The 57,273-nt window shown below is 41.0% G+C and carries 60 protein-coding genes, 3 tRNA genes, 1 pseudogene and 1 riboswitch; of the genes and pseudogenes, 51 read left to right on the forward strand and 13 right to left on the reverse strand.

Going from position 1 to position 57,273, the window contains the following annotated elements:
- Positions 1 to 76: 76 nt before the first annotated feature.
- The 25 genes from ACTJJD_RS12875 (at position 77) to ACTJJD_RS12995 (ending at position 22,228) form a co-directional block, all read left to right on the forward strand.
- Positions 77 to 149: transfer RNA gene (locus ACTJJD_RS12875), tRNA-Thr, on the forward strand.
- 28 nt (positions 150 to 177) lie between these two features.
- Positions 178 to 262, forward strand: a tRNA-Tyr gene (locus tag ACTJJD_RS12880).
- Positions 263 to 266: 4 nt separating this feature from the next.
- A tRNA-Gln gene (locus tag ACTJJD_RS12885) sits at positions 267 to 338 on the forward strand.
- A gap of 136 nt (positions 339 to 474) precedes the next feature.
- Positions 475 to 1,386 (forward strand): arginase, encoded by a 912-nt coding sequence (gene rocF, locus ACTJJD_RS12890; RefSeq protein WP_072367588.1) that lies wholly within the window; start codon positions 475 to 477, stop codon positions 1,384 to 1,386.
- A 185-nt stretch (positions 1,387 to 1,571) separates the two neighbouring features.
- Complete coding sequence (sigW, locus tag ACTJJD_RS12895) at positions 1,572 to 2,135, forward strand: RNA polymerase sigma factor SigW (RefSeq protein ID WP_007498553.1); 564 nt, start codon at positions 1,572 to 1,574, stop codon at positions 2,133 to 2,135.
- Positions 2,136 to 2,149: 14 nt separating this feature from the next.
- Positions 2,150 to 2,776, forward strand: a complete 627-nt coding sequence (gene rsiW, locus ACTJJD_RS12900; RefSeq protein ID WP_008344028.1) for an anti-sigma-W factor RsiW — start codon at positions 2,150 to 2,152, stop codon at positions 2,774 to 2,776.
- A 203-nt stretch (positions 2,777 to 2,979) separates the two neighbouring features.
- Positions 2,980 to 3,801, forward strand: coding sequence for a diadenylate cyclase CdaA (gene cdaA / locus ACTJJD_RS12905; RefSeq protein WP_008344027.1), 822 nt, complete (start codon positions 2,980 to 2,982; stop codon positions 3,799 to 3,801).
- Positions 3,794 to 5,200, forward strand: coding sequence for a CdaR family protein (locus ACTJJD_RS12910; protein WP_125590822.1), 1,407 nt, complete (start codon positions 3,794 to 3,796; stop codon positions 5,198 to 5,200). Before cdaA ends, ACTJJD_RS12910 begins: the two co-directional genes overlap by 8 nt.
- 25 nt (positions 5,201 to 5,225) lie before the next feature.
- The gene (gene glmM / locus ACTJJD_RS12915; RefSeq protein WP_008360584.1) at positions 5,226 to 6,572 is read left to right on the forward strand and encodes a phosphoglucosamine mutase; all 1,347 of its coding nucleotides are present in this window, start codon (positions 5,226 to 5,228) and stop codon (positions 6,570 to 6,572) included.
- A 581-nt stretch (positions 6,573 to 7,153) separates the two neighbouring features.
- Positions 7,154 to 8,956 carry a glutamine--fructose-6-phosphate transaminase (isomerizing) gene (gene glmS / locus ACTJJD_RS12920; protein ID WP_007498541.1) on the forward strand — a complete coding sequence of 601 codons (1,803 nt, stop codon included), beginning with the start codon at positions 7,154 to 7,156 and terminating at the stop codon, positions 8,954 to 8,956.
- A 440-nt stretch (positions 8,957 to 9,396) separates the two neighbouring features.
- Positions 9,397 to 9,555, forward strand: coding sequence for a hypothetical protein (locus ACTJJD_RS12925; RefSeq protein WP_440147948.1), 159 nt, complete (start codon positions 9,397 to 9,399; stop codon positions 9,553 to 9,555).
- Between the two features lie 349 nt (positions 9,556 to 9,904).
- A complete protein-coding gene (locus tag ACTJJD_RS12930; RefSeq protein WP_440600256.1) occupies positions 9,905 to 11,080 on the forward strand; it encodes an aldolase in 1,176 nt (391 codons plus the stop codon).
- Positions 11,081 to 11,946: 866 nt separating this feature from the next.
- A complete protein-coding gene (locus tag ACTJJD_RS12935) occupies positions 11,947 to 12,303 on the forward strand; it encodes a DUF2200 domain-containing protein (RefSeq protein WP_335350637.1) in 357 nt (118 codons plus the stop codon).
- A 160-nt stretch (positions 12,304 to 12,463) separates the two neighbouring features.
- Entirely contained in the window at positions 12,464 to 12,655 is a 192-nt protein-coding gene (locus ACTJJD_RS12940) for a PLD nuclease N-terminal domain-containing protein (protein ID WP_003217265.1), read from the forward strand.
- Between the two features lie 14 nt (positions 12,656 to 12,669).
- Complete coding sequence (locus ACTJJD_RS12945) at positions 12,670 to 13,587, forward strand: ATP-binding cassette domain-containing protein (protein ID WP_440608502.1); 918 nt, start codon at positions 12,670 to 12,672, stop codon at positions 13,585 to 13,587.
- Positions 13,584 to 14,348: an ABC transporter permease gene (locus ACTJJD_RS12950; protein WP_440608503.1), complete on the forward strand. Its 765-nt coding sequence runs from the start codon at positions 13,584 to 13,586 to the stop codon at positions 14,346 to 14,348. Before ACTJJD_RS12945 ends, ACTJJD_RS12950 begins: the two co-directional genes overlap by 4 nt.
- 155 nt (positions 14,349 to 14,503) lie before the next feature.
- On the forward strand, positions 14,504 to 15,223 hold the full coding sequence (locus ACTJJD_RS12955) for an ABC transporter ATP-binding protein (RefSeq protein WP_047946097.1): 720 nt from the start codon (positions 14,504 to 14,506) through the stop codon (positions 15,221 to 15,223).
- Complete coding sequence (locus tag ACTJJD_RS12960; protein WP_440608504.1) at positions 15,192 to 17,657, forward strand: FtsX-like permease family protein; 2,466 nt, start codon at positions 15,192 to 15,194, stop codon at positions 17,655 to 17,657. The genes ACTJJD_RS12955 and ACTJJD_RS12960 overlap by 32 nt, the downstream gene beginning before the upstream one ends.
- Before the next feature lie 5 nt (positions 17,658 to 17,662).
- Positions 17,663 to 18,175: a PadR family transcriptional regulator gene (locus tag ACTJJD_RS12965; protein WP_007498534.1), complete on the forward strand. Its 513-nt coding sequence runs from the start codon at positions 17,663 to 17,665 to the stop codon at positions 18,173 to 18,175.
- 126 nt (positions 18,176 to 18,301) lie between these two features.
- Positions 18,302 to 18,700, forward strand: coding sequence for a RidA family protein (locus ACTJJD_RS12970; RefSeq protein ID WP_039169392.1), 399 nt, complete (start codon positions 18,302 to 18,304; stop codon positions 18,698 to 18,700).
- A gap of 217 nt (positions 18,701 to 18,917) precedes the next feature.
- Positions 18,918 to 19,640 (forward strand): ABC transporter ATP-binding protein, encoded by a 723-nt coding sequence (locus tag ACTJJD_RS12975; RefSeq protein WP_440608505.1) that lies wholly within the window; start codon positions 18,918 to 18,920, stop codon positions 19,638 to 19,640.
- The gene (skfF, locus tag ACTJJD_RS12980; RefSeq protein WP_440608506.1) at positions 19,633 to 21,054 is read left to right on the forward strand and encodes a sporulation killing factor system integral membrane protein; all 1,422 of its coding nucleotides are present in this window, start codon (positions 19,633 to 19,635) and stop codon (positions 21,052 to 21,054) included. Before ACTJJD_RS12975 ends, skfF begins: the two co-directional genes overlap by 8 nt.
- An 18-nt stretch (positions 21,055 to 21,072) precedes the next feature.
- Positions 21,073 to 21,588, forward strand: a complete 516-nt coding sequence (locus tag ACTJJD_RS12985; protein WP_440608507.1) for a HEAT repeat domain-containing protein — start codon at positions 21,073 to 21,075, stop codon at positions 21,586 to 21,588.
- A complete protein-coding gene (locus ACTJJD_RS12990; RefSeq protein ID WP_217816258.1) occupies positions 21,588 to 22,007 on the forward strand; it encodes a TlpA family protein disulfide reductase in 420 nt (139 codons plus the stop codon). Before ACTJJD_RS12985 ends, ACTJJD_RS12990 begins: the two co-directional genes overlap by 1 nt.
- Before the next feature lie 23 nt (positions 22,008 to 22,030).
- Positions 22,031 to 22,228: a hypothetical protein gene (locus tag ACTJJD_RS12995; RefSeq protein WP_072367578.1), complete on the forward strand. Its 198-nt coding sequence runs from the start codon at positions 22,031 to 22,033 to the stop codon at positions 22,226 to 22,228.
- 119 nt (positions 22,229 to 22,347) lie between these two features.
- On the opposite strand, the gene ACTJJD_RS13000 is transcribed toward ACTJJD_RS12995, so the two are convergent.
- Positions 22,348 to 25,350: a non-ribosomal peptide synthetase family protein gene (locus ACTJJD_RS13000; RefSeq protein ID WP_440608508.1), complete on the reverse strand. Its 3,003-nt coding sequence runs from the start codon at positions 25,348 to 25,350 to the stop codon at positions 22,348 to 22,350.
- A gap of 386 nt (positions 25,351 to 25,736) precedes the next feature.
- Between ACTJJD_RS13000 and ACTJJD_RS13005 the strand changes: the two genes are divergently transcribed.
- The 12 genes from ACTJJD_RS13005 (at position 25,737) to ACTJJD_RS13060 (ending at position 35,418) form a co-directional block, all read left to right on the forward strand.
- Positions 25,737 to 26,864, forward strand: coding sequence for a DUF418 domain-containing protein (locus ACTJJD_RS13005; protein ID WP_440608509.1), 1,128 nt, complete (start codon positions 25,737 to 25,739; stop codon positions 26,862 to 26,864).
- Between the two features lie 173 nt (positions 26,865 to 27,037).
- On the forward strand, positions 27,038 to 27,409 hold the full coding sequence (locus ACTJJD_RS13010) for a GntR family transcriptional regulator (protein WP_008343911.1): 372 nt from the start codon (positions 27,038 to 27,040) through the stop codon (positions 27,407 to 27,409).
- 5 nt (positions 27,410 to 27,414) lie between these two features.
- Positions 27,415 to 28,290 (forward strand): ABC transporter ATP-binding protein, encoded by an 876-nt coding sequence (locus ACTJJD_RS13015; protein WP_024719131.1) that lies wholly within the window; start codon positions 27,415 to 27,417, stop codon positions 28,288 to 28,290.
- Positions 28,274 to 28,879, forward strand: coding sequence for an ABC-2 transporter permease (locus ACTJJD_RS13020; protein WP_142153668.1), 606 nt, complete (start codon positions 28,274 to 28,276; stop codon positions 28,877 to 28,879). Before ACTJJD_RS13015 ends, ACTJJD_RS13020 begins: the two co-directional genes overlap by 17 nt.
- A 184-nt stretch (positions 28,880 to 29,063) precedes the next feature.
- Complete coding sequence (locus ACTJJD_RS13025; protein WP_017358703.1) at positions 29,064 to 29,282, forward strand: helix-turn-helix transcriptional regulator; 219 nt, start codon at positions 29,064 to 29,066, stop codon at positions 29,280 to 29,282.
- Positions 29,279 to 29,578, forward strand: coding sequence for a hypothetical protein (locus ACTJJD_RS13030; protein ID WP_017366494.1), 300 nt, complete (start codon positions 29,279 to 29,281; stop codon positions 29,576 to 29,578). Before ACTJJD_RS13025 ends, ACTJJD_RS13030 begins: the two co-directional genes overlap by 4 nt.
- A 55-nt stretch (positions 29,579 to 29,633) precedes the next feature.
- Positions 29,634 to 30,578, forward strand: coding sequence for an alpha/beta fold hydrolase (locus ACTJJD_RS13035; protein ID WP_440608510.1), 945 nt, complete (start codon positions 29,634 to 29,636; stop codon positions 30,576 to 30,578).
- 93 nt (positions 30,579 to 30,671) lie between these two features.
- The gene (locus ACTJJD_RS13040; RefSeq protein ID WP_035702976.1) at positions 30,672 to 31,562 is read left to right on the forward strand and encodes a helix-turn-helix domain-containing protein; all 891 of its coding nucleotides are present in this window, start codon (positions 30,672 to 30,674) and stop codon (positions 31,560 to 31,562) included.
- A gap of 129 nt (positions 31,563 to 31,691) precedes the next feature.
- On the forward strand, positions 31,692 to 32,324 hold the full coding sequence (locus ACTJJD_RS13045; protein WP_440608511.1) for a TetR/AcrR family transcriptional regulator: 633 nt from the start codon (positions 31,692 to 31,694) through the stop codon (positions 32,322 to 32,324).
- 28 nt (positions 32,325 to 32,352) lie between these two features.
- Positions 32,353 to 33,024 (forward strand): bacitracin ABC transporter permease, encoded by a 672-nt coding sequence (locus ACTJJD_RS13050; RefSeq protein WP_440608512.1) that lies wholly within the window; start codon positions 32,353 to 32,355, stop codon positions 33,022 to 33,024.
- Between the two features lie 27 nt (positions 33,025 to 33,051).
- Positions 33,052 to 33,810 (forward strand): DUF4097 family beta strand repeat-containing protein, encoded by a 759-nt coding sequence (locus ACTJJD_RS13055; RefSeq protein ID WP_440608513.1) that lies wholly within the window; start codon positions 33,052 to 33,054, stop codon positions 33,808 to 33,810.
- A gap of 219 nt (positions 33,811 to 34,029) precedes the next feature.
- Entirely contained in the window at positions 34,030 to 35,418 is a 1,389-nt protein-coding gene (locus ACTJJD_RS13060; protein WP_144668333.1) for an amino acid permease, read from the forward strand.
- Between the two features lie 40 nt (positions 35,419 to 35,458).
- Here ACTJJD_RS13060 and ACTJJD_RS13065 read toward each other — a convergent pair whose 3' ends face one another.
- From ACTJJD_RS13065 to ACTJJD_RS13085, 5 genes and pseudogenes are all read right to left on the reverse strand, one after another.
- Positions 35,459 to 36,340, reverse strand: a complete 882-nt coding sequence (locus ACTJJD_RS13065) for a glycerophosphodiester phosphodiesterase (RefSeq protein WP_017358710.1) — start codon at positions 36,338 to 36,340, stop codon at positions 35,459 to 35,461.
- A gap of 92 nt (positions 36,341 to 36,432) precedes the next feature.
- The gene (glpT, locus tag ACTJJD_RS13070; RefSeq protein ID WP_008343899.1) at positions 36,433 to 37,767 is read right to left on the reverse strand and encodes a glycerol-3-phosphate transporter; all 1,335 of its coding nucleotides are present in this window, start codon (positions 37,765 to 37,767) and stop codon (positions 36,433 to 36,435) included.
- 218 nt (positions 37,768 to 37,985) lie between these two features.
- Positions 37,986 to 38,756 carry a SurA N-terminal domain-containing protein gene (locus tag ACTJJD_RS13075; RefSeq protein ID WP_017358711.1) on the reverse strand — a complete coding sequence of 257 codons (771 nt, stop codon included), beginning with the start codon at positions 38,754 to 38,756 and terminating at the stop codon, positions 37,986 to 37,988.
- Between the two features lie 152 nt (positions 38,757 to 38,908).
- Positions 38,909 to 40,396, reverse strand: a complete 1,488-nt coding sequence (locus ACTJJD_RS13080; RefSeq protein WP_440608545.1) for a thioredoxin domain-containing protein — start codon at positions 40,394 to 40,396, stop codon at positions 38,909 to 38,911.
- A gap of 84 nt (positions 40,397 to 40,480) precedes the next feature.
- Positions 40,481 to 40,972 (reverse strand): annotated as a pseudogene (locus ACTJJD_RS13085) (thioredoxin domain-containing protein); the annotation flags it as partial.
- A 568-nt stretch (positions 40,973 to 41,540) separates the two neighbouring features.
- Here ACTJJD_RS13085 and ACTJJD_RS13090 point away from each other — a divergent pair.
- Entirely contained in the window at positions 41,541 to 41,996 is a 456-nt protein-coding gene (locus ACTJJD_RS13090; protein ID WP_146271288.1) for a stage III sporulation protein AH, read from the forward strand.
- A gap of 354 nt (positions 41,997 to 42,350) precedes the next feature.
- Here the strand turns inward: ACTJJD_RS13090 and fabF are convergent, their stop codons facing one another.
- Positions 42,351 to 43,583 (reverse strand): beta-ketoacyl-ACP synthase II, encoded by a 1,233-nt coding sequence (gene fabF, locus ACTJJD_RS13095; RefSeq protein WP_440608514.1) that lies wholly within the window; start codon positions 43,581 to 43,583, stop codon positions 42,351 to 42,353.
- A 103-nt stretch (positions 43,584 to 43,686) separates the two neighbouring features.
- Between fabF and ACTJJD_RS13100 the strand changes: the two genes are divergently transcribed.
- Complete coding sequence (locus ACTJJD_RS13100; protein WP_008359338.1) at positions 43,687 to 44,523, forward strand: helix-turn-helix transcriptional regulator; 837 nt, start codon at positions 43,687 to 43,689, stop codon at positions 44,521 to 44,523.
- Positions 44,524 to 44,651: 128 nt separating this feature from the next.
- On the opposite strand, the gene ACTJJD_RS13105 is transcribed toward ACTJJD_RS13100, so the two are convergent.
- On the reverse strand, positions 44,652 to 45,260 hold the full coding sequence (locus tag ACTJJD_RS13105) for a transglutaminase-like domain-containing protein (protein ID WP_025206655.1): 609 nt from the start codon (positions 45,258 to 45,260) through the stop codon (positions 44,652 to 44,654).
- 40 nt (positions 45,261 to 45,300) lie between these two features.
- Positions 45,301 to 45,807, reverse strand: coding sequence for a hypothetical protein (locus tag ACTJJD_RS13110; protein WP_025206656.1), 507 nt, complete (start codon positions 45,805 to 45,807; stop codon positions 45,301 to 45,303).
- A 118-nt stretch (positions 45,808 to 45,925) separates the two neighbouring features.
- On the opposite strand from ACTJJD_RS13110, the gene ACTJJD_RS13115 reads away from it, so the two are divergent.
- The 10 genes from ACTJJD_RS13115 (at position 45,926) to ACTJJD_RS13160 (ending at position 51,444) form a co-directional block, all read left to right on the forward strand.
- Entirely contained in the window at positions 45,926 to 46,240 is a 315-nt protein-coding gene (locus tag ACTJJD_RS13115; protein WP_268417543.1) for an ArsR/SmtB family transcription factor, read from the forward strand.
- Between the two features lie 83 nt (positions 46,241 to 46,323).
- Complete coding sequence (locus ACTJJD_RS13120; RefSeq protein WP_008343887.1) at positions 46,324 to 46,752, forward strand: DMT family transporter; 429 nt, start codon at positions 46,324 to 46,326, stop codon at positions 46,750 to 46,752.
- Positions 46,753 to 46,765: 13 nt separating this feature from the next.
- Complete coding sequence (locus ACTJJD_RS13125; protein WP_440608515.1) at positions 46,766 to 47,230, forward strand: DMT family transporter; 465 nt, start codon at positions 46,766 to 46,768, stop codon at positions 47,228 to 47,230.
- Between the two features lie 122 nt (positions 47,231 to 47,352).
- The gene (locus ACTJJD_RS13130; protein WP_003217059.1) at positions 47,353 to 47,613 is read left to right on the forward strand and encodes a metal-sensitive transcriptional regulator; all 261 of its coding nucleotides are present in this window, start codon (positions 47,353 to 47,355) and stop codon (positions 47,611 to 47,613) included.
- Between the two features lie 125 nt (positions 47,614 to 47,738).
- Positions 47,739 to 48,221 carry a DsrE/DsrF/DrsH-like family protein gene (locus ACTJJD_RS13135; RefSeq protein ID WP_317328505.1) on the forward strand — a complete coding sequence of 161 codons (483 nt, stop codon included), beginning with the start codon at positions 47,739 to 47,741 and terminating at the stop codon, positions 48,219 to 48,221.
- Positions 48,222 to 48,234: 13 nt separating this feature from the next.
- Entirely contained in the window at positions 48,235 to 48,591 is a 357-nt protein-coding gene (locus ACTJJD_RS13140) for a rhodanese-like domain-containing protein (RefSeq protein ID WP_317328506.1), read from the forward strand.
- Positions 48,592 to 48,643: 52 nt separating this feature from the next.
- Complete coding sequence (locus tag ACTJJD_RS13145; RefSeq protein ID WP_008343883.1) at positions 48,644 to 49,201, forward strand: sulfurtransferase TusA family protein; 558 nt, start codon at positions 48,644 to 48,646, stop codon at positions 49,199 to 49,201.
- Between the two features lie 15 nt (positions 49,202 to 49,216).
- A complete protein-coding gene (locus tag ACTJJD_RS13150) occupies positions 49,217 to 50,344 on the forward strand; it encodes an MBL fold metallo-hydrolase (protein ID WP_440608516.1) in 1,128 nt (375 codons plus the stop codon).
- A 34-nt stretch (positions 50,345 to 50,378) separates the two neighbouring features.
- A complete protein-coding gene (locus ACTJJD_RS13155) occupies positions 50,379 to 50,609 on the forward strand; it encodes a sulfurtransferase TusA family protein (RefSeq protein ID WP_008343881.1) in 231 nt (76 codons plus the stop codon).
- A 58-nt stretch (positions 50,610 to 50,667) separates the two neighbouring features.
- Entirely contained in the window at positions 50,668 to 51,444 is a 777-nt protein-coding gene (locus ACTJJD_RS13160; protein WP_058214104.1) for a sulfite exporter TauE/SafE family protein, read from the forward strand.
- 52 nt (positions 51,445 to 51,496) lie between these two features.
- On the opposite strand, the gene ACTJJD_RS13165 is transcribed toward ACTJJD_RS13160, so the two are convergent.
- Entirely contained in the window at positions 51,497 to 51,673 is a 177-nt protein-coding gene (locus ACTJJD_RS13165; protein WP_017358723.1) for a hypothetical protein, read from the reverse strand.
- A 308-nt stretch (positions 51,674 to 51,981) separates the two neighbouring features.
- A complete protein-coding gene (gene proS, locus ACTJJD_RS13170; RefSeq protein WP_242731455.1) occupies positions 51,982 to 53,415 on the reverse strand; it encodes a proline--tRNA ligase in 1,434 nt (477 codons plus the stop codon).
- 401 nt (positions 53,416 to 53,816) lie between these two features.
- A riboswitch (purine riboswitch) is annotated at positions 53,817 to 53,916 on the forward strand.
- Between the two features lie 77 nt (positions 53,917 to 53,993).
- Between proS and ACTJJD_RS13175 the strand changes: the two genes are divergently transcribed.
- A complete protein-coding gene (locus ACTJJD_RS13175; RefSeq protein WP_242731457.1) occupies positions 53,994 to 55,166 on the forward strand; it encodes an MFS transporter in 1,173 nt (390 codons plus the stop codon).
- A 53-nt stretch (positions 55,167 to 55,219) separates the two neighbouring features.
- Here ACTJJD_RS13175 and ACTJJD_RS13180 read toward each other — a convergent pair whose 3' ends face one another.
- Positions 55,220 to 55,597 carry a hotdog domain-containing protein gene (locus tag ACTJJD_RS13180; RefSeq protein ID WP_073415831.1) on the reverse strand — a complete coding sequence of 126 codons (378 nt, stop codon included), beginning with the start codon at positions 55,595 to 55,597 and terminating at the stop codon, positions 55,220 to 55,222.
- Between the two features lie 137 nt (positions 55,598 to 55,734).
- On the reverse strand, positions 55,735 to 56,502 hold the full coding sequence (locus ACTJJD_RS13185; RefSeq protein ID WP_213406349.1) for a GNAT family N-acetyltransferase: 768 nt from the start codon (positions 56,500 to 56,502) through the stop codon (positions 55,735 to 55,737).
- Between the two features lie 207 nt (positions 56,503 to 56,709).
- Here ACTJJD_RS13185 and ACTJJD_RS13190 point away from each other — a divergent pair, with 207 nt between their 5' ends.
- Positions 56,710 to 57,168, forward strand: coding sequence for a MarR family transcriptional regulator (locus ACTJJD_RS13190; protein WP_024719151.1), 459 nt, complete (start codon positions 56,710 to 56,712; stop codon positions 57,166 to 57,168).
- Positions 57,169 to 57,273 lie beyond the last annotated feature (105 nt).

Genomic DNA, 57,273 nt, shown 5'->3' on the forward strand with positions numbered 1-57,273 from the left:
GGATTAGCTCAGCTGGGAGAGCATCTGCCTTACAAGCAGAGGGTCGGCGGTTCGAGCCCGTCATCCTCCACCATATGCCGGTGTAGCTCAACTGGTAGAGCAACTGACTTGTAATCAGTAGGTTGGGGGTTCAAGTCCTCTTGCCGGCACTGTTTTTCTTTTATCAATTCCATATGTGGAGGGGTAGCGAAGTGGCTAAACGCGGCGGACTGTAAATCCGCTCCCTCCGGGTTCGGCGGTTCGAATCCGCCCCCCTCCACCATTTTTGGGCTATAGCCAAGCGGTAAGGCAACGGACTTTGACTCCGTCATGCGTTGGTTCGAATCCAGCTAGCCCAGTTAAGACACCTTTTTTAAAAAGGTGTCTTTTTTTATTTTGACGATTGGAATGTATAACTATTCAAAATATTGTTGAGTTGAGTCAGAAGGCACCGAGAAAGTAAAATATAAGCATGAACGGAAAGGGGATGTACATATGGGAGATCAAAAGAAGGTCACGATTGTCGGGGTACCGATGGATCTCGGTCAAATGAGAAGGGGCGTCGATATGGGGCCGAGTGCCATTCGCTGTGCTGGTGTAAAAGAAAAATTGGAATCGCTTTCATTTGATGTTGAAGATCTAGGGGATATTCCTGTTGAGCAAAGAGATGATGAGAAAGGTCTCTATACAAGTGAAAAACTGAAAAACTTAACGGAGAATGCTGGCGCAAACCAGCTTCTTGCTGAAAAGGTTAGCAGTATTGTGCAGTCAGGTTCGTTTCCGCTGATTTTAGGCGGGGATCATAGCATTGCCATTGGTACATTAGCCGGTGTAGCCAAGCATTATAAAAGTTTGGGTGTCATTTGGTATGATGCGCACGGTGATTTAAATACAGAGGAAACTTCTCCTTCTGGAAATATTCATGGGATGCCGCTTGCTGTCAGTCTCGGCTTTGGGCATGCTGATCTAATCAATATTGGCGGTTATACACCTAAAGTAAAACCTGAGAATGTGATCTTGATTGGTGCTCGTTCTTTAGATGAAGGAGAGCGGGCATTGATTAGAGAAAAAGGCATTAAAGTGTATACGATGCATGAAATCGATCGATTAGGGATGACGAGAGTAATGGAGGAAGCCATTGCGTATTTAAAAGAAAGAACAGATGGTGTTCATTTGTCGCTTGATTTAGACGGTCTTGATCCAGCGGAGTGCCCTGGCGTGGGAACGCCGGTTGCTGGCGGCATCAGTTATAGAGAGAGTCATCTTGCAATGGAGCTTTTAGAGGAAGCAGGGATTTTGACTTCTGCTGAGTTTGTTGAGGTGAATCCGGTATTAGATGAGAAAAATAAAACAGCAGAAGCGGCAGTTGCATTAATTGGTTCTTTAATGGGTGAAAAGCTATTATAGAGCGGGACTTGTTCCCGTTCTTTTTTTAATTTTGGGGAAATTTAAGGATATGTTAAGGTTTTTACCGGCTGATAAGCGTAACATGCTGTCAAAAATTTGTTACACTATTTTTTAGAGGAGAATGAAACCTTTTGGAACGAGGTTCGTATACATAAAGACCGGTGAAGGCAGAGGTTGAATATACTATGGAAACAATGATTAAAAAGAGAATTAAGCAAGTGAAAAAAGGCGACCAGAACGCATTTGCAGACATCGTAGACCTGTATAAAGACAAAATTTATCAGCTGTGCTATCGTATGCTTGGGAATGCACATGAAGCAGAAGATATTGCGCAGGAGGCGTTTATTCGTGCCTATGTGAATATTGAGAGCTTTGATGTGAATCGTAAGTTTTCCACGTGGCTGTATCGCATTGCAACCAACCTGACCATCGACCGTATTCGTAAAAAAAAGCCGGATTATTATTTAGATGCAGAGGTGGCAGGGACAGAAGGACTGAATATGTATTCTCAAATTGCGGCTGACGGCATTTTGCCAGAGGACGAGGTGGTGTCGCTTGAATTATCGAGCACCATTCAGCAAAAAATTTTAAGATTACCCGATAAATATCGCTCGGTCATCGTATTAAAGTATATTGATGAACTCTCGTTAAAAGAAATTAGTGAGATTCTGAATATACCAGTTGGTACGGTGAAAACGAGAATACACAGGGGTAGAGAGGCTCTCCGGAAACAGTTGAGAGACCTTTGAGTGAGGTGATTTTGATGAGCTGTCAGGAAAAAATCGTCCTGCTTATGCATCAGTATTTAGACGGGGACATAGAGCCCGAAGATGAAAAAGAATTAAAGAGCCATCTGCAATCGTGTGAGGAATGCCGTACTCATTTTCAACAAATTGAGAAATCCATCGCGCTCGTGCAGAGTACATCTCATATAGAAGCACCATCTGATTTCACTGCAAAGGTGATGGCAGGTCTTCCAAAGGAGAAAAAGCGTGTGTCGATTCAAAGATGGATCAAAGCTCATCCGCTAATGGTCGCCGCTGCCCTCTTTGTCATATTGATGGGAGGCAGTCTGTTTACTAGCTGGAATACGGATCATAATTTCAGTGTGTCAAAGCAGCCGAATCTCGTGGTTGAAAATGATACAGTGACGGTACCTAAAGGGGAAACCGTCAAAGGTGATGTCACTGTGAAAAATGGCAAGCTGATTGTAGAAGGCAAGGTTGATGGAAACGTAACAGTCGTCAATGGAGAACAGCTGACTGCTTCTGCCGGACAAGTCACTGGTCAAATCAATGAAATTAATGAAGTGTTTGATTGGGTTTGGTACAAAATGAAGTCTACAGCACAAGACGTGATGCGGGTCATTGGGCCAGAGGAGCAAAAGTAAATCAAACAGTTTGAGAGCAGTCTCTAAGGGACTGCTCTTTTTCTATTGATGGACCGACTTGAATGCCAGCCAAATATGGCAACTATTTTCCTTGCTGAAACAAAATGTGGTATAATAGCCACGCTATGTACTTACACATAGGCTCTTTTTTTATAAAAAATGAATCGAACGAAGAATAACTGAAAATTCTGGAGGACGAGGAAATGGCTTTAGGGGATATTCCTTTTTTGCAGTACCTCGGTAATGCTGTTGATATTCTCGTTGTTTGGTATGTGATATATAAATTAATGATGGTCATCCGCGGAACAAAAGCGGTTCAGCTTTTAAAGGGAATTGTCGTCATTGTTCTCGTCAGGATGGGGAGTGCGTATCTCGGTCTTAACACACTTCAATGGCTGATGGATCAAGCGATTACGTGGGGGTTCCTTGCGATCATTATTATTTTTCAGCCAGAGCTAAGGAGAGCGCTTGAACAGCTTGGGCGCGGCCGTTTCTTCTCTAGAAGCGGAACACCTGTAGAGGAACAGCAGCAGAAAACGATCGAGGCAATTACAAAAGCAATTAACTATATGGCAAAACGAAGAATAGGCGCGCTGTTAACGATTGAGCGCGATACTGGGATGAATGATTACATAGAGACCGGAATTCCTTTAAATGCAAAGGTGAGTTCTGAGCTGCTGATTAATATCTTCATTCCGAATACACCGCTTCATGACGGCGCTGTGATTATGAAGCGTGATGAGATTGCAGCTGCAGCGTGTTATTTACCGCTGTCTGAAAGTCCTTTTATCTCTAAGGAGCTCGGTACACGTCACCGCGCGGCAGTTGGTATTAGTGAAGTAACGGACAGTTTAACCGTCATCGTCTCCGAGGAGACAGGCGGCATTAGTGTCGCAAGAAATGGTGATCTCCATCGAGAATTGACAGAAGAAGCGCTTGAAGAAATGCTGATTGCTGAGTTTAGTAAGAACAGCAAAGATGCTTCCTCGACCAAATGGTATTGGAGGGGCAAGAAAAATGGATAAGATTTTGAATAATCGCTGGGCCGTTAAGTTTCTTGCATTGGTCTTCGCTTTATTGCTGTATGGTGCAGTCAATTCAGCGCAAGCGCCCACGCCGAAAAAAATCGGTGAATCCTTTTTCCCAACATCGACAACAGACGAAGCAACCTTAACGGACATTCCTGTTAAAGCATATTATGACGACGAAAAGTATGTAGTCACTGGTGTGCCGCAGACAGTCAATGTCACGATTAAAGGATCAACTAGTGCTGTGAAAACAGCAAGACAAACGAAAAATTTTGAAATTTACGCAGATATGCAAAACCTTACGACAGGTACACACAAAGTCGAATTGAAGGCAAGAGATGTATCGAAAGGAATCACATTAACGATTAATCCGTCTGTGACGACTGTGACGATACAAGAAAAAACGACAGCTGAATTCCCTGTTGAAACTGAATTCTATAATCAAAATAAAATCAAAGACGGCTATTCACCAGAGCAGCCTATTGTGAATCCGAAAAATGTCACGGTTACTGGCTCAAAAGACGTGATCGACAAAATTTCTGTCATTAAAGCATTTGTGAACTTAGAGGATGTCGATCAGCAAATTGAGAAAGAAGCGAAACTCACTGTGTATGATAGCAGTGGGAATGAGCTGCCAGTCGAAGTGAGTCCGTCTGTGGTAGATATTACGGTCCCGATTACGAGTCCAAGCAAGAAAGTTCCGTTTAAGATTGAGCGGACGGGCAGCTTGCCAGATGGGATCAGTATCTCAAGCATCGAGACAAGCCCAAGTGAGGTTACAGTCTATGGTTCTCAAAAGGTGCTGGATGCACTTGATTTTATTGACGGCGTTAAGCTCGACCTAAGCAAGATTAAAGATGATACAGAGATTGATGCCGACATTCCACTGCCAGATGGTGTGAAAAAGGTATCACCTGAAACTGTTAAAATCAAAGTGAAGGTTGCAACAGCTGAAGAAAAAAAGATCGATAATGTCCCAATTTCTGTCGTGGGTCTGAGCAAGGATCTTAGCTCTGAATTTGTGAGTCCGTCTTCTGGGCGTCTCACACTAACAGCAAAAGGTTCAAAGAGTGCAATTGATAAACTAAAGGCTTCAGATATTGAAGCCTATATCAATGTCGGGGACTTAAACGAAGGAACACATGAGGTCAAAGTACAAGTGAATGGCCCTCAAAATGTGACGTGGACATTATCTAGATCGAAGGTCAAAGTGAAACTGACTTCTACTGATACAGAAGATCAGCCGGCTTCTACGAATGATCGGAAAGATCAATCATCCGATGATGATCAGGAAGAGAAGAGTCAAAAGGAATCAACACAAGATAAAGCAAAAAAAGAATCGAGTCAAAGACAGCGGGTCAAAGAAGATAATAAAGAGGACGCAGCGTCCTCTTGAATGGTAAAAAAGGAGCGATTGAAACATGGGCAAGTACTTTGGAACTGATGGTGTAAGGGGTGTGGCTAATAGCGAATTAACGCCAGAGCTCGCATTTAAAATTGGGAGATTTGGCGGCTATGTGCTCACGAAGGATAAAGAACGTCCAAAGGTACTCGTTGGACGAGACACGCGTGTATCTGGTCATATGTTAGAAGGAGCACTCGTAGCAGGCTTACTTTCAATTGGGGCTGAAGTCATGCGTTTAGGTGTGATCTCAACACCTGGTGTGTCTTATTTAACGAAGGCAATGGATGCAGAAGCAGGTGTCATGATTTCAGCTTCGCATAACCCAGTTCAAGACAACGGAATTAAATTTTTCGGCGGTGACGGCTTTAAACTGTCAGATGAACAGGAGAATGAAATCGAGCAGCTGATGGATCAGCCGGTCGATCAATTGCCACGCCCAGTTGGAGCGGACCTTGGAACAGTAAATGACTACTTTGAAGGCGGTCAGAAATACTTGCAATTCTTGAAACAGACAGCAGACGAGGATTTCACAGGTATTCACGTAGCGCTTGACTGTGCACATGGTGCAACCTCTTCTCTTGCAACACATTTATTTGCGGATTTAGATGCGGATGTGTCAACAATGGGAACATCACCAAACGGATTGAATATCAACGATGGCGTAGGTTCTACTCATCCAGAGGCACTTTCTGCTTTTGTGAAAGAAAAAGGAGCGGATATTGGTCTTGCGTTTGATGGTGATGGCGACCGCTTAATTGCAGTCGATGAAAAAGGTGATATTGTAGACGGCGATCAAATTATGTACATATGTGCACGTTATCTAAAGGGTGAAGGCCGATTGAAGGATGACACGGTCGTGTCAACGGTCATGAGTAACCTTGGTTTCTATAAAGCGCTTGAGAAGCAAGGCATTAAGAGCATTCAAACCGCTGTTGGTGACCGCTATGTGGTCGAAGCGATGAAAAAGGATGGCTATAATGTCGGAGGCGAGCAGTCAGGCCACTTGATTTTCCTTGATTATAATACGACAGGTGACGGCATGCTTTCAGCAATCATGCTGGTGAATACACTAAAAGCAACAGGAAAAACATTATCAGAGCTTGCAGCTGAAATGGAGAAATTCCCGCAACTTCTAGTGAATGTGAAGGTATCTGATAAGTATAAAGTGGAAGAAAATGAAAAAGTAAAAGCTGTGATCCAAGAGGTTGAAAAAGAGATGAACGGTGACGGACGCATCCTTGTGCGTCCATCAGGAACAGAGCCGCTTGTACGTGTCATGGCAGAGGCGAAAACAAAAGAGCTATGTGATGAATACGTGGCTCGTATTACGGCTGTTGTCAAAGAAGAAATGGGTATTGAGTAATTGATGTAAAGCAAATCGCAAAGCAGCGGTTTGCTTTTTTTTTCGAATAAACGTCATAAGAGGAAAGTTCTATACGAATGATATAAGCGAGGGCAATTTGCTGCTTGCTTTCATACATAAGAGAGCACATCAAAGGTAGAACGTGACAAGCCTCATCGCATATAGTGTAGGGAGGTCTCACTTTCTCACATGAAAGGGATCACCCGCTAAATTGTGATTGACGGAGGTCAGACCTTATAGTACAATCATCCTTGTGTTACTGGATTTTTATTCTAGCAGGAAAGGCAGGGTAGATGTTCAGCCACTCTTATAATTATAGCGCCCGAACTAAGCGATCGAACGAGACAGATGCTTAGTTGACGAGGATGGAGGTTATCGAATTTTTCGGCGGATGCCTCCCGGCTGATCAAATATAGAGATCACAGCCGTAAGTGTTTCTTTAAAGCAAAGAGGTGACTCTTTGTACAAAGGGAATACACATGATCTCCCAAAATAAACATGTAGAGAGGGACGAAGAAATGTCCCTTCTATTTTAGTAGGCTTTCTTTGTCCCTTTCACATGATCGGGAGGAAGAATATTTATGTGTGGAATCGTAGGTTATATTGGTCAGAATGATGCGAAGGAAATCTTATTAAAAGGTTTAGAGAAGCTTGAGTACCGTGGGTATGACTCAGCAGGTATCGCTGTGGCAAACGAAGATGGCGTGCATGTGTTTAAAGAAAAAGGACGTATCGCTGAGCTTCGTGAAGTCGTTGATGCAAACGTGGCATCTTCAGCAGGAATTGGACATACACGCTGGGCAACACACGGTGTACCAAGCCATCTAAATGCGCATCCGCATCAAAGTGCTTCTGGCCGTTTTACGCTTGTTCATAACGGTGTCATCGAGAACTATGTACAATTGACACGTGAATATTTACAAGACGTCACACTAAAAAGCGACACAGATACAGAGGTTGTTGTTCAAGTCATCGAACAATTTGTGAACAGAGGTCTTGATACAGAGGAAGCTTTCCGTCAAACGCTTCTTCAACTAAAAGGCTCTTACGCAATTGCCCTTTTCGATAACGAAAACAAAGAAACAATCTATGTGGCGAAAAACAAAAGCCCATTATTGGTTGGTTTCGGAGAAGATTTCAACGTTGTGGCTTCTGACGCAATGGCGATGCTTCAAGTAACAAACGAATATGCGGAATTAATGGATAAAGAAATGGTCATTGTTACTAAAGACGAGGTTATTATTAAAAACCTTGACGGTGATATCATGACACGTCCTTCTTATATCGCTGAGCTAGATGCAAGCGACATTGAGAAAGGCACATATCCTCACTACATGTTAAAAGAAACGGATGAACAGCCGCTTGTTATGCGCAAAATCATCCAAGAATATCAAGACGAAAACGGCAAGTTGTCAGTCGCTGGCGATATCGCAAGCGCAGTAGCAGAAGCAGACCGCATTTACATCGTGGCTTGTGGAACGAGCTACCATGCTGGACTTGTTGGTAAACAATACATTGAAGACTGGGCGAAAGTACCTGTAGAAGTCCATGTAGCAAGTGAATTCTCTTACAACATGCCACTTCTATCGAAAAAGCCGTTGTTCATCTTCCTTTCTCAATCTGGGGAAACTGCGGACAGCCGTGCTGTACTTGTTCAAGTCAAAGAGCTTGGTCATAAAGCATTAACGATCACAAACGTACCAGGATCTACGCTTTCTCGTGAAGCGGACTTCACATTGCTTCTTCATGCAGGACCAGAAATCGCAGTGGCTTCAACAAAAGCCTACACAGCACAAATCGCTGTTCTTGCGATCCTTGCATCTGTTGCAGCTGAATTAAATGGTCAATCACTTGACTTTGATCTTGTGAAAGAGCTTGGGATTGTAGCAAACGCAATGGAAGCCCTTGTCGATCAAAAGGATGAAATGGAACAAATCGCTCGTGATTTCTTCACAGTGACACGTAACGCATTCTTTATCGGAAGAGGACTTGACTACTATGTGTGCCTTGAAGGTTCACTAAAATTAAAAGAGATCTCTTACATCCAAGCAGAAGGATTTGCTGGTGGAGAACTCAAACACGGCACGATTGCTTTAATTGAAGAAGGCACACCGGTCATTGCCCTTGCCACGCAAGAGCACGTGAACCTCAGCATTCGCGGTAACGTCAAAGAAGTCGTTGCACGTGGTGCAAACCCATGTGTCATCTCACTAAAAGGCCTAGAAGACGAAGGCGATCGTTTCGTCCTTCCAGCTGTACACCCAGCACTTGCACCACTTGCATCTGTTGTTCCATTACAGCTAATCGCTTACTACGCAGCCCTTCACCGCGGGTGTGATGTGGATAAACCACGTAACCTTGCGAAGAGTGTGACGGTGGAGTAGGAATTAAATCAGACTTTGGTTGCAGCTTTGAGTTAAAGTTAGAACAGTTGTAAAAAAGTTACACCGTTTTATTTTACCCCTTTGGATTTTTTTAATCTAAAGGGGTGTTTTTATGTCAAAAAGAACTAGAACATCTAAAATCGAAAAAGGGATTAAAGACAGCAATTATTTAAAGGAAACTTCGCCAAGCAAGACGTGAATCGAGTGAAGGTGCAATTATTTGGGAGCGTAGGGAGCAAGGTAGTGGAGAGAGGAAGTTCTTTTTAGAAACACTATGGTAGTTACAATGTTTAAAGATACGCTCAGAGCTCACAAAAGACGTCAAGAGGGTATTTTGTTATGAAAAAAAGATAACCATCTGTAGCGGTAAATTTCTTTAACTGGCTCAAGAAAGGGAGATTATTACACCCAAAGTGTTATGAGAAACAGCAAAAAAAGATATGGAAATTATCGAGCGTAATAATGACTTTGCAGCGATGTATGAATACGACGACATTATGATTAATTTAGATGAGTTGATGATGAATCATAAGAGAAATACGCAGTATGAAGGAGGAGTTAAGGATGCGATGAAAAAGCGGCAGAATAAGTTAGAGTAAAGAAACAGGATATGATTGAAAGTTTGTATGTAGAGGTTATAGAACCGTGGATTATTGGTGATATTCCATCAAATAATTAATCTATGATTATCAAAAATGTATTTGAAGAAAATCAAGTAGAGGTATAATACAATAATTTCAAAAGGTTAGTAACCGAGAAGTTGTTGGTATTTAATGGGTAATTGGAGTAGAATAAGAAAAAGTAAATCCTCTCAGCAAGTATTGCCATGATCAGAGTTAGCGAAGAAGGCTACAAAAAATAAACAACATGTTCACATGCTTTTAAAAGAAAAAGTACATTAAGAATTCGATGTTGGAATTTTATTTCTAAGTCTAAGGAGGCATAAGAATGCATTTATATTGCGAAAAAATTTTATTTAATAAAAAAACTAATTCATACGAAATTATACTAGATTTTAGTTTAATTAAGGATTTAGAAGTGGTTTCTGATATGTTTAAATTAACATATGAGGATTCTAATCAAACGTTATTAGTACTTTCAAATTTAAAATTTGAAAGTTATAAAGGATTTAAATCTGGGTATTGGTATGACTTGCCTGAAGAATTCTTTAGGGTATTTGAGTTAGTAAATGAACATACTGAAAACTCTAGAGTAATAGCAGAATTAGAACACAGGGACAGTGCTTTTTTAGATGTGCAGCGATATAGGACTAAAGAAAATTTGTATATTAATACAACAGAAGAACGTATAGTCGAGTTTAAAGATTCTAAATTTTATAGTGATCTAAGAGAAGTAACAGATGAAATAGGTAATTTAGAATTAATTGTACGAAATGTAGGATGTGGAAATTGGAATGAGATAAAGTCGGAGGATTTCTGGTTAATTTATGATTTGGGAGGAGATGTGAAATTTACTGATAAGGAAATGCAATCAATATTATCTAGAATATCTTTTAAACAGAATTTTATTGGAGTAATTAGCCATTGGGATTTAGATCATTATAGAGCAATTCTAGACATGGATAGTTCACAGCTAAGTTTAATGAAAAATATAACTGTCCCTTCTAAAATGCCCAACACTATTCAATTACGAAAAACAATATCAAGATTGAGAAGTTTAAAAATTCCTATAAATATTCTTTTGCCAGCATTTAAAAGAGGGCGTTCGATAGATTTAATTTCTCAAGGTAAGTTGGGCCAATTTGAATTGTTTCGTTCATGTGATGGAAGTAATATTAATCAAAGCGGTATTTTACTTGTAGTAGAAGGTGTTAGAAAAGTAGCTGTTTTAACAGGTGATCATCATTATCCTCAAATTTACAACAGTGTTTTTTCTACATTTAGACCAAAGCCATATGAATTAGTTGTACCTCATCATGGAGGGCACGCTGGGAAATTTAAAATAGCTGATTGGAGTACGATTAACTTTTCTTCAGGAGCTTTATCTACAAAAGGTAATAGTTATAGAAATTTACCCCAAAACGCTATACATAATTTTTTCGTAATGCATACAGCCTTTCATTGTACAGATTGTGCGGCAAGAGATTATGTAACGTGCCTATAAATTTAGATGAAATGAAAAAAGGATTATTTAAATAATTATTCAGTCTAATCTAATAGATGTAAAAAATTAATAAAAATACAGGATGATAAGATGCTATCTTTGAAGGAGAGTTTGAAACAACGATTGAAATAATGAGTAAGAAGCTAAATAAATAATACTTATTACGTCGTTCACTCGCTAGGTTTTTACATCGTTAGAACGTTTAAGTGGAATAAGTATTCTATTAGATGAATTATATCAACCTGCTAAAGTTAATATATTTGAGCCCAATGGTATATGAAATGTATTTTAATTTATTAGACTATAGTTAAAAAATAATCAATCTTTTTATAAAAATTTAACACTATTAAAATTAAACCCACTTACATTTTGCTTAATTATTATTTAAAACGCGTGGGTTTTTTCTATAAATCGTGTTTTTAATTCCATTTATATATAATTGTATAAAAGTGTATTTTGTGTCAAAAGAACCATTATGATACAAAATTGGTAGTGTAGTGATCTTTTATTAACAGGTTATAATAATTCGTATAATATTTGAAGCTTGTTTTCTTTTCAAAATATAGATAGTTTTTAAAGGGGGAGATGTCATTTTTGTTCGATACTTAAAAAAAGAAAAATGGGGAATTGTTTTTTTCTTGATCGTTTATATTGCCTTGTTTATTAGCTCCTATTTGTTGATTGGCGGTCCTGCGACGATTGAAGGGCCAATTTGTGTATTCCTTGGATTTTGTCTTGTTCAATTTCTTATATATAGGACTTTCAAAAAAATGTAGGTAATAAAAAGGGAATAGGTATACTAAGAGAGCGGCGCCTAGAGAAGTCAATACAGCTTGAATATTTAAAAAAGAAATAGAAGCAGATGCATGACAAAACCTAAAATCTACACAATGAGTTTCGCAAAAGTCTATCCTCTCTACATCGCAAAGGCAGAGAGAAAGGGACGAACGAAAGCTGAAGTCGATACGATTATTTGTTGGTTAACGGGGTACAGTCCCGCAGAGTTACAGGAGCAGTTGGATAAGCAGATAGACATTGAAGCCTTTTTTGATGAGGCTCCTGAGCTTCATCCTTCCCGCAGTTTAATCAAAGGAGTCATCTGTGGTGTTAGAGTAGAGGACATTGAGGAAGAAACGATGAAAAACATTCGGTATCTAGATAAGCTGATTGATGAGTTAGCTAAGGGAAAGAAAATGGAAAAGATTTTGCGAGATTCGTCATGAACATCACAAGCAAGCCCAGTGAATAACCTTCACTGGATTTTTTTATATTTATAGACCATTCGATTGATAAAAATAAAATCCATTTGAACGAATTCTCTCTTCATGTCGTCAAAAGAAGTAATACCAAAACAAATTGGTTTTTGAAAAAGGAGTGGCGTGGATGGATATGAAGATGATTTTACCTCTTATTTTGCTGCAAGCGATTTTAATGGTGATTGGTTTGTTTGATTTGCTGAAAAGAGATCCATCGAGGATTAGGGGAGAAGTGAAGTGGGTTTGGGCTTTGGTGATTGTGTTTGTGGCGAGTGCCGGTCCTATTGCGTATTTCATTTTTGGTCGTAAACAATCTTAGTAGGGGGGATTCGCTTGAATATGTTGGAGTGTCACGGCCTGACGAAATCGTATGGACGGCATGAAGTGTTAAAAGATGTTTCGTTTTCTGTTGGGGAGGTTGGATGTGTTGGCTTTTTAGGAGCCAATGGAGCGGGGAAGACAACGACGATCCGGATTTTGACGGGGCTTGCTCGTCCTACGTCTGGCGTTGTGAAGGTGGCAGGTTTTGATGTCGAAAAGGACATGGATCAAATCAGTCAGGTGATTGGGTACTGTCCACAGCATCCTGCATTTTATCAGGATATGACGGGGCAGGAATGGATGCATTGGGTTGGCGGGTTATTTCATTTAGAGAAAAACACCATTCGTTCCAAAACAGAGGAACTGTTGAAGCTTTGCCGAGTGTATGAGGCGAAGGATCGTGCCATTGGCAGCTACAGCGGAGGGATGAAGCAGAGGCTTGCTATTGCGCAGGCGCTGATCAATAGCCCACAGGTTCTGATCCTAGATGAACCTGTGTCGGCACTTGATCCTATGGGGAGAAAAGACGTCCTGACTTTGATTGAGCGTCTAAAGCATGAGATGCTGATCTTTATGTCGACCCATATTTTAGATGACATTGAAAGAGTGGCGGATCATATTATCATGATCAACAGCGGCGAAATTGAGATGTCCTCTTCGATGGAACAGATCAAAGAAGACTATATCCAGCCGGTGATTGAGTTTCAATTAGAACAACAGAATCCGAGACTAGTGGCTTTGTTAAAAGAACGGGATTGGGTGGAGGATTGCATGGAGACAGGAGGCACTTATCAGGTACGAGTGAAAGATCAACAAATGGCATTGAGAGAGCTGCCGGGTCTCATCACTGAAGCTGGCGGTGTTCTTCTCCAATATCGACTATCTAAGCTAACGCTTGAAGATATTTTCATGAAGGTTGTGACGGCATGATGATGTTGAAAAAGGAATTTAGGGAGTTATTCACTAGTTATAAAATCTTATTTGTGCCGATCATTTTCACGATTTTAATGATTACGCAGCCTATTACGCTCAAAATGCTGCCGGATCTTTTATCGAAATCGGCTAATTTACCTGAAGGGTCTACATTTTATATACCAGAGCCTAGTGCTGGAGAAGCTTTAGCCAGTGCTTTGAGTAAATTTGATTCGCTCGGCGTGTTTATCCTGATTATGATCGTGATGGGGACGATTGCTGGAGAGCGTGCCTCTGGTGTGACGGCGATGATTATGGTGAAACCGATCAGTCGAATGAGTTATTATGCCTCAAAAATATGTGCCTATGCCTGTTTAACTTTGTTTAGTTTGATAGTGTCGGTGCTTGCTTCCGTATATTATGTGGACATTCAATTTGGGCATGTGCCTTGGGGCGATGTGTTAAAAGGAACGTTTTTGTACTATCCAAACCTACTGCTCATTGTGGTGTCGACCATTTGTGCATCGGCATTCTTTAAGCGCTCAGTGACTGCGGGCGGCGTTTCCCTTTTGATCAACCTCATCCTGTTTACCGTTCCTTCGTTTTATGAGAATACATTAGGGAAGTTTGCACCTAAAGGCGTCACAAGTGCGGCTGAGGAGATGATTCATAGAGGGACTTATTCGGATCAGGCACTCACAAGCTTTCTAGGTGTATCGGTATTGATTGGTTTCTTTTTTCTCATCGGATGGTTTCTTTTTAGAAAACAAGAATTATAGCATGATGTACCCTTTGGATATGAAAATCTAAAGGGTTTTTTATGTATTTAGTAAGTAAAAAATAAGACATAAATACATATTATCATGATTTAAATGTTGAAATAATATATACTTAGTATATAATTACTCCGTAAAGGGATGGGAGGAGTTTGCAGATGATTCAGATCAAGCATGTGAAGAAGGAATTTTTTCAAGGCCAGGAGCGGACTGAGGTGCTGAGGGGCGTTGATTTGACGGTAGAAGAAGGGGAGTTTGTAGCGGTGATGGGACCGAGTGGTTCTGGAAAAAGTACATTACTTCAGCTGTTAGGCGGGCTTGATCTGCCTACTGATGGAGAGATTTTGATAGATGAGCATCAGTTGAGTGAGATGAATGAGAAAGAGAGAACGATTTTTCGCAGAAAACAGATTGGGTTTGTGTTTCAAAATTATCAGCTGCTGCCTACATTAACTGTCGAAGAAAATGTGGCGTTTCCGCTGCATGCAGATGGACGTTTAACAAAGGAGAATCAACAGACGGTTGTAGAGCTGTTAGAGGCTGTCGGCTTGAATGGGCTTGGGCGGAAACGGGCTAGTTTGCTGAGCGGCGGGCAGCAGCAGCGTGTAGCGATTGCAAGAGCTTTAGTCAATCAGCCGTCAGTGCTGTTAGCAGATGAGCCGACGGGGAACTTGGACCGGCATAGAGCCGAGGATATTTTGGCGTTAATGTGCAAGTTCAATCGAGAAAGCAAGCAGACGATTATTATGGTGACGCATGATATTTTCGCAGCGGGGTTTGCGGATCGAATCATCCTTTTTAAAGACGGTGTTATTGATCAAGTGATTTCTAGAAAGGATGATGATTATGCTCAGTATGTGGCGAATTTCATGGCGTAACATGATACAGCATAAAAAGCGGTTCGCCATTTCTGTCTTAGGCATCATGGTGGGAATTGCTTTTGTCACGTCGATGCTCATTGCCGATCGAACGACAAATGATGTGTTTCATTACTATGAGCAAATGTATGTCGCTGATGCAGATTATTGGGTGTTGAGTGATGATCATACGTATGATGAGGAACAGATATCCTCCATTTTAAAGCATCCTGATGTGACAGGATCATTATTAGCGCTGGATAAACAGACGTTTTTTGAGGTAGAAGGTGATCACTCTCTTAACCAACGGGCGGTGCGCATTACCGGGGTGCAAGATCAAACGAGCTCTTTACTGAAGCTGCCTGTGATTGAAGGGCGTTTGGATAATCAGGGGTTGGTCATTCCAGATGTTGTGGCGAAGCTGCTGAATAAAAAAGTGGGAGATACCATTCGTTTTTCTGATTTGGGCGAAGCGAAGGTATCTGCCATTGTGGAATATACACAGCTGCTTTCAAGTCCAAGTGACTGGGAGGGTGCAGAATCATCGAGCTTTCGTGTGATGGCGCCGCTTGATTTATTGAGAGACTGGACGGGAATGGATGATCAGCTTTCTTATATGAGATTTCAGACAAATGAAGGCGGGGAACAGCTCTTTCACTCTTTACAGAAAGAGTTCAAGGATGCCGATGTTTTTGTCCAGCCTGTGGTGGCGGATGACCGGCAAAGTAATGACATTGGCGGGTTGTACACGTTCTTTTACCTCATCGCAGGGCTGTCGATGTTTATGAGCGGTTTTATCGTGTTTAATATGATTTATACGAGTGTGATGGAACGGAAAAAGGAATTTGCGATTATGAAGAGCTTTGGTTATACGCAGGGCTCTGTTTCTAAGCTGATGTTGATTGAGGTTTTGATCTTGGCTTGTATTGGAACCGTCATTGGGGTACCGATTGGCGTTTGGCTTGGGGATGTGTTCATGCAAACACTGCTTGGTGTGTTTGCTTTTGATATGGTGTATTCGTTAGATTGGCAAGTGCCTGTTGTAATAGCAGTGATCGTTGGTATTGTGTTCCCTGTGCTGTTTTCGTTATTTCCGATCTATCATGCAGGGAAAACGTCTGTGCTGCTGACTTTAAAATCCACCACCCAAACTTCTGCACCGAAGAAACAATCGGTCATTAGAGCGGCGATAGGGATAGGCTTGCTTTCATTTGTATGGGTGGATCATCCGGCTGCTTATCTTGCCATTTTAGCCAGCATGGTTCTGTTATTCCCATTTTTCCTGCTCTTTTTGAACCGGTTGTTGGCGCCTCTTTTGAAGTTTGTCTTTGGTTACCCGGGCCATCTATCCTCGCAGCATGTCACGCAGCAACTGAATCGAAATGCCAATACGGCGGCGATTCTAGCTGTTGGGATTGCTGTGATCTTGCTTTTAAGTGCGGTCATTGAATCGGCTCCAGACGGCTACGAAAGAGAGATTCGTCAAACGTACGGCGGTGATCTCAGGGTTACTTCTGAAGCGCCATGGACGAAAGCGGATCAAGAAAAGCTGTCATCCTATGAGGCTGTTGAACGGGTGGAACCGATGATGGAAGCGGCTCCTTTGACATGGGAAACGGCCCATGGAGAGAAAAGACAATTTTCTCTGATCGGCGTAGAGGAAAAGGGACCGTCTTTTATAGAAGGTGACAATAAAGGCGATTTGTATCAACATTTAGCAGAAAAGCCCTCTATCGTGTTAGGAGAGCGTGCGTTTGATGAATGGGGTGGGCGTATTGGAGAGAGTGTGTATCTCAATGCACCTTCTGGCCGGCAGCAGTTACAAGTCATTGATGTGGTCAAGACTTCTCATCATTCGGGTTATGTGGCATTTGTCGATCAGACATTTTTACAAGAGGATTTAGGGTGGACGCAGCCCCTTGATATCCTGCTTACGTTAAAAGACAAAGGGGCCGGTGAGTCTTTACGAGATCAGTTATGGAAAGACTTTGGGCAGCGGCTTTCAAAGGTGAAAACAGTAGAGGATGATATTGAATCAACGACATCGGCTTTCACTGGTATGAACGAGTTAATTTCTATGATGCTCATTTTCATTATGGGGCTCGCGAGCATTGGAACAGCCAATACACTGCTGATGAATACGCTTGAACGTACATCTGAGATTGGTACCATGCGGGCGCTTGGGCTGACAAAGCAGCAGGTGAGAAAAATGATCGTCGGAGAAGGTGTGCTCATTGGGTTATCAGGTGTGATTGGCGGCATTTTATTTGGTGTGATTCTTCTATATGTCTCAAGTCAATCTGATTGGCTCGGTGGATTTGTTTCATTTCAGCTGCCATTTGTGCATCTACTGCTGGCAGTGATCGCCGGAATTGCACTCAGTTTAGCGGCTTCGTGGATTTCTAGTGCGACAGCGAGTAAAATAGAGATGATATCATCTCTCAAAGAAGGTTAAATCATATGTCAGTGAAATACGGAATTTTAACATCGCTCTGTCAGCAGCAACATCATGGATATGAATTAAAGCTAGAGCTGGAGTCATTGCTCGGAATAAAAGGAAAAATCAACCCGGGTCAAATATACACGACGCTTGATCGGTTAATTCGTGATCAATTGGTGACAGCAGTGGGAATAGATGACCAAGATCGAAAGCTGTACGACGTGACGGAAGAAGGCAGACAAGAGCTGGAATCATGGCTGTTGGCGCCTGTTCCGTATCATGCTGCAAAGGATGATTTTCACTTTAAATGGGGCTGTGCACGGAAAATCAGATTTCATCAAGAAAAAGAAATGCTTCAGCAGCAGAAAGCCGTCATCATGAAAGATGTGATGGAACTCACGAAGCTAAAAACGGAATGTCTTGTGCAAGGTGATGAGAGTCGGTACTTATTGATTTCTGGCACGCTGCTTCATTTAGAGGCGGATTTGAATTGGATTCATCAAATTGAGCATCGGAGCGGGTCATCATTTTAGAGAGGTCTTTCTTTTGAAGAAAGGTCTTTTTTTTGGCTTCGTTCGGAGCATATGCAGATAGGATGGGAAGAAAGTTTGGTATGATAGGTGGAAATTGATTGTATTTTCAGAAAAGGGGTTTGATCAATGAAAACATCACGTAATCCTGAGACCATTCACGCACCAGTTGCACCGTACATCCATCAAATAGAGACAACAGGGCCGCAGCGGTGGTTAACCTTATCAGGGCAAGTGGGGATGGAAGTCGATGGGACCATCCCAGCGAGCCCGATGGAACAGCTCGAGCTAGCGTTAGAGAATGTAAAACGCAATGTAGAAGCGGCAGATATGAAAGTAGAAGATATAACGAAGCTTGTGTTTTATTTGGTAGGTGAGTTTGATGCTGAGAGTAGAAAACGAATCATGGGTCAGTTTTTAGGAGACCACCTGCCTTGTATGACGATGATTTATGTGGTGGCTTTGGCTTCACCTGCTTTAAAGGTCGAGGTGGATGCATGGGCTTGTCGGGATATGGATTCGGTTTGAATTGGTTTATTTAATAGATAAAAGGTTGGGATCATTGATGCCCAATCTTTTTTGTTTTGTTATCTTTTAGTATTTTAAATGATTATAATTCTCTTACCCTTTTATACCTCATATGGTAATATTATGGTAAATAATGAGTGGGTCTAATTACATTTACATTCCACCGTAAAAACACCATAGATCAGCATACATCACTCTAATAAAAGGGAGAGATTTGATGCCAGTTATGGAGGTTCAGAATGTAAGCAAACGATATAGCAATGGTGATGGGATAGAGGGCCTTTCATTTTCCATTGAAGCAGGGGAGGTTGTGGCGCTGCTTGGGCCTAATGGTGCGGGGAAGACGACAACCATTCGATGTTTAACAGGTCTCTATCAACCTGATCAAGGGGAAATACTCATAGAGGGATTTCCTCCTGGTCATTCCCATGTCCAAAAACAAGTAGCTCTTATTCCAGATCAGCCATATTTGTACCCAGATTTAACGGTTGCTGAACATGTTCAATTCCGTGCGAGGGGCTATCATAAAGGTTTAAAACAGATCAAAGAGAAGGTATTTGAGGCGTTGAAAGAAGTACATATCGAAATGAAGATGAACGAATTGTGCGGAAGGCTTTCAAGGGGTCAAAAACAGCGTGTCGTCTTAGCAGGGGCCATTGTGCAAGATGCCTCCCTTTTTATTTTAGATGAGCCGACTGTTGGGTTAGACATCCCTTCGAAACAATGGTTGTCAGATTGGCTGATACAGAAGAGCCTTCAAGGAGGTTCGATTCTTGTGTCCACTCATAGCCTAGAGTTTGTTCTTGATACGGCTAGCAGGGTGATATTGATTCGAGATGGTGCCATCATGAAAAGTATCGCTGTTCCTAAGCGGCAGGAAGAACAAATGAAGTGGCGGGCAGAAGTCATTCAACTCTTAGGGGAGTGGTCTAGTGAATAACACGCTTTCCCTTTTATGGATGAAATCCCAAAGGCGCTTGATCAGTAAAAATCAAGAAAAGAAAATGCCCTTCCTGATCTTGCTACTTATGATGGCTGCCATCGGTTTTCAGCTGAGCGCAGTCTCAAGTATGGGCGATTGGAATGCAAGTACAGCTGGATGGATCATTGTCGTTTTATTTGTTCTTTATACTGGCTTTGGCTTGTTTTCGAATAGGCTGCCTAGTCAGATGAACGATATCATGTGGTTGTATGGAAGTGGTGCTTCCTTATGGACAGTTGTGATAAGTGTATGGGTATATCACATTTTTTGGCGATGTGCTTTTCTCATTGTTTCTGCTGTGATGGCTGATATCCTCCTTCTTTGTTTGAAGCAGCAGTACTTTTTTCTACTTGGTAAATCACTCCTGTTAACAGCGCTGTTATGTATGATCGAAACATGGATGATTGCGGTATCTTGTGCAAGAAATATTCAAGTATATAAGCGAGTGCTCTTCATTGGTTTTATACTGATGTTTGGTTGTCTTTCATTGCTCACTTTGAATCAATTGATATTGAAACAGTCGTCTATGATGGAGATATCTGCTTCTTTGATGTATCAAGTCGGACGCATGATAGAGGAGTTTTCATTCATTTCTGTATTGATATTACTTGGAGTGATGATTTTATCTTTCATGATGATGTACAGGTCGAGTCATCGTATAGAGATGATGGAGTCGTTAGTCAAAGAGGCGGCATTTTGGGAGGAATTTGAGGGGAAACAGGTTCATGCAAATCCAATAAGTCCAAAGAAAAGCAAGACGTGGTGGGGGCTTTCATCATTAACGGGCATCTGGGCTTTCCTTTGGCTAGAAATATTGATGATCAAAAAGTATGCTACCTTCCACCTGTTATCTACCATGCTGTTGATCGGTACTTACTATGTCGTCAGTTCTTATTTTTCAGATTGGTTGACTCTATTCTTTCTGGTCATTGGTGCATCTGTCCTGCTCAGTTCATATTACGCTGGGATTGTAAGACACGGGCAAACGGGAGTACTGTATCTTTTTCCGGGTGCTTTATATCAAAAGATTCTTCTATTGGAAGTGTTTCAAACCTTTTGGTTGTATGGTGTCTACTTGATTTCTCTTATCTTGTTAGAGATTCATGATGTATTGTATTGGGCCATTTATGGTGTAGGGGTTTATATTTGGTTTTTGACCATACGGCTCTTTGCCTTTACGCAGCCTTTGAGACGAGAAGCGAGTCTTTCTTTGGGCATCTATTATCGATCATTGCTCATCGGATCTGTCATAAGTGCTGCGGTCATCATTGGGATTCATCTGTTCACTAATGGCTGGTTTACAACGATGACATGTGTATTTGCTGGATGTGTATGTTATGTGATGTGTTATCGATGCCGTGGGACTCATTAAAAAGAGGAGTTGATTGTCATGAAACCAGAAGATAAGCTATCCCAATCGGTTCAACGTTTAGTCAATACCAATGAAGTAACGATCGTTCAAGCAATGGGGGAGTTAAGGAAATCAGGAAAAGAGGCAGTGCCAGTGCTTGTTGAAGCCTTAAAAGTAGAGGGTTCTTTGCGGAATATTGCAGCAGCGGTACTTGGTGAATTTGGAGCAGATGCAGGGGACGCAGCAGAAGCTCTTGCCAAACTGTTAGAAAGTGAAGAAGAGGAGACAAGAATGGCGGCTGCGATCTCACTCATGAGAATTGGTCAGCCTAGTTTGCCATTTCTTCTGCCTTTGGCAAAGCGTTACGAGGGTCCTACTTGTTTTTGGGCGTCGTGGTGTATCTCTTGGATTGACCCATCAAAAATCGAAAAAAATATGTACGAGTGCCTAAAACAGGAACAAGAGAATCCATCAGGAAATGTGGCCCCTTTTGCCGCAGAAGAGGCACTAGGAAAAATCATCGCTTTTCAATTAAAAGAAAAGGGGGATGAGTAGTGGAAACGCAAATACTTAAATGGCCTGAGCACCTTCCTTGGATTCATTCTTCACAGCAGCGATGTTTACCTGAAGGGCATACTCAGCTTCTTTATTTTTGGTCAGTTAACTGTCCGCATTGTGAAGAATTAACCGACCACATTCTACATAGTGTGGATCAGTTGAGTATCCATTTAACCTGTGTCCATGTTCCATATACGGAAGAAGAAAAATCGATAGAGGTTGTTTCGAAATATGCGGAGGAAAAGAATCTCATTGCTCCCATTGTGTTGGATCAAGATTATGAGATTGTCACAAAATATAAAATTCAAGGATTGCCAAGTTTTTGCCTCATAGATAAAGAGGGACAATTAATTGATCGGAAAATGGGAGATACCGGCTGGGAAAAGATATTAAAAAAACTAGAAAGACGATCATAATTAGAGTTATGGAGGGGAGCGTTTTGTTTCAATCAAACCAAGAATTGAAAAAAACGGTGGTCTTTTATGCAGGTGTGGGAGCTGTTTTGCTGATTCTCATGCTGTTGACATGGCTACCGATTTCTGCAGACTGGGAGTTGCCGTTGATTTTGTTTGGATTGGGGATTTTGTTTTATGTGAAGCGTGCGCTTTTTAAAGAAGAAAAAGATCATAAGGCATGAGTTTTCTACAGAGGTGATTTAGAAAGGTACAGTTGATGAAAGGGAAGTAATAAAAGGTTGGATGTTGCATCCAACCTTTTATTACTTCCTGTATTGAGTTTAAAAACAAGGGAATGCTTTTATATTCTCAGAGCAGTGTTTGAATCAAATTTTAAAAATCCAATGTCCTCCATGTATTTGAAATAGCGTTTGATTAAATGATCATCCATAGGGGGATAGGTCATTCCGTGTGCTTGGAGAACCGTTTGAGTATTTGTTGAGTCAAAGTGTGCCATGTTTTCGTATAGTTCCCAGACTGTTTTGTTTCGTTCTACCTTTTCAGTGAGCATTGGAAGAAATGGCGTAAGAGCGTTGTCTGCGTGTTGACCGCTTACCTTCATGAGTGCTTCTATCCAATCGTCATATGTTTTCTTTTCTAATGGATAGCCTATTTCTTCTGTGATTTTTTGAAAATATTCACTTAATTCCATGCTTTCTTCTTGAGGTGGAACGAGGTGATAGGCTTTGCCGAAGTTGGCTGGATCCTTGCATATGGTTGTAATGGCTTTCGAAACAAAGTCGACGGGTACGAATTCTTTTCGTTGATTCGGTAGCTCACCGTAAGCCTTTAATTGGATGCATCCTTTGATTAGTCTCGCCATGTAATCCTCTGTATTATGAACGCCTGTTTGACTGTCGCCCATGATGAAGCCGGGGCGAAGGACTGTGATCGGCACGCCACGTTTTTTTGCTTCCCACATGATTTTTTCTGCCACCCATTTACTTTGAGAGTACCCAATGTCCTTTTCTACAATAGGAAGATAAGCATCGATGGATGTATCTTCAAAAAGAACGGTCGTGCCATCTAGATACCCGGCAGGTCCGAATATGGCAATGGTCGATAAGAAATGAACAGGCTTTACCTGTTCTGTGCAGGCGAGTTTGATGATATTTTCTGTGCCGGTGACATTTGTATCCTTGTGCATGTGATAGGGCTGAACGTAATTGACTTTTGCTCCATTATGATAGATGGCATCAATGGTTTGGGCGAGTTGTTGAAATTCCTCTGTTGAGAGCCCTAGTTGAGGCTTGTCCAAGTAACCTACAATCGGTTTTAGTTGTTTCAGATAATGTTCGTCCCATAGGTGATATTTCTCCATATTTACTTGTATTCTCTGTCTTGCGTGCTCTTTGTCTCTTGCTCTGATGACACAATAGATTTGGATGGAGGGATTCATTCGAACAAGCTCTTTAATGAGATAAGCGCCTAGAAAGCCGGTTGCTCCTGTTAATAACACGGCATTCTGCTTAAAGGATTTAGAATCGAATAGGTGCTTTGGCTGAATCTTTTCATCTAAAAATCCCTCTGATGTGAGCTGTTGTTTCGGCTCAGGTGTTTGATTTTGTAGCATACGATGAACTTGTTGAATCGTAGGATGTTCATAAAGGGTGCTGGCAGGTAGTTCAACGTGTAATGTTTCCTGCATACGCATTAAGGTTTTGGCGGCAAGGATGGAGTTTCCTCCTAAGTCGAAGAAGTGATCGTTTGTGCCAATGGGCTCTACCTTTAATAGGTCTGTCCATATTTCACAGAGTGCTTCTTCGGTTTGATTAGTTGGTGCGACATATTCAGTTTGCAGTTTGGGTCTGTCGAAATGATATCTTGGTAGTGCTTTTCGATCGACTTTTCCATTTGTGGTCGTAGGGAAGTTTGTCAATAGAACATAATGTGCAGGGCGCATGAAATCAGGGAATGTTTTCTTTGCATAAGTTTGAATGTTATATAGATCCCATGTCTTTTTGTTGGATGGAATGATGTATGCAATGATGCGTTTATCCCCAGGTATAACTTCTGTGGCTGTCACCAAACAGGATTTAACACTTGGGTGCTGGATCAACACATGCTCAATCTCGCTAAGCTCAATACGAAAGCCTCTAATTTTGACTTGGTCATCCTTTCTACCAATATATTCAATCAGCCCATCAGGTTGTTGTCGAACAAGATCCCCTGTTTTGTAATAGGTTCTTCCATCCCGTTCGATGAAACGTTCCTTTGTTAGGTTTTCTCTTCGCCAGTAGCCTAATGCTAGTCCATCTCCTGAAGTGATGAGTTCCCCTATTTGTCCTTGAGAGACAGATTCACCTTGTTCATTTGTGATGTCAATGATGGTTCCTGCTACAGGTCTGCCAATTGGTATACTGACGAGATCATCCCAGGTGTCTGGCAGTTGAAAGGTTGTTGTGAAGATTGTATTTTCTGTCGGGCCATAGCCATTAATGATGGTCGTATGTGGGAGCTCCTTTAATGCTTGATGAACGACTTGAGGAGACATGACATCTCCGCCAGAGACGATGTATTTAACTGTTTTGATATCGTTCAGGTGTGACTCCATCATCAAGTTGAACAATCCAGTAGTTAAAAAAAGAATGGATACATCATAATTTTTAATGGTTTGACTGACGAGTTCAGGAGTCAGTTTTCCAGAAGGCGGAATAGCAAGTGTCGCTCCATTTAATAAAGCGGACCATATTTCAAATGTAGAGGAATCAAAAGAGATGGTAGATAATAATGCTAACGTATCAGAAGAATTAACGGGCAGAAAGGAAGGATTATGCGTTAGGTGCATGATACATCTATGTGTAATGACAACACCTTTTGGTTTTCCTGTTGTGCCAGAGGTATACATGATATAAGCGGCATCAGAAGGTTTGACATCAAAAGACGGGTTTGACGTTGATTGTGTAAGGATGAGATGTTTTTCTTTATCTAAGTAGATAGTAGGAATAGGCAAGGAGGTTATGCTTTGAGTGACATGTGATGTTGTGAGTAAAAACGATAGTTCGGCATCTTCAACCATAAATTGAATACGTTCACTAGGGTAATTTATATCTATAGGCACATAAACGGCTCCTATTTTGGTGATAGCGAGAATAGAGACAATCAATTGTGGTGATCTTTCTAAGGCTAGGCCAATATGAGAAGCGTTCGTTACGCCCATTTTGATAAGGTAATTGGCGAACTGGTTACTTTGTTTCTCAAGTTCAGCATATGTGATGTTCTGATGGTTGCACGCTAAAGCTGGATGATGCGGCGTGTGAGTGGCGTGGTGTCTCATGATATCACATAAATTTTGATCATTCATGATGATATTCCCCCTCTAGAATTTGATAGATTAGGAATGTTATTCCTAAATCCACCCAAAGTGTATATGAAGAAATATTCATTGTCAATGAAGGTCATATTAACAATAAAATGTAAAATTTATGTAATAATTTAATTAATATGCAGATATATTGTGCTATTTAGAGATAAAATGTAAGGGACCCTCGGCTTTTTCCTTGAATGAGCGTTTTGATGATCAAGAGGAGATGAAAATAGGGGGAAATTGAATCATAAGATAGGCTGGATTCACTGATAGGATGAAAGATCACTTTTTTATTAGAAATATATATAATATTTCGAAAAATATTTGGTAAAATATACAGGTATATCTTAAATTTGTTATATATTGTTTAAGGAGCTGTCGTGTTGAAGGGATCTAGGGTTGAGTTTATTGATAGTTTACGTGGTTTTAGTTTATTAGGTATTTTGATTGTGAATATGCTTAATTTTCAATATGATTATGATTTTGAGAAGATGTTTGATCCGAGCATATGGGGACAGGAGTTTGGGGTATATGTGACGGAAATCTTGTTCCAGGGGTCATTTTATCCGATTTTCTCCTTTTTGTTTGGGTATTCTTTTATCAAACTGATTGAATCTACAAAGGCCAAGGGGCTGAATACGAATGCCATCGTCGTCCGCCGCGGCTTTGGTCTTATTGTGCTTGGGATGTTGCATTTAATCTTTATTTGGAATGGTGACATTCTTCTCTATTATGGAGCTTGTACGTTTTTCCTAATGATGTTTATACACAGCCGAATCAAAACAGTGTTTATATGGTCGGGTATTTTAGGTGCCGTATCTTTAGTGATTTATCCATCTCTAATGAATTTTATTTACGGAAATTCTGAATTATTAACAAATGTATATGGAACTGGTACATATGGCGATATTGTGTTGAGCCGGATTACAATCGAAGATGATATGGTCATCGTCTCCATCATTATGGCAATTGTAACACTTACTCTGACACCAATTTTAAGTCTTCTCTATGCTCCTATCATGATCGGTCCGTTTGCACTGCTTGGCATGGCGATCGGGAAAAAAGGTCATCTGACAGAAGAAGATCGAGGAATGGCTTATCGTAAAGGCTGGATCTGGATGATTTTGATCGGGCTCGCGCTAAAATGTGCAACGTTCAGTGATGCTCCTTGGAGTGAAATGGTGCTGACGTTAGGAGCCTATGTCCTGACGATCGGTTATATTCAAGCTTTTATTGTCTTCTACTATTCAAAGGCTGCACAAGGGTTGAAACGTCTGCTTGCAGGACTGGGCCGATTGTCTTTATCAAACTATTTAGCACAATCTATTATTTGTACAACGATTTTCTATTCTTACGGACTTGGGTTATTCGGACAAATGGGCTCAATGTTTGGACTGCTACTTGCTGTTGGATTATACACAGCTCAGCTGTTCATCAGCTATCTCTATTTGAAAAAGTGGAGAAGAGGGCCTGTGGAATGGCTTATGGGAAAATGGGTATATTGGAGATAAGTTGATTTGTTGAGGAACCGCATGGCTGAAGAGCTGTGCGGTTTTTTAGTTGGATCGCATTCAAAAAAGTTCATAAAAGGAGTTGAATATTTTCTCAATGTGTATATAATGTATATATAGTGTATATACAATATTTCATTGCGAATACCAGTACAGAAAAAAGAGGTTTTTATATGCAAATTACGATTTCTAACCATTCTAAGGAGCCTATCTATGAGCAAATTACGACGCAAATTAAATCGTTGATCTTAACGGGTGAGCTTGCAGAAGGTGCGGGACTGCCGTCTATCCGAAAGCTGGCGAAGGATTTACAAATCAGCGTCATCACAACAAAACGTGCATATGAAGAGTTAGAGAAGGCAGGATTTATTTATTCGATTGTCGGTAAGGGATCATTTGTTGCCGAGCAAAACCTAGAGGTCATGAGAGAGAAAAAATTGAAGGTGATTGAGGAACAGCTTGGAGCGGTTGTTACAAACGGCAAGGAATTAGGCTTATCTTTTGATGAATTGCAGCAGTTATTAAAGTTCTTGTATGAGGAGTGAGAAGAGTGGAGCATGTGATTGAATTCAAAGGAGTATCAAAACGGTTCAAAGACTTTTCTGTGCAGAATCTCGATTTACAGGTCAAAAAGGGCTTTGTTACTGGGTTTATTGGAGAAAATGGAGCTGGTAAGTCGACTACGATTAAAATGATCATGAATTTGTTAAAACCAGATTCTGGTGAGGTTAAAATTTTTGGATTAGATTATCGCACCCATGAAAAAGAGATTAAGGAACGAATTGGCTTTGTTTACGATGCTAATGTTTTTTTCCCAGGATTGAATTTAAAAGACATCAAACGGATTGTGGCACCTGCCTATAAACGCTGGGATGATAGACTATTTTATCAATATATTGAACAGTTTGGTCTGCCGCTGAATAAAGCGATTAAAACATTTTCAAAAGGGATGCAGATGAAGGCATCGCTTGCAATTGCGCTGTCGCACCATGCAGAGCTGATTATCATGGATGAACCAACTGCTGGTTTAGATCCGGTCTTTAGAAGAGAGCTGCTCGGCACGTTACAAGAATTGATGATTGATGGAAACCGAACGATTTTTTTCTCAACGCATATGACGACTGATTTAGATCGCATCGCGGATTATATTGCGTTTATACAAAATGGAAGATTGGTCTTTCAACAGTCGATTCATGAGGTGGCGGAGAATTATGCGCTGGTGAAGGGGAGCCTGGATTTGCTGGATCGAGACACAGAAAAGGCGTTTATCCATATTCAGCGTACGGCAGCCGGATTTGAAGCATTAACAGATCGGATTGATGAGGTGAAACTTATTTTTGGGGATGCTGTTGTGATTGAACCGGCGTCGCTTGAGGATATCATGTTTTATTTGAAAGGCGGGGTTGCGCATGTTTCATTTAATTAAGCGTGATGTGATTTTGCAAAAGAAGCAACTGATGATTTTTCTTCCGTTTATCTTATTTTTTATTTTCATGGATGTACATCCGGTATTGACGTTTCTAGTTGCTAGTGTCTTCATTCCATTTAACACATATGCGTACGATGAGAAGGCAGAAACGAATATTCTATTAAATTCCTTGCCCTATACACGTAAAGAAATTATCGCATCACGTTATCTTGGCGCCATTTTCTATATGAGTATTGCGATCGTGCTGACAAGTGCTGCATTATTTGTGTTTGGGAAGCTGTTTTCGCTGTCAGATATTGCGATTGGCAGCGGGTTGTTTTTATTGTTCGCAGCATGTACGTTTCCATTGTTTTATATCTTAAAGCCTGGTTATATCACAACGGCAGTGATCATTGGCTTTATCGTATTATCTGCTATGGGACCGCCTGTTGTTTTCTATTTAGCAGAGCAATTCAGTGGGATCACTGATTTTATCATGAATTTATCGATCCCTATTGTATATACGGGATCAACTGTACTGATTATGCTCATCTACTTGCTATCTTGGGGACTTTCTACTGCGATTTACCAGAGGAAAGTGTTTTAAATCAGATGATCACATCATTTATAGAGAATCATTCATTTTGAGGTAGGCCTTTCAAAATGGATGATTCTTTTTTGCATCCGGTGAAATTGACATACAGAAGAAAAGAGGTTATTGTTAATTAACATAATGTTAATTATTTTTAACATATTGTTAAATAAATCATCCTTTAAGAAAGGAATTTGAAATGGAAATTAAAAATAGAATGAAAGTATTACGGGCAGAAAAAGACTGGACACAAAAGGATTTGGCAGAGAAGTTAGGTGTGACTCGTCAAACTGTGGCAGCGATTGAGAATGGTAAATATTCTTTGTCTTTAAAACTAGCATTTCAAATTGCGAGAACATTTGAAGTTGATTTATATGACGTTTTTCAAGAGGTTGACAAGGAGGAACAACAGCGATGATGACAACGATCATACTTTATTCTCTGATTATCCTTTCTATCTTAAGTACGGTCTTTCAATTTAAGAAAAGCCGTGAATATAAACAGGATGAACGGGGCCAATTTATTTTAGCGAAAGCTGGAAGTTTTTCAATTGTAGGTGTGGCATTAGCCTATATATTGGTGGCTGTCATTCAAGCTTTTGTTCATGAATTATCATCTCCAACGGAATGGTTTTATATAGCGATTACGTTTATGTATGTATCAAGTGTTTGCGCAAATACAATTGGCATTATCTATTGTGAAAGAAAATACTAATCTTTTATCTGCGGATGCAAGCTAGGGTACTTCATCATGAAGGGAAGAAAAAATATTGAAAAAATTACTGAAAATAATGCTGATTGCTCTATGTACCATTCTGACTATCTTGGTTGTATTTGTAGCCAGTGTTTATGTTGTGAATCTAATTAGTAATGAAAGAGAACAGGGGAAAATAGAAGCTTATGGGCAAAAGGTCTTGGTGGATGGGAAGCAAATGAATGTGCTCATTCAAGGCGATGGGAAAGAAACGATTGTCCTTCTCCCAGGCTATGGAACTGCTTCACCCGTGCTTGATTTTAAACCGTTAGTCAAGGAGTTATCGCCATATTATAGAGTTGTTGTAATTGAACCGTTTGGTTATGGTTTAAGTGACGACACAGATAAAGCAAGGACAAGTCAAAACATTGTGGATGAGATTCATGAATGTTTGCAGAAACTTAACATTAAAAAATATACGCTGATGGGTCATTCGATTGCTGGCATCTATGGATTAGAATATGTGAATCAATACGAAAAAGAAGTCAAAGCCTTTGTCGGCATTGATACAAGTGTTCCTCAACAGGAAACGGAAGAATTGCCGGTTTCTAGCTTGCAGCTGCTCAATCAATCTGGCTTTTACAGATTGTTATTGAAAGTGAATCCAGATCAACTGTTGATGCCTAACGTGGATCAACAAACGAAAGATCAAATCAAAATGCTGACCTTTCGAAATTTCTTGAATGAAAGCCAAGCGAGTGAGGCGGAAAATTTCACAAATAACTTTAAAAATGCAGAGCGTTTACATTTTCCTAAGCGTCTCCCTGTTGTTTTCTACCTAGCGGATCAAACGGAGGAAGAAACACCAAACTGGAAACCAATGCATGAAGAGCTGCTGAAAAATGTAGACCACGGAAAAGTCGTTACTTTCAAAGGCGGCCATTATTTGCATCATACGAAATCAAAAGAAATCGCAGATGGTGTGAGGGAGTTTCTATCGAACAACGAGCGCTCACGTTAGCGTTTTTCCTCCTCAGCTGGACAGATGAAACATCGCAATTTTGATCAAAACGAGTGAACTGATTTGTTTTATGATCAAGAAGAGGTGAGGGAGATGATGTATAGTCGGGTGACGCAAGAGGTGATTTCTTATTTGGAGTCGCATTTGATGGATGAGCTGTCGCTGAGACAGGTGCCTGAGAAAGTAGGATATTCACATTTTCATTTGCTGCGTGTGTTTAAACGAGAAACCGGGCTGTCGATGGGGGAATATGTGCGGAAACGAAGATTAGCTACGGCTGCACAGCTTCTTTTGTATACGGATCAGGGGATTTTAGACATCGCTTTTTCGTTACAATTCCAATCGCAGGAAGCCTTTACGCGTGCTTTTAAGCATTTGTATTCCTTACCTCCCGGAATGTACAGGTCCATGATGAGAGACATGCAAATGAAAAAGGAGGAAGATTCGATGACATTACATGAAGCAGTACCTGGCTGGGGTTTGAGTGGTTCACATCCGCATATGTATGAGATGGGTGTTGATACAGCAGAATTTCATACGGGAAAGCAATCAGGTGTTTTATCATCTAAAGAAGGCGTACAAGAAGGACAGTTTGCGACGATGATGCAGGGGTTTCAAGCAAAAGAGTATGCAGGCAAGCGGTTGAAGCTCTCTGCTTTCTTGAAAACAGAGAATGTATCTTCAGCAGGAATTTGGATGCGGGTAGATGACGGAAAGGGTGATACGGTGCAGTTTGATAATATGCAGAATCGACCTGTGACAGATTCTACGGAATGGAATCAATATGCGATCGTATTAGATGTTCCTACGCGCAGTGAATCCATTCATTTTGGAGTGCTGCTCAGCGGTCATGGAACAGTCTGGGCTGACGGTTTTCGATTTGAGGAAGTGAATGAGAAAACACCTACAACGAATATGGTGGAGGCTTCGGCTCTGCCAGATGTGCCGATGAATTTGCATTTTGAGCTTGAGGAGACCGTGTGAGCGGTCTTTTTTTGTTGTATACAAATCTGCATGAACCGTTTATAATGAAAAATATAAATAAACATACCGACGGTCGGTATGTAAAAGGAGGCGTTTGAACTGGCGCGAAATAAGTATCCAGAAAAGACGATGCAGCAAATTTTGGACGTGTCGACAAAGTTGTTTCAGGAAAAGGGATTTGAAAAGACAAGTTTGCAAGATATTATCCATGAATTGAATATGTCTAAAGGGGCTATTTATCATCATTTTAAATCGAAGGATGAAATATTACGCGGCGTGATGGATCGGCAGTTTCGTTACGCAACCGAGAAGCTTGAGGAGTTAATTGAGCATACGGAAGCAGCTCATGCGAAAGAGAAGCTCCAGCTGATCCTAGAGCAGCTTGTGGCAGACCCGCAGTCTCATTCGATTGATGGGATCTTGGTTGATCAGATGAAAAATCCGCAATTTGTGATTGAAGGCATGAAGACAGGTGTCACTCAGGATGCTTTGAGAATCAAACAGTTAATCATTGAAGGGATTGAGGATGGTTCGATGGAAACTAAGTTTCCTGGTGAAGTGGCAGAAGTATTTTTGCTTCTTGTGAATATATGGTTGAATCCCACATTGTTTGTACGCAATCATGAAGAAACTGTCCAGCGTTTGTGTTTTTTAAAGCAGATGATGAAGGGTCTTGGCGTGGATATTGTGAGTGATCTATTTATTCAAAAGGTGACAGCGCACTATGCTGAAATTGGCGGGTATGATCTGCCCGAAAGATAAAGAATGCCAACTGATAGGAGGATGACGTATGATTCATTTTATGAAGGTTGAGCTAAGAAAAGGCCACATGAAGCAGTATATTCAAGCTAGTTTCATTGCGAGTATTGTGCTGCTAGTATTCATCTATTTTATTGCGTTTGCTGCAAAAATTGAACGCGAACAGGGTTTTCAGCAATATACGAATATTTATTTGTTAACGAGTACAGTATGGATGATCTTTTTTTCTATCATCACAGCTATGCTGTATTGGCGTGTAGGAAAGACTGTTGATCAGGAACGCACATCCAATTCAGTGAGATTCCTTTCTCATATGATATGGATGGTGTGCCTTTCAACGTTTGCGATGATGTGCAGTATCATTCCTTCGTTTGTTGTGTTTAGTATGTCTGAAATGTTCTTCCCTATTGTCCATGATACGCTGACGGCAGGTGCTCTGTTTCAATTGATGAAAACACTCTTTGTGTTGATTGTTTGTGTTCAAGCGATTGGTTTGATGGCGATGAGAATCGGGTTGAGGAAGAAATCTGTTTTGATGACCGTCCTGACTGCCATTGTTTTATGTGCTGTTTTAGGAAATATATCGCTGGCCATTTATGGAAATGATCAATTGAACCTCGTCCTGTCAGGAGTGATGATCTCGGCAATTCTCATTGTGATCTTGGAATTGTGGAGCCGCATCGGCCGGCTGCAAACGAGGTAATTCATGATGGGAAAAGGATGGAGGCATGTGAAGCATACGGTTCAAATTGAAGAAGCAATAACGGAACTTTCGTTAAACTGGCTGGTGGGAGATGTTCGCCTTTATCACCATGAACATCCTTATGTATTGATGAAGCAGACCACCAATCACGTTTTTCCCCATCGGTATTTACTGCATCATCAAGTGCAGGAAGGCAGGCTAGTCATTCAAGATAAAAGAAAACGAGCGATCAGCTTGGGGCTTCATCTTCATCAAACGAATTTGGAGATTTATCTCCCTCAGGCACAGTTACAGTCCTTGTCTATTCATTGTAAAGGAGCAAATCTATTCTTGGATGGACTGAAGGTGAAGGAGGCTGAATGCCAATTGATTTCTGGAAAGTCCATGTTTACGGGAGAAATCAAGCATCTGCGCTTGCACACAGTGGGTGGACTTATCTCTAGTCAACAGCTCAACACGCAGACATTGAGCCTGCGTACTACTTCGTCAAAAGTGGAGATGGTAGGTGCTTTTTCAGATATTGATCTGAATTTAATAGGCAGAAGGGTACAGATACATTCAAAGGTCATGCTGCATTCGCTCAAATCGACGTCAACTGGATCATCTGTCAAAGTGGCAATTCCGGAAAATGATGGATTTATTTGTTATGTGAAGAAAAGATCAGGTACTTTTCACAATGATTTTCCTTGTGTGGATGATCAGGATAGAATGGTTTATAAAAATGGAGGGAAAAGCTTTGAGGTCGATATAAGGGGAGGTTCTTTTCTATTAAGTGATGGGCATTGAAGCGATGATGATCCTCTGATTCGATATATCAATATAAAATAATTTGAATATCTTTTTATGTCAGAATATTTTGTTAATAGTGTTTTCCTCAAAAAAACAATTGTTTTTTAAGGGTAGATTTATTATGATAATATACATCGAAAGATTGAAGATTTTGAATCAGAATGAAAATTCTGATTTTTTATTTTTTATGTTGTTTGTTGATGAGGGGGAATAGAAGTGGCTCAAAAGGAATTAAAGAGAGGGTTAAGTGCTCGACATATTCAAATGATTGCGCTTGGCGGCACAATTGGTGTTGGCTTATTTATGGGGTCAGCTAAAGCCATTCAATGGACAGGTCCATCGGTTCTTCTCGCGTACGCAGTGTGTGGTATTTTTATCTTTTTTATTATGCGTGCGATGGGAGAAATGTTGTATCTTGAACCGAGTACGGGATCGTTTGCTACATTTGGGCATCAATATATTCATCCGCTTGCGGGGTATATGACAGCTTGGAGTAACTGGTTCCAGTGGGTCATTGTTGGAATGTCTGAGATTATCGCCGTAGGCGCTTATATGAAATATTGGTTCCCGGAGTTACCGGCGTGGATTCCCGGATTAATCGCCATGATCATTTTAGGTGCGGCCAACTTAATTTCGGTTAAGTCATTCGGTGAGTTTGAATTCTGGTTTGCGATGATCAAGATTGTGACGATTATTTTAATGATCATTGCAGGTTTAGGCATTATTTTCTTTGGGTTTGGCAATGGTGGAACAGCGATTGGTTTGTCTAACCTTTGGGCGCACGGCGGATTCTTTACAGGTGGATTTAGCGGTTTCTTGTTTGCATTGTCCCTAGTGATTGCTGCCTATCAAGGGGTAGAGCTCATTGGGATTACTGCAGGTGAGGCGCAAAATCCACAAAAGACGCTGACAAATGCCATCAAAAGCATCATCTGGCGTATTTTGATTTTCTATATCGGTGCGATCTTTGTCATCGTAACGGTGTATCCGTGGGATCAGCTGAATACGCTTGGCAGTCCATTTGTGGCGACGTTTGCGAAAATTGGAATTACGGCAGCAGCAGGTATTATTAACTTTGTTGTCATTACAGCAGCCATGTCCGGCTGTAATAGTGGAATCTTCAGTGCGGGACGTATGCTTTATACATTAGGTGTGAATGGACAGGCACCTGCTTTCTTTACAAAAATTTCGAAGAATGGTGTACCGTATTTTGGGACATTTGCTGTGCTGATTGGTTTAGCGGTTGGGGTGGTCTTAAATTATGTTTCTCCGCCAAACATTTTCGTTTATGTGTATAGTGCGAGTGTCCTTCCTGGTATGGTGCCTTGGTTTGTCATTTTGATTAGTCATATTGGCTTCAGAAAAGCGAAGGGGGCAGCGCTTGATAATCATCCGTTTAAGCTGCCGCTTGCGCCATTTTCTAACTATTTGACAATCGGATTCTTGCTGATGGTGCTTGTGTTTATGCTGATTAATCAGGATACACGAATTTCTCTCATTGTGGCAATTGGGTTCTTGATTTTAGTGGCGCTTAGCTTTTTTGTATTTGGAATTGGTAAACGAAAACCGATTGAAACAGCTTCTTCTGATCAAACGGTGAAATAATCAAAAGCCTTGCGGAGTGGACCCGCAAGGCTTTTGTCGTTTACAGAGAAGCTTTGACACGCTGAAAGACATCTGGAAAGTTGGTGAACAGACCGGTGACGCCGTATTGCAGAAGACGTGTCATGTCTGCTTCGCTGTTTACCGTATATGGGTGAAGGAGGAGTCCGTGGCTTCTGACCTGCTGTACATTTTCAAGTGTCAAAGCTCTAAAATTCGGTCCGACCCCCACTGCATACGATTTGATGAAGTCGAGCTGATCATCTGTAATAGACGTCATTTGCGCTCTATCTAATAGCTGTACTTTTGGAAGCCGAGGGGCGAGTTTCTGCAATTTTAATAGACTTTCTTGGCTGAAAGATTGGATGATGACCTGCCCTTTTCTCGTATGTTTTCCAAGAAGATGATGTTTCTTTAAGACGGCCAATAGTTTTTCTTCCATTTGCGGATAGATGTCTGGTTTTTTGGTTTCAATATAATAATTTTCTCGTTTACCGAAGTAGCGTAATACCTCATCTAATGTGAGGACTTGCTGTCCAATAAAGTGGGCATTTTGTTTGTCGGGGTTGGCTTCGTTAAACCATGCACCGGCATCGAGCTGTTTGATTTCGGCAAGTGTGAGGTCTTTGACCCAGCCTGTTCCGTTTGTCGTCCGGTCAACCGTTTCATCGTGCATGACGATGAGGTGTCCATCCTTTGTCATTTGAAGGTCGAGTTCGAGGTAATCTGCATTCATCTTTGTGGCGAGCTTGTAGGAAGCTAGGGTATGCTCTGGGGCATACCCTGATGCTCCGCGGTGTGCAACGGTTAAAATGCGATCTGGAGATAAAAGATGTTCATGTGCCGATATGGTGGTCGGCACCCAACCAAAAGACAGTAAAGCAAAAGAGAGTAACACGAAAGCAAGTAATCTACTTTTCTTCATATTTTATCCTCCTTTTACGGTAACTGCCTCCATCATAAGAAATAGATGTAAAGGGCATGTTGGGCGGAGATGAATCTTTTATGTGATTTTCATTAAGCTTGCTCTACGCGCTTTCCTGTATTCCATGTCATGGCGAGGAACACAATCGCAAGGATACAAGAACCAACTAGTAAAATGAAACCTCCTGTCCAGTCATAGTGATCGACGACGACACCCATCATGGCATTAGCGAAAGCAGAGCCACCAATATATCCAAAGAATCCTGTCAACCCGGCAGCAGTGCCAGCGGCTTTTTTCGGAGCGAGATCAATGGCTTGCAGTCCAATGAGCATGACGGGTCCGTAAATTAAAAACCCGATGCTGATGAGGGCAATGTTATCAACCATTGGATTGCCAGCAGGGTTTAACCAGTACACAAGAACCGCAATTAATACGCCGATCATAAAGAGGACGCCAGCAGGTGCGCGGCGGCTTCTAAAGAAGCGGTCACTAATCCACCCGCACAATAATGTACCAGGGATGCCTGCATATTCATAAAGGAAATAAGACCAGCGTGAATGCTCTGGTGAGAATCCTTTTGCTTCTGTTAAATAGGTAGGTGCCCAGTCTACGACCCCGTAACGGACAAAGTACACAAAGACGTTGGCAATGGCGATATACCAAAGGAATTTATTGTTGAGTACATATTTAAACAAAATCTCTTTTACGGTTAATTCTTTTTCTTGATCTTCATATTGTTGTGCCGGATAGTCATTTCGGTATTCTTCAATTGGCGGAAGACCAGCGGATTGCGGGGTGTCCCGTACGAGAAGAATGATGACGAAGGAGACGATAATGGCGATGATGGCAGGGAAGAAAAAGATACTTTTCCACGTCGCAAACAAAACAATTCCTAATGTAATAAGCGGTGCAAGAATCCCCCCGCCGATATTGTGAGCGACGTTCCAAATGGACATTTTCGTACCACGTTCACTCACCGAAAACCAATGCGCCATCGTTCGTCCGCATGGCGGCCACCCCATTCCTTGAAACCAGCCGTTTAAGAACATGAATAAAAACATGATCCATACACTGGATGTCACCCATGGAAATGAGACAAAAAGAATATTGATAAGAGCTGATAGAAAGAGTCCAGCGGCTAAAAAGTATCTTGGGTTACACCGGTCTGAGATCATCCCCATAATGAATTTACTAAATCCATAAGCGATTGAAACAGCCGCCAGTACAAAGCCTAATTCACTTTTTGTGAACCCCTCTTCCTGTAAATAAGGGATGGCAAATGCGAAATTTTTGCGCAACAAATAGTAGCCCGCATATCCGATAAAGATCCCCAAAAAGACTTGCAGCCGCAGCCGTTTATAGGTTTCGTCTGTTTTGGCATCATCGAGCCTGTCGATATGCGGAGCCGGTTTAAACCATTTGAACATAAACATCCTCCTCTTGTAGATATGACTGAAACAAAAGTACGAGGTCTGTCTTTGATCTTGTACTTTTTCAGAGACAAAAGAATTGATAACGCTTTCTTTTGTACTCCCATCATATCGGATGGAGAAGATGTTTATGATGAGGCTTTTGTCATTATTTTGGAAAAACAGTTCATGAAGTCATGAAAAAAATCCGCACAATGGCGGATTTTTAATAGTGGTTAAATTGATACATCAATTTTTGCAGATTTCTTTAGTTGATCAATTTCTTTTTGTACTTCTTTTTGTTTTTCTTGAGATTCTAACTGCTTCTTGATTTGTGATTTGACGTCTTTGAAATCAGGTGCTTTTTGTTTTTGCTTTTTCATTTGTTCGGCGTATTGGTCATAGTACGCTTTGACGTCTTTTTCAGACACAGAGGCTGATTTAATTTCTTTGTCGACATATTGGCTGTATTTGATGCTGTCGGCAATATCACTTTTTAGCTGATCCATTGTCAGTCCGCTCTTTTTGAGTGCTTCTTCAAATTGAGCATTGTCTTTAAATTGTTTCTTTTCTTCTTTTAGCTGCTTATCGACTTGCTTGTCAGAGGCTTTATAGCCCTTCTTCTCAGCATCTTGCAGGATGAGCTCTTGACCTACGAGCGCATCAATGGTTTGCTTCTTGACAGCTTTTGCGCCTTCTTTAGATGTTGGGTCTTGTCCTGACTGCTGAAGTTGACCTTGAATGGTTGATAGGGCGCTATTGTATTCACTTCCTGTGATTTTATCTTTGTTGACGGTCGCAACGACCTTTTGATCATCAATTTTTTGTGCGTCTAATTTCTTTTGCATCTCTTCCATTTGCTTTTGCTGCTCTTTTTGGTCAGCCTGTGTTGTTTCCTTGCTATTGGCTGAATCGTTTTGCTTATCCTGTTTCGCATCGTTTGATGAGCAGGCTGCAAGCCCCACTGATAACAGACAAGCAATGAGTGTATATGATACTTTTTTCAATTATTTTCTCTCCCTTCGGTATGAGAACATCTAGTGCGCATTCTAACCGTTTTAGAGGAAAAATAAAACCGTATAGACGAATTGTTAGCGGATTGACATGTTTTTTATCTGTTTGTCCTCATTTTGTCTTCTCATAGTCATCATATGACAGCTCAAGTTTGGAATAATTGTTCCATCGCTTCGTCGAGATTGGTGATCGGCTTGCGGCAGCTGTAGTTTTCACAAATATAGACTGTCGTGCTGTCGTTGATCGTTTTGTAATCTTTTGCAAAAGGTGCGAGCCTTGCTAATTCTTGCCCTGTTTCGGCAGTTAAAATGAGATCAAATGGCATGAATCGTTTTTGCAATGCTTGTAGAAGCTGTTCTTTTTGCGGATCGCCCTTTTTCCCGAGAATAATGATTTCTCGTTTTACGGCATATTGGCTTAATAGTCCTTGTAAAAAGGCGGTATGTCCGCTTGGATAGGAAGAGACATCGACGTAAAAGGCGCTGAACATCTTCTCTAGTGTTTCGATCCAGTCTTGACGTCCGATCATTCTGCTTAGTTTCAGAAGCTGTTGGAGTGCAGTACTGTTACCAGACGGCATGGCTCCGTCGTATACTTCTTTTTCACGAACGATAAGCGCTTCTGCATCTGAGCCTGAGAAGAAAAAGCCCCCGATTTGCTCATCCCAAAACAGTTCAAACATATTTTCAGCAACGGCTCTGGCTTTTGTCAGCCAATCTAGGTCAAAGGTCGCTTCGTATAAAGACATATAAGCTGTGAGCATGTGCGCATAATCTTCGATAAAGCCTAGATGCTTCACGTCCCCTTCCCTGTAGCGGACCATGAGCCGTTCCTGCTGGACGAGGTGTGTTTCTAGAAAAGACATTGCCTGTTTTGCCATGCGTATGGCCTCTTTTTCATGAAAGACACTCCCTGCTTTGGCAAGTGCGGAAATCATCAGCGCATTCCACGAGGTGAGTACCTTGTCATCGATTAGCGGTGCAGGTCGCTGCTGTCTTACAGTGAGTAAGATGTGTCGAGCGGATTGCAGTTTGGAATGGAGGGTTTTGTCGTCGATTGAATATGCTGCCTTGATGTCATCAAATGAGGTGGAAATGGTATGAGGGATGTTCTGTCCTTCAAAATTTCCTTCCTCTGTGATGTGATAGACCGCACAAAATAAAGTGCCGAGGTCATCACCTAAATGGGTCATGATCTCCTCTTTTGTCCAAACGTAATATTGCCCTTCCTTTCCTTCTGAATCGGCATCGATTGCCGAATAAAAAGAGCCGTCACGATTCATCATGTCTCGTTTGATAAATTGAATGAGGTCTTGAACAAGCTTTTCATACTCAGTGTGTTGAGTGATTTGATAGGCTTCGGTGTAGGCATCTATCAGCAAGGCGTTATCATACAGCATCTTTTCAAAATGCGGCACAAGCCATTTTTCATCTGTTGAATATCGAGTAAATCCAGAACCAATATGATCATAAATACCGCCGTTTGCCATGCCGTTTAACGTTTTTGTGACAGCATATAACGCATTTTCTTGCCCTGTCCATGCAAAATAACGCATGAGAAACGTGAGCATATGAGGTGCGGGAAATTTAGGTGCAGAACCGAAGCCGCCATACAGCGTATCAAAGCTGCTCATGAGCTGATAATAGGCTTTGTGAATCGACTCCTGAGTGAGCGTATTTTCTGTCTGCCCTGCTGCCTTGATCCGCAGATTATTTGTTGCCTTTTCTGCCAATGATTCAATATGATCACGATCGTTGTGATAAGCATCCAGCAATTGCGTCAGTGCTTCAATGAAGCCGGGACGGCCGTAAGCACTTCTTTTTGGAAAATAAGTCCCCGCATAAAACGGCTTTTGATCAGGCGTGACAAACACGTTGAGCGGCCAGCCGCCTTGCCCAGTCATCATCTGACAAACGGACATATACATCGAGTCAATGTCTGGACGCTCCTCACGATCGACTTTGATTGAAATGAAATGCTCGTTTAGGATGTCAGCGACTTGTTGATCTTCAAAGCTTTCGTGTGCCATGACGTGGCACCAGTGACAAGTGGCATAGCCGATGCTTACCAGCAAAGGCTTGTTTTCTTTTTTTGCTTTATCAAATGCTTCTTTTCCCCATGGATACCAGTTGACTGGGTTATAAGCATGTTGGAGAAGGTATGGAGATTTTTCAGTGATTAATCTGTTGGGTTTATTGTTAGTAGACATGGAATCTCCTCCTTTCATATTTATCAAATCTTTTTGAGTGTAAAGGGTGATGGGCTTAAGGAATTTCATTTGAATTTAGATAGTACTACTTCAAAAAAGTTACGTAGGATAGTAACCGATAGTTCTTTATTTTGAAACTGAGCAAAAATCAAAAAACTATAATTAGGTTAAAGATTGATAGGGACTGCTGTGGAAATTTTAACTTTCGATAGATTTGTTTTCAATTCTTTTATTCGCTTCATTAATTATGAAAACCTATATTAACGCCTTTTAGATGGAATTTATTACTATATTCATCTTGTGTGTATTTAATCATTAATAACAAGCTGTTATAATAGCTTTGTGTTTTTATGAAAATATGTGTTAAAAGTGGTGTTGGAAATAAATATATACTATTCATTCTAGTAATCTCTTCGTTTGGTGAGAAGCACTTTTAGCACATTTAATTTCAATAGGTCTAGCGGTGACTATTACAGGAGTTACTTATGTTGCATAATCTGAGTTCAAGAAGCATAAAAGAACATACATTCAAAAAATCTAAAAAATGGGTATATGAGAAGGTGTAGATATGTTAGTTATTGATCAAAATCCAAAAGGTGAGCAGTACTCCAAATTAATTGATTTGGCTTTCGACATTTGTGATGAGTTTCATTTAGTTTTAAGAAAAGATATGGGATCTTTAAAATCTTTTGATCCCTTCCTAAAAAAACTTGAAAGTTCATTGAAAGAGATGAAAGAACAATCAGAATGGGCTAGCACAATGCTATTAAACAATACAGCAAAAGTTTATTACTATTATACAGATAAAAATGCGAAGAGTATTCTAAAAGAATTCGCAAATTCTTTATATGATTGGGAGCAACCAAATTTACCAGAAGACTTGTCCTTCTTCAAAAATGGAGAAGAATGGCTGGTTACATCTTCTCATGAAGAAGAAAGTTATATAGATACGGAAAATGATACAGAGATACAAAGGATATTAAGTATACCAGAATTAAAAGTACATATGGAAAAATGGGATTAATGCTATTTAGTATTCAATAATAGTGTATTGATATAAAAGTAAGGAGGCTAATAAGATAGTTTCCTTACTTTTAAAATGTTATGGGCGTTCTCATTTATTTCTTAATTAAGATGTATTGTTGTGTTCCAATAGAAGATTTGAACTTTAAATGTTTCCCAAATTGTTGAGTTTTGAAATTAATAACTAAATCCAAACTCTCATCCTTATCTTCATCCTCAAAACCGTCTAAACAGGAATATAATGAATATATCAGATAGCTGAGGTCCGTGATCAATTGTCTGTGAGGTATTCCCATCATGAAAAAACAAGAGCTATAAACCCTTGTCATTTCATTATTTCACCTTTTTCACTACTTCAATCGTAATGTTTTAACAAGATGGCTGAATTATGTCCTCCAAAACCAAAAGAATTGGATAGCCCATATTTCAATGGAAGCTGTCTCGCTTCTAATACAACATCTAAATTGCAATCTGGATCTTGTTTCTCTACATTAATAGTTGGCGGAATCATTCCTCGTCTCAAACTTTCCACTAAAGCAATCGCTTCTACTCCGCCTGCAGCACCAAACATGTGCCCAGTCATTGACTTGTTCGCAGTTGTTGGAATTTCGCCTGAACGATCACCAAATAATTTCTTAATGGCTAGAACTTCTGAACGATCACCTACTTGTGTACTTGTTGCATGAGCACTAATAACATCGATTTCACTTGTTGATATATCTGCACTTCTCAATGCTTTCTTCATGGCTAAGTAGGCACCTCTACCTTCTGGGTGTGAAGCAACCATATGATGTGCATCTGAACTAGCCCCGTATCCCACTACTTCACATAATATCGGCGCATCTCTAAGAATTGCGTTGTCTAATGATTCTAATACTAAGATACCTGCGCCTTCACTCATAACAAAGCCATCTCTATCTGTATCGAATGGACGGCTAGCTCGACTTGGGTCTTGGTTTCTAGTAGATAGTGCATGTGCGTTTCCAAAACTAGCCAAAGATATCTGGTTGACAGCAGCTTCTGCTCCACCGGTAAATATAATATCTGCTTCATCATTTCGGATCGCATTGAAAGCTTCACCAATAGAAGTGTTCCCAATAGAACAAGCTGTGACCGGTGACAATGATGGCCCTTGTGCGCCTAATTTAATACTGATTTGGGCCGCAGCTGCATTTGAAATCATCATGGGGACAAGGCTAGGGCTTACTCTCGAGGGACCTCGTTTATCTAATACATTCACCTGATCAACAAGCGATTGTATGCCCCCGATTCCTGATCCAACATATACGCCTAAACGTTCAAGATCTACTTGATCTAACTGTAATTGTGAATGTTCTAATGCTTGTTCGGCTGCTGCTAAGGCAAACTGACTAAAACGATCTAATCGTTTTGCTTCTTTTCTCCCTAATATTTCATCTGCATCGAAATCACGAACGATTCCAGCTATTTTTGTTTTATAATCAGTCGTATCAAAAGAATCAATGAGAGATATTCCCGATTGTCCTTTCATGAGTTGATTCCAAAAGCTATCTATATCATTTCCAAGTGGAGAAATAACTCCCATTCCAGTAATGACAACTCTTTTCATGATCATTCCCTCCTTGTTTTTATTAACTTTAGCCATTGTGTTATCCTATTACAAGTTGTTGTTTATCCTAGTATAATGAATAATATTTTAAAAGGAGACCTTAATGAAACCTGAAACAAGACTTCAAGCATTATCAGAATTTCTAAAGAACCAACGTTCAAAAATCACGCCTCAAATGGTTGGTTTACCTGTAGGAACCCGCAGAAGAACACCAGGGCTCAGAAGAGAAGAAGTAGCTCAACTAGCCGGTGTGAGTCTTACTTGGTATACATGGTTAGAGCAAGGTAGAGATATAAAAGTATCTACTTCGGTATTAGATGCTATTTCTAGTGCATTACAATTAAATAACGATGAAAGGAGATATTTGTACGCTTTAGCGTTAGAGGAAGGTGTGAAACAATCCTATATCATTGAGAATGAGAAGGAAATCAGTCCGGCTTTAGTGAAAATTCTGCAGGAACTTCGTTATTGCCCAACGATTATATCTGATAGAAGAAGTCAGATTGTTGGGTGGAATCAAGCAGCAGCTAATGTATTTTTGGACTTTGAACAAATCATCCCGGCAGAAAGGAATATCATCCGCTTACTATTCGCAAGAAAGGAATTTAAAAGTTTAGCCGTGAATTGGGAGCATTTTGTAAGAGGATATATCGCCATATTTAGAACATATTATGGACAGTATGTGGCGGATGACTGGTATGAGCAATTTATAGAAGAAATGGAGCAGGCATATCCTGAGTTTCGTAAAATATGGAATGAAAATGAGATCAGTTATGCACCTGAAGTATTAATTGAATTTCGTCATGCCAAGGTAGGGAAAATGTTGTTTAATCTCACTTCATTACAAGTGTATGGGGATACTGATTTAAGATGCAGTGTCTATACTCCAGTTGAGGATACTGAAACGGAGCTTAAGTTGAAACGTTTAATTGAAGGGTAGATATCGTTTGGATGAAGTTATTGAGTGCATTAATATAAAATAGATCCTATGCAAATCAGTGACAAGTAGCATAACCGATGCTGATGAGCACCGGTTTAATTTCACGTTGAGGCTTCTTGCCCCCAGGCCTATATCTTTTCTGGTAAATGGTGTTTATACATCTCAATAGCATCTGTATGTTCTTTTAAAATACTCATTGTTTTTGGATGGGGTCTTACATATATCAAAGGATAGTCGACTTCATCTAACTCTTGTTGAGTATGAAAAGCTAATCTCTCATGGTCAAGGGAAAATTGAGCATCAATTCCTGTTTTGTTCCCGCGTGAATCTAATCGAATCCATCTATTAAGTGAATGAAAAAATACAGCATTTAATGCGTGAATGCAATATCCTTTATCTGGCGTATCGAACAACATTAATCGCTGGTAACAAAAACCTGTGGGTATTCCCTGTGAGCGCAACAGGGCAGCCAATAGGTTCGACTTTGCGTAGCAAATTCCCTCTTTAAATGTTAATACATCTGATGCATGACAAGTCACTCGTTTGGATTGAATATCCCATGTATGGGATATTTCATCTCGAACAAACTCATAAGCTGCTTTTGCTTTTTCTATTTCTGTCTGCAAAGGGTTGAAAAGTTCATTTGCAAGTGTACAAATAATAGGATTAGAATAATCAACTTCATTTAATTCCAGTAAATAATCATTAAAGTTTTTTGATTCACATGTCATATTCATTATAATGTCTCCTTATCTCTATACTTTTACTGCAGAAGGTCTATTTTTTCACCAACACATATTGTAAGTTTTCTAATTCAAACATATCAATCAGTTCATCAATCCCTTTAAAATCGATATGTTTTCCAAACCGTTTTGTGCTTAGGTCAATTTCTACATCCAATTGATCGTCCTTTTCTTTCATTTCGAGTTCATTTAGACAAGAATAGATTTCGATGGTTTCTCCTTTTGACAGCTCTTTTTCAATGAATTTAAAAAGTGCACGAAGAGAATGAATGATGTCTAATTCATAAACAAAAGGGTGCGTGAATTTGTTTCTTACCGCTTCATTGACGGGATCTAGATAATCAATGTGAATGCCTTCGAAATCCTCTTCTGTCTCAAATACTTCTATCAAAAGATCATCTTTTTGATAGATTTTGGGCTTTTTTTGTTTTTTATCAAACATGCTGATATTGAGTTCAGAGAATGGTTTATAGGTAGGATTTTGACCAATGGTACCAAGTGGCAGTTCTTTGTTTGATCCAATATAATGCTGTAAAGTCATGGGTTGCCCTCTTTCCTTGAAATATTCCTTATAGCGTTGATTATTTCCTTTTTACCAATTTAGAGGTGAATATGCAATGGCTTGACATATCGGTATTTCTAGATATACAATGTCTGCCATGGAACCTATTGATGTGTTTAAGGCATTATCGAATGAAACAAGGTTGAATATTTTAAAGTGGCTTAAGGAACCTGAGAAGCATTTTCCTAAGCAAGGCGCTCATTTACCGAAGGAGGTTAGTTATAAGGGGGGCGTTTGTGTTGGGGATATTCAAGAAAAGGCGCAAATTTCTCAATCAACGGTCTCTAGCTACTTACATTTGATGCAAAAGGCTGGTCTGCTTGAATCGGTACGGCATGGACAATGGACATACTATAGACGAAATGAAAAATTTATCCAACAGATCGGCCAATATATGAAAACAGAGATCTAAAGGATGTATGATTTCTGTTTTTTTCTATTCTATATATCTGTTTATCTAAATATATAAATATATAAATAAAAGGAGATTTGATGATGCGTTTAATTTTTTATGTGCTTGCACTATTAGCGGGTGCGGCACTTAGTTTTGAAGGAGCCATCTATGCGGAGCTTGGGAAGTCGATCGGACAGTTAGAAACGAGTTTTTATAACTTTTTTGTCGGTTCAATTATTATGGGGCTATTGTGGCTCTTTTTTGGCAAAGGTGACCTTTCCTATACGTTGAAGGCACCAAAATGGTCACTGCTTGGCGGAGCGATGGGGGTTGTGTATTTAACGTCTATTGTGGTGAGTGTTCCATTCGTTGGTGTGGGGGTAACGATGGTCGCTGTCATTATTGGTCAGCTGCTGATGAGTATGGTGATTGAGCATTTTGGCTGGCTTGGGAGTCAGAGAACAAGAGTAAACAAAGAGAAGGTATTTGCGGTCATTTCGATGATCATTGCCCTTATTCTTATTCATTAGGAGGAAACTCGATATGGCATTATTGTTAATTCTATTTACTTTAATCGGAGGCATTACGTTAAGTGCGCAATCTTCCATAAACGGTACGTTTAGCAGGAGAGCGGGTACGATTGAAACGACCTTTTTGACCTTTTTAACGGGTACGATGTTTTTGACCATTCTGATTTTATTCTTTGGGAGCGGCCATCTGTTGAATCTCTTGCATGCGCCGAAGTGGCAGTTGAGTGCGGCTTTTCTTGGAACGGCTTATTTAATCCTGACAGTGATCGCTGTTCCGAAAATCGGTGTCATTGCTGCGAATATTGCGGGGATTGCTGGGCAGCTTGTCATTGGAATGGTCATTGATCATTTTGGCTGGTTCCATAGCTTGGTGATTTCACTTGATCTCAAACGCTTATTGGCATTGTTCTTTATGCTGATCGCTCTTTATTTTATTTACAAAGGAAATAAGCGCTCTCGAGAGGAAGCGAATGCTTAAAGAGAACGTGCTGCTGCGACATTTGCTCTCAGCAGCTCTTTTATACTGATTCATCATGTTTGACTAAATACCTATCAGGGTATACTATCTGATCATAGGGAAAAGAGAAAGGAGTGTTAAACGTGGAATATAATCAGCAGATGAAGAATCGTCTTCGCCGGATTGAGGGACAGATTAAAGGGGTTCTTGCGATGATGGAGCAGGGAAAGGATTGCCGTGAGGTGGTGACGCAGCTGTCTGCATCACGCAATGCCATTGATCGGGCAATGGGTGTGATTGTGAGTACAAATCTTGAGCAATGTGTCCGTGAAAGTCTTGAGCAGGGCAAGGATACAGAGGGGCTTGTCAAAGAAGCGGTTGAGCTCTTGGTGAAAAGCCGGTAAGAAATTCCTCAGCCTTTGGAGGTTGACGAATTTTTTTACTTGTTACAATATACCCTTACCGGTATGTGTATATATTTTTTGCTTTTAGTATACCCCCATGGGTAATTGATATAAGGAGGAGCATGATGGAAGAACAAAAGAAACGAACGACAATTGTTTTATTTAGTGGAGATTATGATAAAGCGATGGCCGCTTATATTATTGCAAATGGCGCAGCAGCTTATGATCACGAGGTGACTATTTTTCATACTTTCTGGGGGCTGAATGCGTTGCGTAAGGAAGAGATGGTGCCACTGAAGAAGGGATTTTTAGAAAAAATGTTTGGCAAAATGATGCCGCGCGGCGCTGATCGAATGGGGCTGTCAAAGATGAATTTTGCAGGAATGGGACCGAAGATGATCAAGCATGTGATCAACAAACACAATGCCATGACCCTGCCGCAGCTCATTGATATGGCGAAGGAACAAGAGATCAACCTCGTGGCATGTACGATGACGATGGATCTCTTAGGGCTGCAGGAGAGTGAATTATTAGCTGACATTCAATATGCCGGTGTGGCAGCGTATTTAGCAGAGGCAGAAATCGGGAATGTGAACTTATTTATCTAGGGGGTGTCCATACATGATTCAAATGCTTTTGCTCATTATTGTGATCGCTTTGCTTGTGAGCCGTTTTCTTCCCGTACGGGGTGTGAAACAAATGGACGCAGCTCATCTGAAACCTAAATTGCATAGTCGGCATCAACAGCTGATAGACGTGCGATCACCTTTTGAATTTCAAACAAATCATATAAAAGGCTTTCAAAATATCCCCTTATTCCAGTTAAAGGAACGAGCGCATGAGCTTGAGAAAGACAAAGAAGTGTATGTGATCTGCCAGAGCGGGATGAGAAGTATGCAGGCGGCTAAATTGTTAAAAAAACAGGGATTTACCCACATTACGAATATCAAGGGTGGCATGAATGCTTGGCGATTATAGGTATAAATAGACTTTGAAATATACCCCCACCCCTATAAAAGGAGGAAAAACAATGCAGCAACCAACAGCAATTCTAGATGCAAAAGGATTGGCATGCCCAATGCCCATTGTCAAAACGAAAAAACAAATGAATGAGCTCTTGCCAGGAGATGTGCTTGAAGTGCAAGCAACCGATAAAGGGTCTACAGCGGATTTAGCAGCTTGGTCAAAAAGCGCCGGTCATGAATTTTTAGGAACAAAAGTAGAAGGACAGGTGCTTCATCATTTGATTCGTAAAGGTGGAGCGAAACAGGAGGAGCAGTCAATGATTTCGGAAATGTCGTTGAACATGTTTCAACAGAAGGTAAAAGAAGATCAGTCATTGTTTATTTTAGATGTACGAGAGCCAGATGAATACGAAGCGGGTCATATTCCAGGAGCTGTTCACATCCCTCTCGGTGAGGTGGAACAACGTGCTGAAGAATTGAACCGAGAGACGCTCATTTACCTCATCTGTCATTCAGGTAGAAGAAGTGAATTAGCCGCACAAAAGTTAAAAGAAAAAGGATTTCATCAATTGATCAATGTAGTGCCAGGCATGAACAGCTGGACAGGAGAGATTGAAAAATAGGAGCTGAATGAAACGATGACTGTAAAAGCAATGACAGCAGAACAGTTAACAAAAAAGATTATCAACAAAGAGCCGATCTTTTTGTTGGATGTACGAAATGAATCAGATGTGCAGGACTGGAAAATTGAAGGGAAAGCCGTTGAATATTTAAATGTGCCTTACTTTGAGCTTCTTGATGGCGTAGAGGATATGGTGGAGAACATACCGGATGACCTAGATGTACTGGTCGTTTGTGCGAAAGAGGGCTCTTCTATTATGGTGGCAGAGATGCTGTCAGAGGCAGGCAGAACGGTCCATTATTTGCAAGGCGGCATGAAGGCATGGAGTGAGCATTTAGAGCCAGTGAAGATCGGTGATTTAACTGGCGGTGGAGAGTTGTACCAATTTGTGCGAATGGGCAAGGGATGCTTGTCGTATATGATCATGTCGAATGGGGAAGCTGCGATTATTGATGCGGCTAGAATGACGGAGGTCTATACGCAATTTGCTAAAAAACATCAAGTCACAGTGACGCATGTGTTTGATACGCACCTTCATGCGGACCATATATCTGGCGGGAAAAAGCTGTCTGAACAGACTGGCGCTATCTATTGGCTACCGCCAAAAGACGCCGAAGAGGTGACATTTGATTACAAACACCTTGAAGAAGGACAGCGTGTGACGATTGGAGCGACGGAGATTGATATTCATGCCCTTTATTCACCGGGCCATACGATTGGTTCAACCTCTTTTATCGTAGACGGCCGTTACCTCCTTTCAGGTGATATTTTGTTCATTGATTCGATCGGACGACCTGATCTAGCCGGTATGGCGGAGGACTGGGTAGGTGATTTGAGGGAAACCCTTTATACACGATATACGGCGCTTTCGGCAGAATTGATTGTGCTGCCTGCACATTTTATGATCGTGGATGAGCTGAATGAAGACGGAAGCGTTTGGAAGGAGCTAGGCGCTTTGTTTGAAGAAAATCACGGGCTGAACATTGAAGATGAAGACGTATTTAGACAAATGGTCACGCAGCATCTACCTGCACAGCCAAACGCTTATCAAGACATTCGGTCTACCAATATGGGGAAGCTGCATCCAGACGAGGAAGCGCAGCGAGACATGGAAATTGGTCCAAACCGTTGTGCGATTCGATAATGTTCAATAAAATAAAGAAGCGAGGGATGATCAGATGACATCAGATCACATTTTAGACGTAACCGGGCTTGCATGCCCGATGCCAATTATTCGGACGAAGAAAAAAATGAACGACTTGGCAGAAGGTCAAGTATTAGAAATACATGCAACAGATAAAGGAGCTAAAGCTGATTTGGCTGCATGGGCTAAGTCAAGCGGACATGAATTGATCACACAGACGGATGAAGGACATGTGCTGAAGTTCTGGGTGAGAAAAGGGTCCTAAAGGGGAGAGGGGTATCTATGAGGGAGCCCCTTTTCCTTTTGCAAAGGAGGAGACCAGCGTGGATTTTGCATTTTTCATTACTTTATTTATCATCGGATTTATTGGTTCCTTCTTATCAGGAATGGTCGGAATAGGAGGGTCGGTGATCAACTATCCCATGCTGCTTTATATCCCGCCTCTTGTCGGAGTGATGGCATTATCGGCACACGAGGTTTCAGGGATTGGTGCCATTCAAGTACTATTTTCGACACTCGGCGGTGTGCTGGCGTATCGAAAAAGCGGATTTTTACATCGACCATTGATTTTATATATGGGGAGCAGTATATTGGCAGGGAGTTTATTAGGCAGCTATTTATCACATTTCCTTCCAGAGAAAGGCATCAATGTAGTCTATGGTCTGCTTGCCATTGTCGCTGTCATTTTAATGCTTGTTCCGAAAAAAGGTCAGCAGGCAGAAGCGGATGGAGAGGTGACTTTTCATAAAGGACTGGCGGCTGGTATTGCCTTTGTGATCGGAAGTGTATCGGGTGTATTAGGTGCAGGCGGTGCCTTTATTTTAGTGCCGGTGATGCTATCGATTCTCAAAATCCCTGTGCGGATGACGATTGCCTCGTCTCTGGCGATTACGTTTCTCTCTGCAATCGGCGCATCGGCTGGGAAAGTGCTGACTGGTCAAGTCATGTTCATGCCTGCTCTTGTCTTAATGGCGGCCAGTCTGATTGCTGCGCCGATTGGGGCGAAAATTGGTCAGAAAATCAATGCCGTTTATTTGCAATGGGCGCTTGCCGTGATGATTACAGCTACAGCGATCAAAATCTGGGTGGATTTATTATAAGAAAAAGACCAACAACTGAGAGCAAGGGCTCTTTTCCATGTGTTGGTCTTTTTTATTTCATGTCATCGTGCTCGATATACGTTTCAAGTGCAGGGTGGTACTCTTTTTGATAATGAAGATTGGGGCATGTTTTCACGACTTTGCCTTGCAAGGCATTGGACTTCGAGACATCTAATGCTGTTTTACATTTTGGACAGCGTTCGTTAAAAATTGAGAGCCAACGCTTCATAGATCACCACTCCAGTTAAAGTCTTGAAAACCGATTATATTAATATGAATTATAGGGGATTGTGTGAATGAGGTCAATGGATATTTGGCTCTTTTTAACAAAAAAAGAAGCATCGTATAAGATGTTTCAGCGTGTAGACAAACCCTCGTATTCTTTGTCAGTCCTGCGTGTTGGTGCTTGCGAATGTCAAATTCGCTCTGCCAGTACTCGTCCTTCCTAGGTTGCAAAGTTTTTCTATCACGCTGAAAAGAAGACAAAGGGCTAAAATAAAGTTCATTTTAGCCCTTTGTCAACAATCAGAAGCATCATTAGTAGGCTTTTGCCCAGAACACCATATCAGAAGCAGGTTTCCCGCAGCAGACACATGTGTCAGAAACGGATTCTTGTTCAAACGGGATACAGCGTGATGTCGCCCCTGTTCTCTCTTTGATGTCGTTTTCACAGTCTTCATCGCCGCACCACATGGCTTTGATCAACCTGTTTTCTTCGGCAAGAAGCTGCTCGATGTCTTCGATTGTGTGGGCGTTTGATGTTTTTTCATGTAATCGATCTTTTGCTTTTTCGTACATCGTCTGTTGAATGTCTTCAAGCGTGGCCGTGATGGTTTGTTCGAGTGCATCTAACGTGACGGCTTGCTTTTCACCTGTGTCTCGTCTTGCGAGCATGATCTGGCCTTTTTCCATATCCTTTGGTCCCACTTCTACACGTAAAGGGATGCCCTGCATTTCACATTCGTTGAATTTCCAGCCTGGCTGTTTATCACTTGCATCGATGTCAGCGCGTGCGATGCGGGCGAGTCGATCCTTTAATTCATAGGCATGATCGAGGACACCTTCTTTATGGGAAGCAATTGGCACAACACGTACTTGGGTTGGCGCAATGTTTGGCGGCAGGACTAGTCCTCTGTCATCGCCATGCACCATGATCATAGCGCCAATGATTCTTGTAGTGAAGCCCCATGATGTTTGCTGGACATGCTCTAATTTTCCTTCTCGATTTAAAAATTCAATGCCAAACGCCTTGGCAAATCCGTTGCCGAAGAAGTGAGAAGTGGCGGTTTGCAGGGCTTTTCCGTCATGCATCAAGCTTTCAACCGTATAGGTGAAGCGAGCGCCAGCGAATTTTTCTTTCTCTGTTTTTCTTCCTTTAATGACAGGGATCGCTAGAAGCTCTTCACAAATAGACGCATAGACATGGAGCATTTTTTCTGTTTCTTCAATCGCTTCTTGCTCAGTCTCGTGACAAGTGTGCCCTTCCTGCCAGAGGAATTCAAGGGTTCTAAGGAATGGACGTGTTGTCTTTTCCCAACGGACGACATTGGCCCATTGGTTATATAGCTTCGGTAAATCACGATAGGAGTGAATGATGTTTTTATAATGCTCAGCGAACAGCACTTCAGAGGTTGGTCTGACGCAGAGTCTTTCTTGTAATTCCGAATCACCGCCATGTGTCACCCACGCCACTTCAGGAGCAAAGCCTTCGATATGATCCTTTTCTTGCTGGAGAAGGCTTTCTGGGATAAAGAGCGGCATATAGACATTCTCGTGACCCGTTTCTTTGATTTGACGATCAAGTTCGTCGCGAATATTCTCCCAAATTTTAAAACCGTATGGCTGAATAATCATACTGCCTCTAACGCTTGAATAATCGACGAGACGCGCCTTTGTGACAACATCTGTATACCACTGGGCAAAGTCGTCTTCCATGCTTGTAATTTTCTCAACAAATTGTTTCTTTGACATCGTCTTTTTCCTCCTTTTAAAAAAAACAAAAAAGCTGTGCTTTAAGTTAGGGACCATTCCTGGTGGTACCACCCTAATTTAAAGCACAGCTTTACACTCGATCATGATAACGGTATGAACCGCTGTATGAAACAGAACTAAATCGGCAGGTTCACTTGAAGATGTCAGTAGGAACTTCTCAGCACCGTTCCCTCTCTGTTAAAGGTCAATTCAAGCTACTATTCCAGATCTACGTTGATCCTTGTTCGTTGATTTTTCATCAGTTTACCTGTAAATGGGGGAGAAAGCAAGTTGGTCCGCAAGTTCATTTCATGCCTTTCTGAGGTCGTTTATGTCGAAGAGCCATTGGCAAACATTTTCTATTTTTGCAGCTTGCACGTTATGGAAGGCTATGCTAATATATTTGAAGAAAAAAATAGACTTGTATAACCTCAATAATATGGTTTGAGGGTTTCTACCAGGATCCGATAAATCCTGATTACAAAAGCGCGCTTTCCTTTTTTGTAATCAGGGTTTTTTTGTTTGTCTGCACCCTGTATCAAAAGTGAAAGCCATGATATAGAGAAGGGATGTTAGACATGAACTGGAGAGTTTATTTATTAGCTGTTTCTACTTTTGCGGTTGGATTAGTTGAGCTTGTGGTCGGAGGCATTTTGCCAAGTTTAGCAGAGGATCTCAATGTGTCTCTTGCGACAGCTGGGCAGCTGATCACGGTATTTGCGATTGTGTATGCTATTTCAGCACCGGTGCTACTGACCGTCACAGCCAAAATCGAACGAAAGCGTCTGTATTTAATCGCATTATTGGTCTTTACATTAGGCAATGTATTCACATATTTTAGTTCCACCTTTGCCCTTGTCATGATCTCTAGGGTCTTGATTGCCATGAGTACAGCGCTTGTTGTGGTGCTATCATTGACGATTACGGCCAAGCTGGTGGAACCGGCGCATCGAGCGAAAGCATTAGGTCTGATTTTTATTGGGATTAGCTCATCACTTGTTCTCGGTGTACCGATCGGTATTTTTATTACAGAGAGCTTTGGCTGGAGAGTGATGTTTTTAGGAATCAGTATTCTGTCAGCCATATCCATGGTACTCATTTATTTTCTATTGGAGAAAATGCCTGTTGAAAAAGTCACACCGCTTAAAGAACAAATTCGTTCTTTAGGGCATCCGAAAATTTTCAGTGCACATTTGATTAGTTTGTTCATGCTTGCTGGTCATTATATGCTGTATTCTTATTTCACGCCATTTCTGATGGAAGTTCTGCGTATGACTCCGTTTTGGATTAGTATTTGTTATTTGGTCTTCGGGCTTGCGTCGATTGGCGGGAATGGGTTTGGCGGCTGGCTGAGTGACAAACTAGGATCAGGAAAAGCCATTTTGCTTGTGACCATGGCGTTTGCCATTGTGATGTTTATCCTTCCTTATACAGCGGGAGTGTTTATGCTCTTTATGGTGATGGTTGTCCTATGGGGTGCTCTTAGCTGGGCACTGACACCTGCTTTGCAGAGCTATTTGATTCAAACAGACCCTGTGACGTCTGATATTCAGCAGAGTTTGAATACATCCGCTTTGCAAATTGGGATTTCCATTGGATCAGCCGTGGGCGGCGTCATGTTTACAATGACTGGTTCATCCGTTGACTTGGCTAAATTCGGCGCTATTTTTGTGCTGATTGCCTTTAGCTGTGCAGTGATTTCATTAAAGAGACCGCCGCTTTATATGGATCGTCAGCATCAGGCTGAATAGAAGAGAATAAGAACATTTTCGTGTTAGTTAGCTGCCTCATCATAGGCAGCTTTTTATTTTTTTAAAACCACACCTTCACTTTTACCAGTAATGACTTCTTCTCCATGCTGATTGATATAACGGGAAAAAAGGTGGACACGATGGTATTTTTCAAGGGGTTCTACCTTGGTGACGGCCATCTGACAGGTAATGGTGTCACCTGTATAAACAGGGCGTATGAAGGTACATGTCATCTCTTGACCGATAAAATGAAACTGACCACCAAGCTTCGTGGCTAGACTTGCTGTGAGAAAACCGTGTACCATGAGCCTGCCTTGATCATCTAGCTCGGTATGATGTTTGCCAAGATCACCTGTCATCTCGCCAAATTGAATCACATCTTCATGCGTATAGGTTTTGCTTGTTTGAAATTGATCGCCTGGTCGAACCATTTGTTCTTCAGCTCCTTTTTTTAAATGTACCAAAGGAGTGAATGAATGTACATTCATTTTTGTGATGAGATGTTAGAGGCAAAGAAGAGACAGGATGCCTTTCTTTACCCTCGATAAGTCAGGAAAAATGTCATCTTCTATTCAAAAACAACCATTTCTCCAATTGGTTGAAATCCGGCACGCTGATAGATATGTTTGCCGTCATTTGAGGCTTGTAACATCACACACTTTTGTTTGTTATCTGTTTGGGTCAGAAGGTAATGAAACATGTCACTGCCAAGTCCTCTTCCGCGGTGTTCTGCCTTTGTGATGACATCATAAATACCGTAGCTGTCTGCTGTTTCAATCAATAAGCCCGTTGTGACCGGTTTGTTGTGTTCATATCCAACGAACATGCGGGTACTCGGGTGTAATCGTTCAATCGAAAAGCGCTGGAAATAGCTGTTTAAAGCGATTGCCTCGGGTGATCCTTCGAAAAGTTCGATAAATAAATGTTGATAATCGAGAAAGGTTTGATCGTCAGTCACTTCCTTGATCGTAAGCGATTGAGAGGTCCTTTGATCGATGTCGTTTGTATGTTCAAGCATCATGATGGTATTGCGTTCCACTTCTTGAAGCCCATATTTCTGCATGATATTCGACCAATCGGGGTGGAGCAGGCTTTGAGTGATCCATGTGCTGAATGCTAGCTGCTGTTGCTGCATTTGTTCGATGGCAGCTTCCACTTTTTGTTGATCTTGTATGTGCGCTGAAATGGGTAATAACAAATTGAACGTGTCAGTTGATATATGCGTGTTTGATAGAACGAAATCTTCCGTTGATAGGAACGATCCGTTTACAACAGAAGAAAACAAATTTATTTTTTCTTCTAACTGCCGAATGGCCATTTGCTGCTCTGTTTTCATTCTCTCACCTTCTTTTTTTGATTGAGGGTTACCTATCATAAATAATAGCAAAGAAAAGGAAATTGTGCTGTCTCTTGTAATCTAGTAAAAAAGTTCTCTTATTTATCAGGTCTGATGACCCATTCTTTTCCTCATCCCCACATTTCTTTTGACTCCTTTATTGATTATTAGTACCATTTTATTAACCAGTTAAGAGTGGAGGTTCAGATGGAAACAAACGAGCAGATTGTCTTAAAAGCGATTCAAGATTTGATTATGCATAGGGAAAAGAAACGGAACGATCCAACAGATCCACTGATTACCACGACTGATACACTCAAGCAAGATTGGACACTTACACAGCTTCATATTTTATCTATGATTCAAGCAAACCCTAATGAATCCAATAATACATTTCTTTCACAACAACTAAAACTATCAAAACCAGCTATTACAAAGGCTGTGAAAAAGCTCATCGAAAAAGGCATGGTCGACTATTGCCACCGGCAAGGTGACAAGAAATCCGTCTATTATTCACTCACAGAGGAAGGCACACAGCTTGCGGCACTGCATGATGAGCTTCATGAACAGGCAGTCTCCTCCTATTTAGAATTCCTCCATGAATTTAATGAAGACGAGCTACAGGTTATTGAGCGCTTCTTAAAGGCTTGGAAGGAAAAGATATAAATAACGGACCGAAAGCTTTCTATAAACTAGATGCTTTCGGTTTTTTTATGGTAAAATTAACATATATTGACGTTATTCGTGATGATGTTTGAGGGAGGGAGCCGT

This window comes from Bacillus sp. 22446 (genome assembly GCF_052044955.1).
GTDB lineage: Bacteria > Bacillota > Bacilli > Bacillales > Bacillaceae > Bacillus > Bacillus altitudinis.

Bases quoted from the DNA above. Each gene is read 5' to 3' on its own strand.
- ACTJJD_RS13030 (WP_017366494.1), top strand. From the start codon at position 29,279: ATGATGACAACGATCATACTTTATTCTCTGATTATCCTTTCTATCTTA.
- ACTJJD_RS13045 (WP_440608511.1), top strand. From the start codon at position 31,692: ATGCAGCAAATTTTGGACGTGTCGACAAAGTTGTTTCAGGAAAAGGGA.
- glmS (WP_007498541.1), top strand. From the start codon at position 7,154: ATGTGTGGAATCGTAGGTTATATTGGTCAGAATGATGCGAAGGAAATC.
- ACTJJD_RS13150 (WP_440608516.1), top strand. From the start codon at position 49,217: ATGACTGTAAAAGCAATGACAGCAGAACAGTTAACAAAAAAGATTATC.
- ACTJJD_RS13175 (WP_242731457.1), top strand. From the start codon at position 53,994: ATGAACTGGAGAGTTTATTTATTAGCTGTTTCTACTTTTGCGGTTGGA.
- ACTJJD_RS13190 (WP_024719151.1), top strand. From the start codon at position 56,710: ATGGAAACAAACGAGCAGATTGTCTTAAAAGCGATTCAAGATTTGATT.
- ACTJJD_RS13105 (WP_025206655.1), bottom strand. From the start codon at position 45,260: ATGAATATGACATGTGAATCAAAAAACTTTAATGATTATTTACTGGAA.
- ACTJJD_RS13080 (WP_440608545.1), bottom strand. From the start codon at position 40,396: ATGAGCAGCTTTGATACGCTGTATGGCGGCTTCGGTTCTGCACCTAAA.
- ACTJJD_RS13025 (WP_017358703.1), top strand. From the start codon at position 29,064: ATGGAAATTAAAAATAGAATGAAAGTATTACGGGCAGAAAAAGACTGG.
- ACTJJD_RS12985 (WP_440608507.1), top strand. From the start codon at position 21,073: ATGAAACCAGAAGATAAGCTATCCCAATCGGTTCAACGTTTAGTCAAT.
- ACTJJD_RS13180 (WP_073415831.1), bottom strand. From the start codon at position 55,597: ATGGTTCGACCAGGCGATCAATTTCAAACAAGCAAAACCTATACGCAT.
- ACTJJD_RS12930 (WP_440600256.1), top strand. From the start codon at position 9,905: ATGCATTTATATTGCGAAAAAATTTTATTTAATAAAAAAACTAATTCA.
- ACTJJD_RS12925 (WP_440147948.1), top strand. From the start codon at position 9,397: ATGGAAATTATCGAGCGTAATAATGACTTTGCAGCGATGTATGAATAC.
- ACTJJD_RS12950 (WP_440608503.1), top strand. From the start codon at position 13,584: ATGATGATGTTGAAAAAGGAATTTAGGGAGTTATTCACTAGTTATAAA.
- cdaA (WP_008344027.1), top strand. From the start codon at position 2,980: ATGGCTTTAGGGGATATTCCTTTTTTGCAGTACCTCGGTAATGCTGTT.
- ACTJJD_RS12960 (WP_440608504.1), top strand. From the start codon at position 15,192: ATGCTCAGTATGTGGCGAATTTCATGGCGTAACATGATACAGCATAAA.
- ACTJJD_RS13000 (WP_440608508.1), bottom strand. From the start codon at position 25,350: ATGAATGATCAAAATTTATGTGATATCATGAGACACCACGCCACTCAC.
- ACTJJD_RS12940 (WP_003217265.1), top strand. From the start codon at position 12,464: ATGGATATGAAGATGATTTTACCTCTTATTTTGCTGCAAGCGATTTTA.
- ACTJJD_RS13120 (WP_008343887.1), top strand. From the start codon at position 46,324: ATGCGTTTAATTTTTTATGTGCTTGCACTATTAGCGGGTGCGGCACTT.
- ACTJJD_RS12975 (WP_440608505.1), top strand. From the start codon at position 18,918: ATGCCAGTTATGGAGGTTCAGAATGTAAGCAAACGATATAGCAATGGT.
- ACTJJD_RS13100 (WP_008359338.1), top strand. From the start codon at position 43,687: ATGAAACCTGAAACAAGACTTCAAGCATTATCAGAATTTCTAAAGAAC.
- rsiW (WP_008344028.1), top strand. From the start codon at position 2,150: ATGAGCTGTCAGGAAAAAATCGTCCTGCTTATGCATCAGTATTTAGAC.
- ACTJJD_RS13115 (WP_268417543.1), top strand. From the start codon at position 45,926: ATGGAACCTATTGATGTGTTTAAGGCATTATCGAATGAAACAAGGTTG.
- rocF (WP_072367588.1), top strand. From the start codon at position 475: ATGGGAGATCAAAAGAAGGTCACGATTGTCGGGGTACCGATGGATCTC.
- ACTJJD_RS13155 (WP_008343881.1), top strand. From the start codon at position 50,379: ATGACATCAGATCACATTTTAGACGTAACCGGGCTTGCATGCCCGATG.
- fabF (WP_440608514.1), bottom strand. From the start codon at position 43,583: ATGAAAAGAGTTGTCATTACTGGAATGGGAGTTATTTCTCCACTTGGA.
- glpT (WP_008343899.1), bottom strand. From the start codon at position 37,767: ATGTTCAAATGGTTTAAACCGGCTCCGCATATCGACAGGCTCGATGAT.
- proS (WP_242731455.1), bottom strand. From the start codon at position 53,415: ATGTCAAAGAAACAATTTGTTGAGAAAATTACAAGCATGGAAGACGAC.
- ACTJJD_RS13185 (WP_213406349.1), bottom strand. From the start codon at position 56,502: ATGAAAACAGAGCAGCAAATGGCCATTCGGCAGTTAGAAGAAAAAATA.
- glmM (WP_008360584.1), top strand. From the start codon at position 5,226: ATGGGCAAGTACTTTGGAACTGATGGTGTAAGGGGTGTGGCTAATAGC.
- ACTJJD_RS12965 (WP_007498534.1), top strand. From the start codon at position 17,663: ATGTCAGTGAAATACGGAATTTTAACATCGCTCTGTCAGCAGCAACAT.
- ACTJJD_RS13020 (WP_142153668.1), top strand. From the start codon at position 28,274: ATGTTTCATTTAATTAAGCGTGATGTGATTTTGCAAAAGAAGCAACTG.
- ACTJJD_RS13140 (WP_317328506.1), top strand. From the start codon at position 48,235: ATGATTCAAATGCTTTTGCTCATTATTGTGATCGCTTTGCTTGTGAGC.
- sigW (WP_007498553.1), top strand. From the start codon at position 1,572: ATGGAAACAATGATTAAAAAGAGAATTAAGCAAGTGAAAAAAGGCGAC.
- ACTJJD_RS13090 (WP_146271288.1), top strand. From the start codon at position 41,541: ATGTTAGTTATTGATCAAAATCCAAAAGGTGAGCAGTACTCCAAATTA.
- ACTJJD_RS13145 (WP_008343883.1), top strand. From the start codon at position 48,644: ATGCAGCAACCAACAGCAATTCTAGATGCAAAAGGATTGGCATGCCCA.
- ACTJJD_RS13065 (WP_017358710.1), bottom strand. From the start codon at position 36,340: ATGAAGAAAAGTAGATTACTTGCTTTCGTGTTACTCTCTTTTGCTTTA.
- ACTJJD_RS12955 (WP_047946097.1), top strand. From the start codon at position 14,504: ATGATTCAGATCAAGCATGTGAAGAAGGAATTTTTTCAAGGCCAGGAG.
- ACTJJD_RS13125 (WP_440608515.1), top strand. From the start codon at position 46,766: ATGGCATTATTGTTAATTCTATTTACTTTAATCGGAGGCATTACGTTA.
- ACTJJD_RS12935 (WP_335350637.1), top strand. From the start codon at position 11,947: ATGACAAAACCTAAAATCTACACAATGAGTTTCGCAAAAGTCTATCCT.
- ACTJJD_RS12910 (WP_125590822.1), top strand. From the start codon at position 3,794: ATGGATAAGATTTTGAATAATCGCTGGGCCGTTAAGTTTCTTGCATTG.
- ACTJJD_RS13040 (WP_035702976.1), top strand. From the start codon at position 30,672: ATGATGTATAGTCGGGTGACGCAAGAGGTGATTTCTTATTTGGAGTCG.
- ACTJJD_RS12970 (WP_039169392.1), top strand. From the start codon at position 18,302: ATGAAAACATCACGTAATCCTGAGACCATTCACGCACCAGTTGCACCG.
- ACTJJD_RS13050 (WP_440608512.1), top strand. From the start codon at position 32,353: ATGATTCATTTTATGAAGGTTGAGCTAAGAAAAGGCCACATGAAGCAG.
- ACTJJD_RS13165 (WP_017358723.1), bottom strand. From the start codon at position 51,673: ATGAAGCGTTGGCTCTCAATTTTTAACGAACGCTGTCCAAAATGTAAA.
- ACTJJD_RS13135 (WP_317328505.1), top strand. From the start codon at position 47,739: ATGGAAGAACAAAAGAAACGAACGACAATTGTTTTATTTAGTGGAGAT.
- ACTJJD_RS13110 (WP_025206656.1), bottom strand. From the start codon at position 45,807: ATGACTTTACAGCATTATATTGGATCAAACAAAGAACTGCCACTTGGT.
- ACTJJD_RS13010 (WP_008343911.1), top strand. From the start codon at position 27,038: ATGCAAATTACGATTTCTAACCATTCTAAGGAGCCTATCTATGAGCAA.